Source organism: Streptomyces sp. NPDC002499 (assembly GCF_053595415.1).
This window is the reverse complement of the sequence record NZ_JBSFXO010000013.1, coordinates 230,687-287,070: the sequence shown is the minus strand read 5'-3', so window position 1 is coordinate 287,070 and position 56,384 is coordinate 230,687. Positions and strand designations below refer to the sequence as shown.

Sequence of the window (56,384 nt, the reverse complement as noted above, 5' to 3'; positions counted from 1 at the left end):
CCGGCTCCTTCCGGCGGTGCCCCGAGTGCCGCTCGTACGAGTGCGCCCTCCGTCGCCGCAAGCAGTACGGGCGGAGACAGGACCCCGGTTCAGCGGATCGCCGCGGCGGGCCCCTCGGCCGCCGCCGCACCGACACGCGCTGTACCCGCCGGACCGAGCGCCGCCCCCGTGGTGTCGCCGCCGGCATCCGGTCTCCGGGTGCGGAACGTCCCGGCCGCCTCGCCGTCCCGGCCGCCGCAGTCCCTCACCAGGGCCCGGACCGGTGCTACGGCGGTACAGCGCCGGACACTGCCGGTGGCGCCCCGCGCCTCGGCCGGGCCCACGGCCTCCGGCGCGAAGGCGGCGGGCGGTCCGGCCGACACGGGTGGATCGGCGGCACCCTCCGCCGAGAGCGACCGAGCGGTTCGCTCCGCGGGTCCGGCGCCGACCGTCCCTTCCGTCGGCCCGGTCACCGACGCCGTCGTGCAGCGCGCTCCGGGCGACGGCGGCACCACGCCGGTCGACGCCCCGCGCGTCGAGCCCGCGCCGCCGGCTGTCCCCTCGGTCCCTGAATCGACGGCCGCGCTCCCGGTCGTCCAGCGGCGCGCCGCTACCGGGTCGGTCTCGCCGACCGACGTCAGCCGTACGACGGCTCCGGTCCCTGCGCCGACCACGCCCCCGATCTCGGCCTCGCGCATCGCGGACACCAACTCGGCTGTCCCGCCCAGCACTTCACCGCCCTCGGTGCAGCGGTCGACGTCTCCTGAACCTGCGCCCACCGCCGACGGTTCCGCGACACCCGTACGGCGGAACCCGGCGGCTCCGAGCACCACGCCAACTCCCGTGCAGCGCACCGCAGAAGCGCCCGGCGGCAGCCCGACGCCCGTAGAGCAGAAGCCGGCAGGCCCAGCCGGCACCTCCGCTCCGGCCCCGCCGCCTACGCCCGGTGTCCCACCCGCCGCCGCCTCACCCGCGCCGCCCCCGGGCCTCCCGATCCAGCGAATCGCCAAGCCCGCTCCCGGGTCGCCCGCGTCCCCCTCGTCTGCCGCGTCCGTCTCGTCCCACGCCGACCACACCGGCCCGGCCACTCCGTCGGGCCCTCCGTCGGCCACCACCGCACCGGCCACCTCGCCGACCCCCGCCTCGCCGGCCTCTACTCCGCCCGGTCCCGAGTCGGCCACCACACCGACCTCGCCGACCGCCCCTCTCCCGTCCGTCCAGCGAAGCACCGCGCGCACCACGCCTCGCCCGCGCCCCGGCCTCGGCGCCCCGCTGTCCGCACGGCCCGTCTCGTCCACGGCTCCGCAGGCACCCCCGGCCGCGCCGAACCCGGCGTCTCCACAGCCCAGTTCGGTCGCCCCCACGCCTTCGGCGCCCAGCACCTCGGTACCCGCCGCGCGGCCGAACCCCGCGACCATCACCACGCCGGCCGCCTCCCCTACCGCGGCTGCCTCCACCGTCAGTACCGGCGCCACGGGCCCCGCCACCTCCACGTCCCCGGTCGCCCCTGCGCGCCCCACCTCCGCCGACTCCGCCACACCCCCTATCCAGCGCATCCCGGCCACCTCCCCCGCGCCCACACCCACCCCTCGCCGCTCTCCCCTGGGCGCCCCCCTGACCACCCCGCCGGCCGACGCCACGCCCCTCCTCGGCGCGCCCGTCCAGGCGCCCCCGACCGTCCCCGCAGCGCGCTCCACCTCCGTACCGGACCAGCCGTTCGTGCAACGGATCGCCGGCGCTCCGGCAGCGCCGACGCCGATCCCGCCCGGTTTCCCGACGGCACCTCTGGTGAGCACGCCGCCCGGCAACTCTCCTTCGGCCGAGGCCTCTTCGACCACCTTCGCCCCGCCCGGTTTCCCCCCGGCACCCGTCACGGGCACCCCCCTCAGCCTCCCGGCGGCGCCGCCCGTCGCCATCTCGCATCAGCCGCCGACGTATTTCCCCACCACGGCCGACCCGTTGGGCCCAGGCCCGACGCCGTCGCCGTCAACTTCCCACTCCGTACCGCAGGTTCAGCGCGCGGCGACAGCTGTCAAAGCCACCCCCCTGCGTCGCCCGGCGCCACCCGACACCGGCCGCGCCCCGCTCCCCGTGGCCGCGCTCACTCCGCCTTCGTTGCCTCCGTCCTCGGGTGTCCAGGGCCCTGCGTCCGCCGCTCCCGGCAGTCAACAGAGCGCCGCCGCTCCCCCGTTGGCCGTCCAACGCGCCCCCTGGAGCAGGTCCAAGTCGCCCTCACCGGCCAAGCACCAGACCACCAGGCACAGCGCCACAGGAGCCCTCGCCTCAGCCGCCGCCGCGACGGTCGCGAGCACGCTCGGCCGGCACGCACCCGCAGCTCCGCCCGCCGCCGCGCGCCGGCACGAACCGCCACCGCCGTACACAGCCACCACCTCGGGTCCGCCGCCGAACCAACCCCCGCCGCCCTACTCCGCGTCCGCCTCGGCCGCCGCGCCGCCGCCCGAGTACACGGCCGTGGCCGCCGGGGGATTCGACCCGCGGGACCTCACCGACTTCCAGCTCGACGAACTCGTGCACCGGATCATCGGCCGGATCACACGGCTGATCCGCACCGAACTCCGGATGGACCGTGAGCGGATCGGCAAGCTCCGCGATCCTCGCCACTGACAAGCGCCCGACCGACCAGCATCCAACCGCCACTGAACGACAGAAAGGCCCCGTGATGTCCCGCCAGGACCCGGGCTCCACCATCTGGTTCACCCTCAGCATCGACGGGGAGAGCCTCGGCTACTTCAACGGATGCGAGGGCCTGTCGTCCCAGGTGGAGGTGGAGCACCGCCAGGAGGGCGGGAACAACGGCTTCGTCTGGCAGTTGCCGACGCGGGTCACGTTCTCCACGATCCGGCTGACGCGTCCGCTCACCCCGGACACCACGAAGGTCGCCAAGTGGATCTCGTCCGTGCAGACGGGCATCAAGCGGCCCACCGCGCAGATCGCGGCGCTGCGCGCGGACGGTTCGGAGGTGGCGCGCTGGGGGCTGATCGACGTGCTGCCGGTGAGCTGGACCGGGCCCACCCTCGACCCGGCGAGCCCGTCCGTGGCGACCGAGGTGCTCGAGATCGCCCACCACGGGTTCACGGACTAGCGGGGAGCGGGAGACATGGCGAAGGGCAGCAAGGGCGCGGGCAAGAGCCTCGTACACGCCACGCTCGCGATCCACGAACCGCCGAAGGGCAAGAGCAGGGCGCCCGGCGGGATCATCAAGACGTTCGGCTTCGACTTCAACCCGGCGCAGCTGTCGCTGACCCGGCGTGCGCAGTGGAAGGTGACCCCGGCTCAGATCGAACGGGACGGCCCGCTGCCGGAGTTCATGGGTTCCGAGCCGCGCGAGATGAGCGTCGAGATCTTCCTCGACTCCTCCGACGAGCCGACCAGCAACACCGTCATGAAGAAGGTCGAGTCGCTGCTGTCGTGCTGCGAGGTGACGACCAAGTCCATTGCCGCCAAGCAGCCTTCGCCGCCGTGGGTCGTCTTCCAGTGGGGGTCGTTCGCGACGGCCCGCTTCACGGCGTACGTCAGCTCGGCGGAGGCCAACTACACGCTGTTCTCGACGACCGGCGTGCCCATCCGTGCCACCTGCCGGCTGCAACTGCACGAGATCCCCAGCAAGACCAAGGGGCAGAACCCGACGTCGGGCGCGCTGACGGCCCAGCGTGTGCACCGAGTTGTGGCCGGGGACTCCCTTCAGTCGCTGGCCTGGCGGGAGTACGGGAACGCGGCCGCGTGGCGGTCCATCGCCGAGATCAACGGCATCGACAACCCTGGCCACTTGCCCACCGGCATCGAACTCGTGCTGCCGGCCGCCGAGGAGGTGCGTACCTGATGGTGCAGTCCGCGTACTCCAACGTCGTCGACGTGAAGATCGGCGGCGCCAAGCTGCCCCCCGAGTTCGCCCCCGACCTGGTGGAGAGTTACGTCGACCAGGGCGTCGGCGTCCCGGCCGCGTTCCGGCTCACCTTCCGCGACCCCTACCGGCTGCTCCTTGGCAAGCTGAACATCACCTTTGGCACCAAGGTGGTGTTCGCGCCGGTGGCCGACGGCGAGGGCGCCGGCGATCCGCTGCTGACCGGTGAGGTCACGGGACTCGAGGCCGACTACGACGGCACCGGCAGCTACACCGTGGTGCGGGGGTACGACCTCGGGCACCGCATGCTGCGCCAGCGCCGGGTGGCCGCGTACCGCAACCAGAGCGCCTCCGACATCGCCCGCAAACTGGCCGGCCAGGACGGCGTGCCGATCGGGAAGATCGAGTCGACGAAGACGGTCTACGAGTTCATCAGCCAGTCCAACGTCACCGACTGGGACTTCCTCTCGCGCCTCGCCGACGAGAACGAGATGGTCATGTCCGTCGACGCGGACGGCAAGTTCCAGTTCGTGAAGCCCAAGTCGGCCTCGGGCGCGCCCTCCCCGAACACCGACGGCGACAAGAGCCCGTTCGTGCTCCAGGCCGGGCACGACATCCTGCGGCTGCGGGCCGCCGCCACCGCCGCCGACCAGGTCGGCAAGGTCGAGGCGCGCGGCTGGGACGTGACGACGAAGAAGAAGCTCACCGCCACCTCGCCCGCGACCTCCAACCCGGGCATCACCATCGGCACCACTCCGGGGGCCGCGGCCGGGAAGTTCAAGACAGCCAAGCTGGTCGAGACGGGCACGCCCTACGACAAGCAGAACGAGGTGAAGTTCGCCGCCGACGCCCTCGCCGACGACGTCACCGGGTCGTTCGCCGAGCTGGAGGTCGTCGCGCGCGGAAATCCCAAGCTGCGCCCGGGAGTTCCGGTCGCGCTCGCGGACGTCGGCGTGCCCTTCGAGGGCAAGTACACGGTCACCTCGGTGCGGCACGTGTTCGGCGACGGCAAGCACTACGAGGCGTGGGTGACGGTCAGCGGGCGGCAGTGGCGGTCGCTGTACGGCCTCGCCTCGGGCGGCGCGGACACCTCGCCACGGCTGCCGAGTGTGGCCAACGCGCTGGTGACCGACGTCAACGACCCGCTCAAGCAGGGCCGGGTGCGGTTGCAGTTCCCATGGCTGGACGACACCTACGTCAGCGACTGGACGCGGACCGTGCAGATGGGCGGACTGGGCGGGGGTGGCATCTTTCCGCTGGACGTCAACGACGAGGTGCTGGTCGCCTTCGACCGAGGGGCACTCGACCATCCGTTCGTGATCGGCGGGCTCTACAACGGGCGGGACAAGCCGACCGTCGTGAGCGATGTGCCGCTGCACGACACCGTGCGCAAGAAGGCGAGCCGGCACACCGTCTCCGACCGGGACGGCAACCGGCTCGACCTGCTCAGCCAGAAGACCGGCATGCGCAAGCAGGGCGTGCGGCTGATCTCCGGGGACAAGATGCTGACCGTCTTCCTGGACCGGACGAAGACCGAGATCACCGTGGACAGCAAGGGCTCGGTCACCATCAAGGGCAGCCGGTCGGTGTCGGTGGAGGCCGGCACCGACCTCACGTTGAGCGCGCGGCGGGCGCTGACCATCAAGAGCGGCGGCCCGCTCAACATCCAGGGCGGCGGCGTGGTCAACATGCGGTCCGCGGGCGTGATCGGGCTGAACGCGGCGGGCGCCCTGAACCTCAACGCGCTGGGTGCCGCGAGCCTCACCGGCGTGGGCACCGTGCAGGTCACCTCGGCCGTCAACACGACGATCAAGGCGCCGACCACCATGGTCATGTCCCCGGTGTTCGGGGTCACCACCATCCCCGTCCCGATGGTTCCGTGAGCCGTTTCCCAGGAAGGCAGGTGCGTCTTTGATGGCGGAGCAGTTCGTCGGGTCCGGCTGGTCGTTCCCGCTGCGGATCGGGCCGACCGGCGGGATCGCGCTGGTCAGCGGCGAGCGGGAGGTCGAGGAGGCGATCCGGCTGGTCCTGTCGACCGCGCCGGGCGAGCGGCCGATGCGGCCCGACTTCGGCTGCGCCATCCACGACCTGGTGTTCGCGCCGGTCAACGAGCAGACCGCGGGCCGTATCCAGCACGAGGTGCACATCAGCCTGGACCGCTGGGAGCCGCGGATCGAGGTCGAGGACGTCGAGGTCACCGCCGGCGGCGACCAGAGCGTGCTCTACATCGACGTCCGCTACTCGATCCGCGGCACCAACAACCCGCGCAGCCTGGTCTTCCCGTTCTACGTCATTCCGTCCCACGAGGAGCCCGACGCCGGCCCCGGCGCGGGCACCTCCCTCGAAAGCGACCGCTGATGGCCCTGCCCTCACCCAATCTCGACGACCGCCGCTTCCAGCAGTTCGTCGACGACGCCAAGCGCTACATCCAGCAGCGCGCCCCGGAGTGGACCGACCACAACGTCTCCGACCCGGGCGTCACCCTCGTCGAGACGGTCGCCCACATGGCCGACCAGATCGTCTACCGGCTCAACCGGGTGCCGGAGAAGAACCATCTGGCGTTCCTGGACCTGGTGGGGATCACGCTGTTCCCGCCGTCGGCCGCGCGCACGGACGTGACGTTCTGGCTGTCGGCGCCGCAGGAAGAGGCGATCCCGGTGCCGGTGGGCACCGAGGTGGCCACCATGCGGACCGAGAGCGAGGAGGCGGTGGTCTTCGCCACCGAGCGCCAACTGACGGTCGTGCCCTGCGAGTTGAGCCATCTGCTGGTGCAGCACCGGGGTGAGCCGGCGGTGGACCGGACGCCGGACCTGGCCGTCGAGGACCGGGACCTGCTGTGCTTCTCCGAGTCCCCGGACCCGGGCGACTGCATGCTCCTCGGTCTGACCAACGCGGTGCCGCACTGCGCGGTGGCGCTGGACCTGGACAGCCGGGTGGACGGTGTCGGCGTGGACCCGCGGCAGCCGCCGCTGGTGTGGGAGGCGTGGACCGCGGACGGCTGGCAGCTGTGCGAGGTCGACCGGGACGGCACGGGTGGCCTCAACCGGCCGGGCGAGGTCGTGCTGCACATACCCAGCGGTCACGTCCTGTCCCGCAACGCCGGCCAGGAGGCCGGCTGGCTGCGCTGCCGGGTCACCGAACCGGGCCCCGGCCAGCCCTTCTACACCACCTCCCCGACCATCCGCGCCGCCGAGGCCTTCACCATCGGCGGCACCACCGCGGCCGTACACGCCGAAGCGGTGTACGACGAGGCGCTCGGCGAGTCGACCGGGCTGCCGGGGCAGCGGCTGCGGCTGGCGCACGCGCCCGTGGTCGGCGACGATCCGCCGGTGCTCCTCCAGACCGCCGAGCACGACGGCTGGACGGACTGGCGGGTCGTGCCGCACTTCGCGGACTCGGGCCCTGACGACCGGCACATCGTCGTCGACGCGACCAGCGGCGAGATCGCCTTCGGGCCCGCCGTACGCGAACCCGACGGCTCCCTGCGGCAGTACGGGACGGTCGCGCCCAAGGGCTCGCCGATCCGGGCCCGCCGCTACCGAACCGGCGGCGGCCGGTCGGGCAACGTGGCGCGCGGCGCCGTACAGATCCTGCGGACCTCCATCCCGTACGTCTCCGAGGTCGTCAACCGCGAGGCCGCGCGGGGCGGGGTGGACGGCGAGACGGTCCAGGAGGCCAAGGTCCGGGCGCCGATCACACTGCGCGCGCAGGAACGGGCGGTGACGCTCAGGGACTACGAGGAACTGGCGCGCCGCGCTGCTCCCGAGACCGCGCGCATCACCTGCCTGGAGGGCGCGGAGGGCGAGCACGGGGCGTACGCGGTACGGGTGTTGGTGGTGCCGCAGGCGGTGGCGGACCCCGGCGGCCGCCTGCGCTTCGAGCAACTGGTGCCCGGCGACGCCCTGTTGGACCGCATCACCCGACACCTCGACGAACGGCGCCTGATCGGCACGAGGTTGGCGGTCGGGCCGCCGTACTACCAGGGCGTGACCGTGGTCGCCACCGTGCACGCCTTCCGGGGCGTCGACACCGACAAGGTGCGCCGCGAAGCCCACGACGCCCTGTACCGGCACCTCGACCCGCTCACCGGCGGGGCGAACGGCACGGGTTGGCCGTTCGGGCGGCCCGTGCAGTCCGGCGAGGTGTTCGCGGTGCTCCAGCGCGTGCCCGGCGTGGAACTGGTCGACGAGGTGACCCTGCACCCGGCCGACCCGCTGACGGGCAAGCGGGGCGAGGCGACGGATCGGATCGATCTGTCCGCGCCCTCACTGGTGTTCTCGTTCGACCATCGCGTACGGGTGATCGGGGACGGCAACTGATGAGAGGTTCCATCGACGGCCTGGAGTCGTCCGCGCCGATCGGCATGATGCTGCCGGCCGTGTTCGCCGACGACGACCTCGCACAGCGCTTCGTCGGCGGCCTGGACGAGGTGGTCGCGCCGATCCACAACACGCTGGACTGCCTCGACACGTACTTCCGCCCGTCCCTCGCGCCGCTCGACTTCACCCAGTGGCTGGGGAGTTGGGTCGGCGCCGAGACCGACGGCAGCGAACCGGAGGACCTGCTGCGGACCGCCGTGGCCGCCGCCGCGTATCTGCACCGGGTGCGCGGCACGGTACGCGGTCTCGCCGAAGCCGTACGCCTCGCCTTCGGCGTGACACCGGAGATCACGGAGAGCGGGGCGGCGGCCTGGAGCGCGCGCCCGCTGGGCCCGGTCCCCGGCGAGGCGCGCCCGCGCCTCCACGTCCACCTGCGCCTGCCCTCCCCCACCTCGGCGGACCACCACCGCCTGGACGCCCTCGTGGCGGCCGCCCGCCCCGCCCACATGCCGTACACGGTCCAGGTGACCGCAGGCGACCCCGCCGAAAGGACCCAGCAGAGATGACGACCACCCAGAACTGCGCCGAATGCGGCACCCGCGCGGAACCGGGCCAGTCGTTCTGCGACGCCTGCGGGGCGGTACTGAGCTGGACGGACCGGGCCGGTGCCTCCGGCGGAAGGGCGGCAGGATCCGGCGGAGGTGCGGCTGCCGGTGCCTCCGGCAGAAATGCGAGTGCCTCCGGCGGAAGCGCGGAGGGCTCCGGTGGGGGTGGAGGTGGCTCCGCCAGGGGAGCGGACGGCTTCGGCGGCGGCGCGGACACCACCGACCGGAACGGCAGCGCCTCCGGCGGCGACGCGGACGGTTCCGGCCGGAGCGCCGACACCTCCGGCGAGCACCCGGGCGGCGCGGCCCACAGGTCGGGCGAGGCAGCGTTCGCCACGGCCCCCGCGGGGCCCGCCGCCGCGGCCGGGACGGGCGGCTCGCTCGACGACGGTTCCGGCGCCGGCAGTTCATCGTCCGGTGGGTCCGGTGACCCCGGTTGGGACGCCTTCGCCCGGTCGGACGGGAGTGCGGGGCTGGTCCGCAGCGCGCGGGAGGAGCTGTTGGCCTCCGGTACGACGGCCACCGCGGCCGATGCCGGTGGCGCGCCGGTGGCCACGAACGCCTCCACGGGTCCGTCGCCCTCCACCGCTCAGCCCCTCGCCCCGTCAGCCTCCCCCTCTCACCCCACCCCGTCCCCTTCCCCGTCTCAGGCGGCCCCCTCTCAAGCCGCCGCCCAGTCCCCCTCCGACCCCTACCCCACCGCCCCGCCCAGGGACGACGACACCCTCCCCAACCAGTCGGTGTCCGCCGCGGCGGGGGCGATTCCGAACCCCACTGTCTTTCCGGCGGCCCCGCCCCCAGAGGACCCCGCGTATCACGACGAAATGGCCCACCGTGCCCGGCAGTTGCTCGTGCCGGTCAACGACCCTCAGCCCCGTCCCACGGCCGAGCCCGCCGTCGCGCCGGTGCTGCCCGGGCGCCCCGCGCCGCAGCGGCCGCAGACCGTGCGGGCGCCGGGTGAGGAGCTCGGGGCGGACGGCGGGACGCCGTGTCCCTGGTGCGCCACACGGAATCGGCCCGAGCGGCACTACTGCGCGCGGTGCGCGATGCCGATGGCTGGCGAAGGACCCGTACCCGGTCGACTGCCTTGGTGGCGAAGGCTGTTGGGCTTCCGCAACCGGGAGACCCCCTGGGCCGGCGACCGGCCGCGACTGCGCCGTGCCTTCGACCGCGTCCTGACCTGGCTGACCGCCGCGGTCGTACTGGCCCTGCTGATCTGGCTGGCGTTCAGCATCCCCAAGGGCGTCCAGGCCACCCGCGACCACTTCGCCAAGCGCGCGCAGGTCGCCCCGGACAGCGTCAGCGCGTCCCGGTCCTACCCTGGCCACAAGCCGGCGCTGGCCTTCGACAAGCTCAACGACACCTGGTGGGGTCCGGGCGTCTCGGCGTCCGGCCGCGGCGAGTGGATCGAGGCGAAGTTCGAGGAACCGACCCGCCTGCTCGACCTGCTCATCACGCCCGGCGTCTCCGCCCGCGCCGACCAGCTCTCCCAGTCGGCCCTGCCGCACCGCATCGAGGCCACGATCACGCTGGCCAGCGGCAAGACGACCAAGCGTGAACTCACCCTCGACCAGGGCGCGGGCGCCCAGCGCCGGGCCTTCCGGGTCGGCGAGGTCACCAAGGTCCGCTTCACCATCGAGTCGGCGTACCTGATCTCCTCGACCAAGCAGGTGGCCATCGCCGAAATAGAGTTCTTCGGCCCGTCGAACGCGAACTCCGGCTGATACCGGCGGCCCATACAGGCGGCTGACACAAGCGGCCGAATTGCGGGGCGATTCGTGGCGGTGGCGTGTGGATAGGTTCACACGCCACCGCGGGGCCCACGGAACCCTTGCGGCGATCACTGCCGTGACGTAACAAGTTGGATCATGAACCTGTTCAACCGTGCTGCGTCCCTGCGCCGCCCGGCACCCCCCACCGAATTTCCCCAACCCCCCACCGAACCCCCGGCCTTCGCGTCCGCCGCCCGGCCCGACCCCGGCCTGGCGGGACTCACCGGGGACTGGCTGATCGACCCCGCGCACAGCCGTATCGGCTTCTCCGTGCGTCACGCCCTGGTGACGACCGTGCGCGGGGCCTTCACGGAGTACGACAGCCGGCTCCACTTCGACGGCCGCGACCCCTCCCGCTCACGCGCCGAGATCGTCCTGTCGACCGCGTCCGTGGACACCGGCGTGGAACAGCGCGACGCCCATCTGATCGGCCGTGACTTCCTGGACGCCAGGAACTACCCGCGCATGCGCTTCGTCAGTACGGCCGTTCGGCTCATGGGTGACGACGTCTACCGCATGACCGGCGACCTCACCATCAAGAACCGCACCCGTCCCGTGGACCTGGAACTCACCTACATCGGACACGTCACCGACCCCTTCGGCTACGATCGGGTGGGATTCGACGGCACGACCACCATCAACCGTTCCGAATGGGGCCTCGCCTACAACGCCCGGCTCGCGGAGGGCGGCGCGATGGTGAGCGAGAAGGTCCGGCTCCAGTTCGACATCGCCGCGATCCGGACCGTGCCCAACGACTGAACCGCTCGACTCCGGAACACCAACTCGCGGGCGTCGACGCCTCGGCGTCAACTCTTGGGCGCGGTCAGGTCGTAGACCACCGTCGAGCCCACCGTCCGCGGGGTGAAGGACGCCGTCACCCAGGCCGAGATCTGCGAGCCGGTGCTGTCCTCGCCCTCGCGGGCGAAGCCGCCCTCTTCGCCGCTCTGGGCCACGAAGTAGTGGATCTCCCCGTCGGCGACGTACTGCTTGAACCGGGCCAGTGTCGGTGCCGGGTCCCCGCCGCTGAAGCCGCCGATGGGCATGACCGGTCGGCCGGTGGCGAGTTGGAGCCAGGTCTGGTTGTCGGAGGCGACGGTCGCGGCGACCCAGGTGTAGTCCTGGGCGTTCTCGACCAGCGTGGCGCGCAGTTGGGGCGTGACGGCGTCGATCCCGCCCAGCCGGCCGGCGCCGCTCTTTCCCGTGCCGGCCGCGCGTCCCGTGCCTCCCCCGGTGGGTCCTCCGTGTCCCTGTGCGTCGGCCGCCGAGGCGGGGCCCGCGAGCGGGGTCTGTCCGGTGTGGGCCGTGGTGACGGTGGCCCAGGTGTAGGAAGCCGGTCCGGCGAGTACGGTGGCCAGCGCGAGGCCCGTCGCCCCGAGGGCCAGGCGCCGCGGGAGGAGACGGGTGAGCGCCAGGCCGACTGCCGCCAGCAGTCCGACCACCATTACCGGCCAGCGGAGTTGGGAGGTCCAGCCGTCCGCGCGGCCGAGCAGCACGAACGCCCATGCCGCGGTCGCCGCGACCGTCGCCGCCAGCACCACGGCCGCCATGGCGTGGCCTCGCAGGCGCCAGAGCAGGACCGTACCCATGGCGACGAGCGCGGCGACGTAGGGCGCAAGAGCGACCGTGTAGTACTCGTGGAAGATCCCGGACATGAAGCTGAACGTCACCACCGTGCACAGCAACGCACCGCCCCAGGCCAGAAATCCCGCGCGGTGGACGTCGGTTCGGGCGGCCCGGCGGGTGACCACCAGCGCGGCGACCAGGAGGATCAGCGCGGCGGGCAGCAGCCAGGAGATCTGGCCGCCCAGCGCGCTGTCGAACATGCGCGTGATGCCGCCCTCGCCACCATGGCCGCCGGCGCCGCCTCCCCCGGTACCCCCGGTACCTCCGCCGGGCACGCTGCCGCCTGCGGGCAAGCCGCTCGCCGCCGAACCGCCGCCGCCCGCACCCCCTTTGGCCTCGTCGCCGGTGATGCGCCCGAGCCCGTTGTAGCCGAGGGTCAGGTCCAGGAAGCTGTTGTTCGTGGAACCGCCCACGTACGGGCGGGAGTCGGCCGGCCAGAGCTCGACCAGGGCCACCCACCAGCCGGCGCTGACCACGATCGCAGCCCCGGCCAGCAGGACATGACCGATCCGCCTGGCGACGGGCTGCGCCGCGCAGACCAGGTAGACCACCGTCAGCGCCGGCAGGATCAGCCACGCCTGGAGGGTCTTGACCAGGAAGGCGAGACCGAAGCAGACCCCGGTGAGCACCATCCAGCGGGCCGCCCGGTGGCCTTCCAGGGCGCGTTGGAAGCAGTACAGCGCGCACACCATGAGCAGGGCGAGCAGCGCGTCGGGGTTGTTGAAGCGGAACATCAGCGCCGCCACCGGGGTCAGCGCGAGGAGCGCGCCGGCCAGCAGCCCGGCGGCCGGTCCGTACAGTCGCCGTACCGCCGCGTACAGCACGCCGACGGTGGCGACGCCCATCAGCGCCTCGGGGGCGAGGATCTGCCAGGACCCGACTCCGAAGAGCCGTACGGAGAGGTCCATGGGCCACAGGGCGACCGGCGGCTTGTCGACGGTGATCGAGTTCCCGGCGTCCGACGCCCCGAAGAACGCGGCCTTCCAGCTCTCGCCGCCCGCCTGCACGGCCGCCGAGTAGAACTCGTTCCCGTAGCCGGACGCGCCCAGGTCCCAGAGGAAGGCGATCGCCGCGACGACCAACAGGGCCCAGAAGGCGGGCCGTTCCCAAGACGGAGTGGCGGTGCGGTCGGTGGCCGCGGCCGTGCGAGGTGGCAACGGGCCCTCAAGGACCGAGGGGTTGAGCGTGGTCATGTCTCTCCTTGTGGGGGCCTTGTCGCGGCCTTGCGGAGGCCTTGTCGCGGCCTTTGTGGGGGGCCGTCGGGACGTGGGAGTCCCTCCTTGGCGCGGCCGTCACCCTGCACGCCGGACTTCTCAGCACGCTCTCAGCGCCGGGGCGGTACGAGGTGTCCGAGCGCGGCTTCCGGAAGGCCGCGCGGTATCGCTGACCAGGGACGACAGCGGGCCTCCCACGGGACCGGCACCCCAGCGCCCGGCTCCCCACCCGCACCCCGGCCCCGTACATCTCAGGCGAATCTCAGATTCGGGCGGTCTGATGTCACGGTGACTTCACGCCCTACGGACCCCGCCGCCCCGGCACATCCCCTGGTCCGCCCCGACGGCTCGCGTGTCCGGGTGCTCGTGGTCGACGACGAGCCCGATCTCACCGAGGTGCTGTGCGGCGCGCTCGCCTACGAGGGCTACCATGCGCGCCCCGCCGCGGACCGGGCGTCGGCGGTGCGGGCCACGGCCGAGTTCCGGCCGGACGCGGTGATCCTCGACGTGATGCTGCCCGACGCCGACGGGCTCACCGTGCTGCGCGAGATCCGCGCCGAACTCCCCACCGTGTGCGTGCTGTTCCTCACCGCGCGGGACGCGGTCGAGGACCGGGTCGCGGGGATCCGGGCGGGCGGCGACGACTACGTCACCAAGCCGTTCAGCCTGGACGAGGTGACCGCCCGGCTGCACGGCCTGCTGCGCCGGGCCGGCATGGCGCGCCGGAGCGCGGGCGAGACGGCGCTGACCGTCGGCGACCTCGTGCTCGACGAGGAGGCCCACGAGGTCACTCGGGCCGGTGAGGTGATCGCCCTGTCCCCCACGGAGTACGCGCTGCTGCGGCTGCTGATGAACCACCCGCGCCAGGTGCTCAGCAAGACGCTGATCCTGGAGCGGATCTGGTCCTACGACTACGGCCACCACGCGCACGTGGTCGAGCTGTACATCTCGTATCTGCGCAAGAAGGTGGACGCCGGCCGGCCGGCCATGATCCATACCGTGCGCGGAGTCGGTTACGTCCTCAAGCCGCCCACCTCATGAACGCGGCGACGCGGGCCCGCCTCGACCGGCTGCGCCCCCGCACCCTGCGGGCCAAGCTCACCTGGGGCCTCGTCGTCCTGCTCGCGCTGAGCTGCGCGACCGTCGGGGTGGCGAGCGTCCTCGCCCTGCGCAGCTATCTCACCGACCAACTCGATCACCAACTGGCCGACTCCGGCTGCCTGTTCCCCTCCTCGCTACGACAGTCCGCGGACGCCCGGCAGCAGTCGGACGGGGACGTCGACTACGGCGACCTGGCGGCCCGCTGGCGTGCCGACACCCGAGGGCAGAGCATCGGCACGTTCGGCGCACGTCTCAACGACGGCCGGATCACCGATGCCGCCGTCGTCCGGGCCAACCGGGGCACCGCCGTCACCCTCGACGCGGCCGACACGGCGACGCTCAACGCCCTTCCCACCGACGGGAAGGCCCACACCGTCTCGTTCTCGTCCCTGGGCGCCTACCGCGTGTACGCCTGCGCGGGAAAGGACGACGACGTCCTGGTCAGCGGCCTGCCGCTGGCGCCGCTCCAGGAGACGGTCCGGCGCCTCGCCCTGGTCTGTTCCCTGGTCTTCGGCGGGGCACTGGTGATCACCGGGGTCGCCGGTGCCCTGTGGGTACGCCACTCGCTGCACCCGCTGCGCAGGGTGACGGACACCGCGGCGGCCGTCGCCGCGCTGAAGCTGGACAGTGGCGAGGTCACCCTGCCGGGCCCGACGGCGGCGGGCGACCCGCACAGCGAGGCCGGTCAGGTGGCCGCCGCGCTCGACCGCATGCTCGGCCACGTCCAGGAGGCACTGGCCAAACGGCACACCAGCGAGGAGCGGCTACGGAGCTTCGCGGCCGACGCGAGCCATGAACTGCGTACCCCTGTCGCCTCGATCCGTGGCCATGCCGAACTCGCCCTGCGCCACCCCGGACCGGTCCCCGCCAAGGTCGAGCGGGCCCTGGACCGGGTGGCCGCCGAGGCGGCACGGATGAGTGCCATGGTCGACGACCTGCTGCTGCTCGCCCGCCTCGACGCCGGGCGGCCCCTCCAGCGCGACCGGGTCGACGTGACCCGCCTGGTCATCGACTGCGCGGACGACGCCCGGGCGGCGAGCCCCGACCACGACTGGGTCCTGGACCTGCCCGAGACGCCGGTGATCGTCACCGGCGACGCCCACCGGCTGGCGCAGGTGCTGACCAACCTCCTGGCCAACGCCCGGCTGCACACCCCGGCGGGCACGCTGGTGACCGTGCGCGTGGCGCGGAGCGGGCCGGAACGCGGCGCGCCGGGGCGGAGCGGGCCGGGGTGGTGTCGCGTGTCCGTCGCGGACGACGGGCCCGGGATTCCGTCCGAGCTCCGGCAGACGCTCTTCGAGCGCTTCACCCGCGCCGACCGCCGGCACCCCGGCACGGGGACGCGGGGTGCGGGCGCCGGGCTCGGTCTGTCCATCGCGGCGGCCGTCGTCGCGGCCCACGAGGGCACGCTGACCTTCGAGAGCGTCCCGGGTTCGACGGTGTTCACGGTGCTGCTGCCTGAGATTCCTCTTTAAAAGAGGCCGCGGGGCCCGTATCCGGCCTGGTCTGAGAGGGAACTGAGAGGTCCGCTGAGGAAGGTGAGGGCAGACCACCGCTTCCGCTCCCGAGGAGCCTCATGAGCAGCGTTCACAGCAGTGCAGTGAGCAGCGTTGACAGCCATGCCGCCTTTGCGACCGACCTGCCTGCTCGGTACGTCCACGTGGAACACGTCATGGGCACCGTGGTCTCCCTCGACCTGCGCGACTGCGACCCGAAGGAGGCCGCCGCCGGCGTCGCCAGTGCGGTGCGCTGGCTGCACGAGGTCGACGCCCTGTTCAGCACGTACAAGCCGGACAGCGCCGTTTCCCGTATCGACCGCGGGGAGTTGCCGCCGGAGAACGCGGGCGCCGAGGTGACCTGGGTGCTCAACAGGTGCGCGGAACTCCGCCGTGCCACGGACGGGTACTTCGACGCGTGGGCGGCGGGCAGACTGGATCCGTCCGCGCTGGTGAAGGGCTGGTCGGTGCAGCGGGCGGCGGACGCGTTGGTGGCCCGGGGCCTGACGGACTTCTGCCTGACGGCCGGTGGCGATGTCGTGAGCCGGGGAAGCCGGGGAGTCCGGGGCAGCCGAGGCGGCGAGGGCGGCCGGGCCGACGAGGGTAGCCGGGCCGGCGAGGGCGGTCGAGGACGTCGGGACAGCGAGGGCGGCCAGGAGATTCGCCAGGACGGTCTGCCCTGGCGGATCGGGATCCAACACCCCACGGACCGAGGCGCGTTGGCGGCCGTGGTGCACGCAGGCGACCTCGCGGTGGCGACCTCGGGGGCGTACGAACGCGGCGAGCACATCATCGACCCCCACACGGCCGCCGCCCCCACCGGGCTGCTGTCCGTCACCGTCTGCGGTCCCGACCTGGGCACCGCGGACGCGTACGCGACGGCGGCCTTCGCCATGGGGCGCCGAGCCGCGGACTGGACGCTGACGCTCGACGGATACGAGGCGATGACGGTCACGGACGACGAACGCGTGTATCTCACCCCGGGCTTCCCCCTGGCCGACCCCGTGGAGGAGTCACGATGACCGCACCCCACCTCTCCCGGCAGCCCCCGCCGAAGCCGCCCGTCCGCCCGCGCAACTGGCCCCCGCCGTCGGTCCCTCCGTCGTCGCGGCGCGCCGTACGGGTGCCCCGCAGGTTCCCGGCCCGCCGCCGTCCGCTCGTCGTCGACGCCCTGGCCGCTGCCGCGGGTCTCGGCCTGGGCATCTCCCTGGCCCTGGGCATCGGTTCCCAGACCGTCAGCGCGTTGCAGGCGCCGGGCGGCATCGCCACCGCGCTCGGCCGTGTCACCGGGATGCTGAGCGGTTACGCCATGGTCGTCATCGTCCTGCTCTCGGCCCGCATCCCGCCCCTCGAACGCGCCCTGGGCCAGGACCGGTTGATCCTCTGGCACCGCCGACTCGCCCCCTGGGGCCTGTACTTGCTCCTGGCCCACGCGGTGCTGATCACCGTCGGATACGCACGCGCCGCGAAGACAGGTCTCCTCGCGGAGATCGGCCAACTCCTGTGGAGCTACGCCGGAATCCTGTCCGCCACCGTCGGCAGCGTCCTGCTGCTGGTCGCCGGGGTCACCTCCTACCGGCGGGCGCGACGCCGGATGAGGTACGAGACCTGGTGGGCCGTCCACCTCTACACCTACCTGGGCCTGGGCCTCTCCTTCATCCACCAGATCGACACGGGCGCCCCGTTCGTGGGGCACCCCCTGGCCACGGCCTGGTGGACGTCGCTGTGGGTCGGTGCCCTGGTCGTCGTACTCACCTTCCGGATCGGTCTCCCCCTGTACCGGTCCGTCCGGCACGACCTGCGTGTGGCCCAGATCGCGCCGGTGGGACCCCGCACCTGGTCGATCGTCCTCAGCGGGCGGCACCTGGAGAAACTGCCCACGGCCGGCGGCCAGTTCATGATGTGGCGGTTCCTGCGCCGGGAGTTGTGGTGGCAGGCCCATCCCTACTCCCTGTCGGCCACGCCCCAGGCAGGTCATCTCCGCATCACCGTCAAGGAGTTGGGCGACCACAGCACGGCCCTGTCCTGTCTGACCCCCGGCACCAGGGTGGCGTTCGAGGGCCCGTACGGCGTCTTCACCGCCGACGCGCGGCGGTCCCGGAACGTCCTGCTCGTCGGCGCCGGCGTGGGCACGACCCCGATCCGCGCCCTCCTCGACGACCTGCCCCGGGACACCCACGTGGTCGTCCTGCTCCGCGGCAGGCACCGCGAAAACATCGCCCACCTCGACGAGTTCGAGCGCCTGCTGGCCAAACGCCGGGGCCTGTTGCACACCCTCACCGGCCCACGGGGCACGCTCCGCCTGGACGCGCCCTCCCTGCACACCCTGGTCCCCGACATCGCCGGCCGGGACGTCTTCGTCTGCGGCCCCGACGAGTTCACCCGCCGGATCGTCACCGCGGCCCGGGACGCCGGGGTGCCGGCCGCCCATATCCACCACGAGGACTTCGCGTTCTGACCTCGCGTTCCCGACACCCCTGGAGAACCCCATGCGACGAGCCCCGATCGTCCTGGTCACGACCGTCATCGGCACCACCGGCGTGCTGATGTTCAAGCCCCACGAGATCACCCCGACCATCGCGTCGTCGTCCTCGTCGTCTTCGTCTTCGTCCTCCTCGTCGTCGAGCCAGGACGCGACCGTCTCGAAGAGCGGCTCCACCACGACCGCCACCGGCGCGGCGATCAGCACCCAGTTCGGCAACACCCAGGTCCAGGTGACCATCAAGGCCGGAAAGATCACAGATGTGAAGACGCTCCAACTCCCCGCCAACGAACCGCAGTCCGTCCAGATCAGCAACGGAGCCGTACCGACCCTGCGGGAGAGCGCCCTGTCCAAGCAGAGCGCCGCGATCGACTCGGTCAGCGGCGCGACCATCACCAGCCAGAGCTACGCCGCGTCCCTCCAATCGGCCCTGGACAAGGCGGGCTTCAAGGCGGCGGACGGCTCGACGGCGCCGACCACGGCCCCGACGGAATCGGAGGAGCGCGGACACGGAGGCGGCTTCGGGGACCACGGGGCCTTCGGCTAGTCCACCGGGTGCCCGTCTCCCGTCTCTCCTACGGGGGCGAGAACGCAGAACTCATGCCCCTCCGGATCGGCCAGACAGGTCCAGGGAACGTCACCCTGGCCGAGGTCGAGGTCGGTCGCTCCGAGGGCTCGCAGCCGGTCGACCTCCGCCGCCTGATCGTCACCGGGATACGGCAGCAGATCGAGATGGACGCGATCGGGCACGGTCTTCCCACCGGGCACGCGGAGGAGCTCAAGGTACGGCCCACCGCCGCGGGCCGAGCGCAACACCGCGTGCTCGTCGGTCACTTCACGCAGAGTCCAGTCCAACGCCTCGCCCCAGAACCGGCCCACGACCCGCGGATCCGCACAGTCGACCACCACTGCGGCGATCGGCCCGGTGTCCCGGTACTCCTCCCGAGGCTCCAGCACGCAGAACTCGTTGCCCTCGGGGTCGGCGAGTACCGTCCACGGCACATCACCCTGGCCCACGTCGACGGGCGTCGCACCGAGAGCCCTCAGCCGCGCGATCAACTCCGCCTGATGAGCGAGGGAGTCGGTGGCGAGATCGAGGTGCGTACGGTTCTTCGTCGCCGACTTGCGCTCCGGGACGGGAACGACGTCGACCCCGACGACGACCGGGTCCGGCCAGACGAGACCGCCGCCGGGTCCGACGTATGTGGTCACACCGGGGCTGTAGGCGCTCCACCCGAGTGCCTCCGCCCAGAACCGACCGACCGCCTCGCTGTCGACGGCCTTGACGTTCACCTGAACAGGTCGCAGTGGCATGCCGGCGATCCTATGCGCCGGCCCACGGTGGGGGCCGTCGACCGGCATCAGTACCAGGAGGGCCCGGCGTTGGTGTACGGCTCCTCCAGCGCCGCCGCCTCCTCGTCCGAGAGGCGGAGGGCGAGCGCGGCCACGGCCTGCTGGAGGTGATGGGGCTCGGTGGCACCGACGATGGGCGCCGACACCAGCGGGTTGCGCAGCACCCAGGCCAGCGCGATCTGCGCCATGGGGACGCCGCGGGCTTCGGCGAGGCGCCGCACGGCGTCGATGACCGGCTCGTCGTACGCGCTGTCGAAGGCCTGCACGACGTGGTCGGTGGCGGAGCGGGCGCTCTGCGCACCAACGGGACGGGCCAGGCGGCCCTTGCCGTTCGGGGAGTACGGCACGAGCCCCACGCCCATGTCGCCGCACATGGCCATGAGTTCGGGCTCGTCCTGGCGGCGCAGGAGGTTGTACTGGTTCTGCATGGACACGAAGCGGGTCCAGCCGCCGAGTTCGGCCGCGTGCTGGAGCTTGGCGAACTGCCAGGCGTACATCGACGAGGCGCCGAGGTAGCGGACCTTGCCGGCCTTGACGACGTCGTGCAGCGCCTCCATCGTCTCCTCGACCGGGACTTCGTCGTCGAAGCGGTGGATCTGGTAGAGGTCGATGTAGTCCGTGCCGAGCCGGGTCAGCGAGGCGTCGACCTGCTCCAGGATCGCCTTGCGGGAGAGGCCTTCGCCGCCCGGACCCGCGTGCATCGGACCGCGCACCTTGGTGGCCAGGACGATGTCCTCGCGCCGGGAGTACTCGCGGATCGCCCGGCCGACGAACTCCTCGGAGGTGCCCGCCTGGTAGACGTTGGCGGTGTCCCAGAAGGTGATGCCGAGTTCGACGGCCTGGCGGAAGAACGGCGCGGCCTTGTCCTCGGTCAACGCCCAGGGGTGGGCACGGGGAACGGTCGGATCGCCGTAACTCATGCAGCCGAGAGCGAGCCGGCTCACCTTCAGACCGGTGGTGCCGAGACGGGTGTACTCCATGGTGACGCTCCTTCGCATCGGGTCCGGGCGTGGTCAGCGGGGCGCACGTGTGCTGGTGCGCGGGCCCCCGTACTCGGCGTCGGTGACGTGCTCCAGCCACTCGACCTCGTCGCCCTCCCACAGCGCGATGTGCTCCATGAACCGGTCCGGACTCGCGCCGTGCCAGTGCTCCTCGCCGGGCGGGCAGTCGATGGTGTCGCCCGGGTGGGCCTCGATGATCACGCCGTCCCGGGTGCCGACGAGGGCGACTCCGGACACGACGTGCAGGGTCTGGCCCAGCCCGTGGCTGTGCCAGGCGGTACGGGCGCCGGGGGCGAAGCGGACCAGGTTGACCCGTACCCGGGAGGGCTCCTCGCCCCGTTGGATCACGTCCGCCCAGACGTCGCCGGTGAACAGATGGGGCGGCAGCTTCACGGTCGCGGACTTCTTGAGGATCTCCATGGTGGTGCGTACTCCTTGCGTCGGCCGTCTCAGAGCGGCCGGAACGGGGGATCGTCCTGCGTCACCACCGATGAAACCGCAGGTCACGCGCACGGAGAAGGACTCGTTGATACGTGTACTGCCAGTACACCCTTCGCCCGGAGACACCGCCCGACAGCCGACGTAGCCTCGAAACCATGGACAACCGGAGCGAGGTACGCGAGTTCCTGACCAGCCGTCGCGCCAGGATCACGCCCCAGCAGGCGGGGCTGCCCGCCCACAGCGGCAACCGGCGGGTGAAGGGGCTACGCAGGGAAGAGGTCGCGCTGCTCGCCGGCGTCAGCGCCGAGTACTACGCCCGTCTGGAGCGCGGCAACCTCTCCGGTGTCTCGGAGACCGTCATCGACTCCCTCGCCCGCGCCCTCCAGCTCGACGAGGCCGAGCGCGCCCACCTCGACGACCTCGCGCGTACGGCGAACACCACCCGTCGGCCGGCGCGCCGACGGGCCCCGCAGCCGATCCGGCCCAGCCTCCAGCACCTGCTCGACGCGATGACCGAGGCCCCGGCCTTCATCCGCAACGGCCGCCTGGACATCCTGGCCACGAACCGGCTGGGCCGCGCCCTGTACGACCCGGTCTTCGCCGACCCGGCCCGGCCGGTGAACCTCGCCCGCTACGAGTTCCTCAACCCGGGCGCCGCCGACTTCCTGCCCCAGCTGGAACGCCAGGCGGCCGGAGCGGTGGCGCTGCTGCGCACCGAGGCGGGCCGCGACCCGTACAACCGGGACCTGACCGATCTCGTCGGTGAACTCTCCACCCGCAGCGAGAAGTTCCGCGCGCTGTGGGCCGCCCACGACGTCCGACTGCACCAGACCGGCGTCAAGTACTTCCACCACCCCGCGGTCGGTGAACTCGCCCTCCCCTTCGAGGCGATGCCCATCCCCACCGAGCCCGGCCTCACCCTCACCGCCCTCAGCGCCGAACCCGGCACCCCGTCCCACGACAGCCTCAAACTGCTGGCCAGTTGGGCCGCCACCCTCGACCAGGATGATCAGGACGACAAGGACGACGAGCCGAACACCGCGGCCGCCGACGGCGGACAGAGCAGACAGAGCGGATAGCCGCCTGCTACTCGTCCTGTTCGTCGAAGGCCCGGCGCGCCGCGGCGGTCTCCGGCTGGTGGGTGATCGCCCATGTCGCCAGGGCGATGGCCGGCTCGATCAGCGTGCGTCCCATGGCCGTGAGGTCGTACTCCACGCGCGGGGGCACCTCGGCGTGCACGGTACGCGAGACCAGTCCGTCCCGTTCGAGGCCGCGGAGCTTCAGCGTGAGCATCCGCTGGGACACGCCGGGGATGCAGCGTTGCAGTTCACTGAAGCGGAGCCGTCCCGAGCTGAGCGTGCCGATGATCAGCAGGGACCACTTGTCGCCGACGAGGTCGAGGAGTTCACGGAACGCGCGTCCGTCCGTCGTCTGAAGGCACATCGCCGCGAAGTCCGCCGACGTCCCGGGTGCCGCTGCGGGTTCTCGCGTCCCGGCCATGGTTCCTCCCCTGTGCTGGAGGCACACGAATGTGCCTTTTGTACGGCCTTACGCGATAACTCATGATGGGGCTACGAACAAATCGTAACCGAGGAGGCTCCCGTCCATGAAGTCCATCCTGATCGCCGGAGGAAACAGCGGCATCGGCCGGCACATCGCCGCCGAACTCGTCGGCCTGGGCCACCGCGTCGTCATCCTGGGGCGCGACCGGCGCAAAGGCGAAGAGACCCTGGCCTCCTTCGGCGACGCCGCCGGACATGCCTCCTTCCACGCGGTGGACCTGTCCACCCACGACGGAGTGCGCGCCGCCGCCCGGCGCGTCCTGTGGGAGAACGACCGCTTCGACGCCCTCGTGCACACGACGGGGGTGATGACGTCCGAGGACCTGCGCACGACGGACGGCCTGCACCAGGTCTTCGCGGTCAACTACCTGAGCCGCTATCACCTCACCCAGCTGCTGCTGCCGGCGCTCCGGAACGGCGACCACGGCAGGGTCCTGATGATGACGGCCCACATTCCGCCCACGACCAGGACGAGCTTCGAGAAGTTCCCGGACTTCCGGCCCTACGACTTCCTCCAGGCACGGAAACCGATCCAGCTCGCCAACCACTTCTACGCCGCACACCTCACCGGCGTGGAACCGGAGATCAGAGCGGGAGTCATCAACGCGGGAGTGGTGAAGACCGACCTCCTGCGCATGCAGTCACGCCTGATGAAGGTGACGGCGACAGTCGTCGCGGCACTGTTCGCGGGCAGCGTCGAGAAGTCGGCTCACAACGTCGTCCAAGCCACCCTGCGCGACGACTGGACCGGCGCTCAGTACTGGGGAAAGCCGGGCGCGTTCGAGGACCGGACCCGTATCGAAGCAGCACCACTCGAAGTGCAACGCGTCATGACCATCTCTCAACAGCTCACCGGCGCCTGAGAGTTCCAGGACCCGGGACCGTGACGAGGATTGCCAGTCGGCACGTTGGTGCAGCGCAGGTCACCGACCCGTGGCGGCCGCGCCTCCGACATCGTTGTCGAAAGCGCGGCCTGCCCGGGGCGCGGACCTACGGGATGCAGCGCGCCCCGAGACCGGAGGGTGTGGTCGGCCTACGGCGTGTAGCGGGCGTCACTGCCGTACAACTCCCTGGTGAACGCGGAGACATCGGCGGTGCGATTGGCGCCGTCGAGGTTGTAGGTCAGAAAGACGCCGTAGCCCTCACTGACCGTGCGTCGGGCGAGGCTGGCGGCGGTGCTCTGCGAGGTCCCGCCGATCTGGACGGCCGCCGGCGACAGCTTGGACTTGGGCAGTGCGATGCCGGGAACCTGCCAGGAGCCGTAGTACGGGTTCCAGGCGTAGTCGAACTTGGACGAGATGTCGACGCCGCCGTAGGACAGGCGCGACGCGGACGGTCCGATGTTGTAGAGGCTGATGATCTTGCCGGGCATGTTGGCGCGCAGGGCCGACACCAGATACACGAACGAGCTGGCGTTGGGCTGACTGGTGCCGTTGTTGCCGTAGTCGGCGTACTCGTCGTCGAAGTCGATGCCGTCGAGTCCGTACTTGGTCACGGTGTCCGACAGCTGCTTCGCGAACGTCGAAGCCGTCTGCTGGGACGGGAAGTTGGCGAAGCCCGAGCCCTGGTGGTTGCCGAGCACCGAGAGGACGACCTTGATGCCCTTCTGCTGCAACGGCCGTATCTGCGTGGCGGCGTTGTCGAGGACGCGCTGCACATTCGGGTTGAAGTACAGGGTCCCCGCCTTCGTGCTTGCGTTGTAGTTGATGTTCGCCGCGAAGATCACGGCGATGTCGAAGACGTTGGCGCCGCCGTTGGAGAGGGTGTACTTGCCGACGTTCAGCATGCTGTTGTTGTTCACCTCGATGTACGCCACCGAGGTCGGTCCTTGTTTGGCGAGAGCGGCAGCGGGTGCCGCTGCCGCGCCGGTCGTGGCGGTCGCGCCGAAGGCGAGGGCCATGACGGCCGAGAGCGCGAGGGCGGCGGTCCGTACTCTGCTCCGCACCGGAGTGAACATCGTTGATCGGTCTCCCATCGCTTGGAGCGGCGCCCGACCTGTCTACGGGCGCCGGGAAAGCTCCCCGGAACTTTCAGTGCCCATGACAGAAACCCCAGAACCATGCGGGACCTCTCGCGCCCTCACAACCCCACGATCCGGTTCCACTCCTTCGCGAAGTCCACCCGTTCCTTCGAGGTGATGTCCCGAGCGATGGCGAGGTGCTTGCGCATCGTGGCGTCCGGGAAGATCAGGGGGTTCTCGGCGAGGGCGGCGGTGTCCTTGTCCTTGGAAGAGGCCAGGACGTCCTGGGCGGCCGGGACGGGACAGACGTAGTTCACCCAGGCGGCCAGTTCGGCGGCGACCTTCGGCTCGTAGTAGTAGTCGATCAGCCGCTCGGCGTTGGTCTTGTGGCGGGCCAGGTCGGGGATCATCAGGGAGTCCGACCACAGCTCGGCGCCCTCCTCGGGGACGACGAAGCGGATGTCGGGGTTGTCGGCCTGGAGCTGGATCACGTCGCCCGAGTACGCCTGGCAGGCCAGTACGTCGCCGCTGACCAGGTCCTTGGTGTAGTCGTTGCCGGTGAAGCGCCGGATCTGGCCGTTCTTGACGTACTTCTCGACCTCGTCGCAGACGGCGTAGAAGTCGTCGGCCGTCCACTTGGTGACGTCGACGCCGTTGCCCTGCATGAGCAGCGCGAACGCCTCGTCGAGGCCGGAGAGCAGGGTCACCCGCCCCTTGAGGTCGCTCGCCCAGAGGTCCTTCACGTGCCGGATCTCGCGGCCCACCCTGCGGCGGTCGTACGCGATGCCGGTGATGCCGGACTGCCACGGCACCGTGTACTTGCGGCCCGGGTCGAAGGCGGGCGAGCGCAGCAGGGGGTCGAGGTACTTGGCCACGTTGGGCTGGCGGGCCCGGTCCATCTCCTGGACCCAGCCCAGCCGCACGAACCGCGCGCACATCCAGTCGCTGATGACGATCAGGTCCCGGCCGGTCTGCTGGTGGTTCATGAGGGCGGGGCTGATCTTGCCGAAGAACTCGTCGTTGTCGTTGATCTCCTCGATGTAGTCGACGGAGATCCCGGTGCGCTTCTCGAAGGCGTCCAGCGTGGGCCGCTTGGTCGAGTCGTCGTCATCGGTGTCGATGTACAGCGGCCAGTTCGACCAGGTCAGCCGGTGGTCCGAGGCGGAGAGATCGGTCCCGGCCCGCTCCCCGGGACTCACGTACGCGGCAGGCACCCCGCAGCCGGCCAGACCGCCCAGCACCGCGGCCCCGCCGAGCGCGCGCAGCAGGGTCCGGCGGGAGGGCGGGGAAGTCTTCGGTGAGAGGGCCATTACCGAAGGATGCCGCCCGTGCCTGTGCCCGGACAATCGACGCAGCGTCGAGCGGCACCGCGCAGGTCCGACACCTTGTCGATACGACAGGTCAAGCCCGCGGCAAGGCCGGGCCGGCCGCCGCGACACCAGCCGCCCCCACCTCCGCCCCCGGCCCCGTTCCCATCCCCGCCCCCGTTCCCGTTCCCCAGCACGGCAGACTGACCTCCACCGTCAGCCCGCCCCGAGGCCGGGTCCGAGCCCATACGCGTCCCCCGTGCGCCGCGACGACGGCGGCGACGATCGACAGACCGAGCCCCACCCCGTCCCGCTCTCGCCCCCTCCCCCGCGAACCCTCCGCGCCCTGCGACATCGCGGACCCCTGCGCACCCCGTGCGCGAGCCCAGGCCTGCGGAGCGACACGCTCCGGCCCCACCCGCCGGAACGGCTCGAACAGCCCCGCCGCCTGGTCCGCCGGAATCACCGGCCCGCTGTTCTCGATCCGCAGCCCGGGCCGACCCACAGCGTCCACGCCCGTCCACACACTCACCCAACCCTCCTCCCCCGCCGGGAGGTTGTGGCGCACGGCGTTCTCGGTGAGGTTGACCACCAGCCGCTCGATCAGCTGCGGGTCCCCGAGCACGGGCGCCGGCTCCAGCCGGGCCTCGACCCGACAACCGCCCACCACCGGCAGCCGTTCCCGCACGATGGCCGTCAGGTCCACCAACTCCCGCCGCTCAAGCCCCCGTTGACTACGCGCCAACGTCAACAGCGCGTCGATCAGCCGCTCCTGCTCCTGCCCCACCGCCCGCACCCGCCGCAACGCACCCCGCAGCTCCTCCTCGGACGCATCCGGATCGGCCAAGGTCACGTCCACGACGGCCTGTTGGAGCGTGAGCGGAGTACGCAGCTCGTGCGAGGCATTGGCGACGAACTGCCGCTGCGCCTCGAACGCCCCCGCCAACCGGGCCAGTACGTCGTCGAAGGTGTCCGCCATCGCCTTCAACTCGTCGTCCGGCCCCGCCACGGCCAGCCGTTCGTGCAGATTGTCGGCCGAGATCCGCCGGGCGGTCGCGGTCATCGTCCGCAACGGTGCCAGCACCCGCCCGGCCATCACCCACCCCAGGGCGACGGAGGCCAGCGCCATCGCGGCGAGGGCGAGGGCCGCGTAGACGAGCAGGTCGTGCAACTGGTCCTGGCGGACGACCTCGGCGAAGGCGTTGATGGTGGCCGGGGCGGTGGGTGCGGCGCCCGCGCCCGGCAGACCGGGCCCCTCGACCGACGAGACGGTCCTGTGGACCCCCACGTTGTTCGCGGCGAGGAAGTAGACGAAGCCCAGCAGCAGCGCGCCCGCCGCCACGAACAGGGCGCTGTAGAGCAGGGTCAGCCGCCACCGGATGCTGCGCGGGCGCCACGCGGGCACCTTGGTGAGGCCGTTCCACGCGGACACCCTCGTCAGGCCGCTCCACCCGGTCACTTTCATAGGGCCGTTCACCGGATCCGGTACCCGGCCCGGTCCACCGTCTCGATCAACGGCGGCTCCCCCAGCTTCCGGCGCAGTCTGCTCACCGTGACCTTCACGGTCTGGCTGAAGGGGTCCGCCGCCTCGTCCCACCCCCGCTCCAGCAACTCCTCCGTGGACACCACCGCCCCCTGCGCCCCGAGGAGCAGTTCAAGCACGGCGAACTCCTTCGGACTGAGCGGGAGTTGGCCCCCGGCACGGCTGGACCCGGCGCGCCGGGTCCAGCCGGAGCTCGCCCCGGACCAGCACCGGCGGCAGCGCGGGCTGCGCACGACGCGCCAACGCCCGTATCCGCGCGACGAGTTCGGAGAAGGCGAACGGCTTGGAGAGATAGTCGTCGGCGCCGAGGCCAAGGCCCGCGACCCGGTCGGCCACCGTCCCGGACGCGGTGAGCATCAGCACCCGGGCCCGGCTGCCGCCCCCGGCCAGCCGCCGGCACACCTGATCGCCGTGCAGACCGGGCAGATCGCGGTCGAGCACGACGACGTCGTACCCGTTGATCTCGGCACGCTCCAGGGCGGTCGGTCCGTCGAAGGCGAGGTCGACCGCCATGCCCTCGCGGCGCAGCCCCGCGGCCACCGTCTCGGCTAGCTCTTCGTGGTCCTCGACCAGCAGCACACGCATGGCCGTCAGTGTGGCGGGCGGGGGGTTACACACGGATAAGGGAGGCCGTTCCGCTGCTGTAACCGCCCGGGGAGTTGCCTGAGATCCACCAGCAGCCGCAAGCACCCGCGACCGGCCGCATCCAACAGCGCCTCATCACAGGCCTGATGACAGGAGGAACCCATGCGCGCTCTGGCGACCCGTTCGCAGAGCCTCGCCCTCGGCATCGCCGTCCTGACGGCCGCCGCCCTCGGCACGGTCGGCGCGACGGCCGCCCAGGCGTCCGGCACCTCGACCACCAAGGCCGAGACCGGAACCTTCTCCCGGACCCCCGCCAAGGCCTCCACGGCCAAGCCCGCCGAGCCGCCCCGGAGCACCGGTTTCGGGGTGTCGTACCACCCGACCACGGACGCCCCGGACGACCTCAACGCCGCCAACGACGACTTCGCCGCCTGTATGAAGGAGCAGGGCCGGTCGGTCTTCCCGGACTTCGAGGCGTCCAAGGGCGACGACGGAGGCATCCTGCTGAAGGTGGGGATCAAGGGCTCGGACTTCGACCCGACGTCCAAGAGCTTCCGCAAGGCGCTCAAGGCCTGCGCCCCGATCCTGGCGAAGGCCGGCATCACCTTCCCGGACCCGGCCGACCTGCCGCCCCTGCCGACCCCGGGCAAGCCCGGAAAGCCCGGCAAGCCGGGTGAAGGCCTCCCGTCGCTGACCGAGAGCGGCTTCAGGACCGCCTGACCGTCACAGCCATCACGACCAGCACAGCCAGCACAGCCATCACGGAGGGGGAAAGGCGCGGCCCCGGACGGGAGTTCACCGTCCGGGGCCGCGCCTCGCACCCCTACAACCGCCGCAGGCCTACGCGTCGAGCGACGTCATCACGTGCTTGATCCGCGTGTAGTCCTCGAACCCGTACCCCGACAGGTCCTTGCCGTAGCCGGACTTCTTGAATCCGCCGTGCGGCATCTCCGCGACCAGCGGAATGTGCGTGTTGATCCACACGCACCCGAAGTCCAGCCGCTTGGACATCCGCATGGCCCGCCCGTGGTCCTTCGTCCACACCGAGGAGGCGAGCGCGTAGTCGACGCCGTTGGCCCACTCCACCGCCTGGTCCTCGTCCGTGAAGGACTGGACGGTGATGACCGGTCCGAAGACCTCGTTCTGGATGATCTCGTCGTCCTGCTTCAGGCCGGAGACGACGGTCGGCGCGTAGAAGTAGCCGACGTCACCGACCCGGTGGCCGCCCGCCTCCACCTTCGCGTGCGCGGGCAGCCGCTCGATGAACCCGGAGACCTGCTTGAGCTGGTTGGGGTTGTTGAGCGGGCCGAACAGCACGTCCTCGTCGTCCGGCTGCCCGGTCTTCGTCTCGGCCGCGGCCTTGGCCAGCGCCGCCACGAACTCCTCGTGGATGCCCTCCTGTACGAGCACCCGCGTGGCCGCCGTGCAGTCCTGGCCCGCGTTGAAGAAGCCCGCCACGGAGATGTCCTCGACGGCCTTGGCGATGTCGGTGTCCTCGAAGACGACGACCGGCGCCTTGCCGCCCAGCTCCAGGTGCACCCGCTTGACGTCCTTGGCCGCCGACTCGGCGACCGAGATGCCGGCCCGCACGGACCCGGTGATGGAGGCCATCGCCGGCGTGGGGTGCTCGACCATCAGGCGGCCGGTGTCGCGGTCGCCGGTGACGACGTTGAAGACGCCCTTGGGCACGATCGAGCCGATGATCTCCGCGATCAGGACCGTCGACGCCGGGGTCGTGTCCGACGGCTTCAGCACGACGGTGTTGCCCGCCGCGAGCGCCGGTGCGAACTTCCACACGGCCATCATCATCGGGTAGTTCCAGGGCGCGACCTGCGCGCAGACGCCGACCGGCTCGCGGCGGATGATCGACGTCATCCCGTCCATGTACTCGCCGGCCGAGCGCCCCTCCAGCATCCGGGCCGCGCCCGCGAAGAAGCGGATCTGGTCGACCATCGGCGGGATCTCCTCGGACCGCGTGAGCCCGATCGGCTTGCCGGTGTTCTCCACCTCGGCCGCGATCAGCTCCTCGGCGCGCTCCTCGAAGGCGTCCGCGATCTTCAGCAGGGCTCGCTGCCGCTCGGCCGGGGTGGCGTCGCGCCAGGCGGGGAAGGCGGCGGCAGCGGCGGCCATCGCCGCGTCCACGTCCGCCGGTCCGGACAGCGGCGCGGTCGCGTACGCCTCGCCCGTCGCGGGGTTGACCACCTCGGTGGTCCGTCCGTCGGCGGCGTCCTTGAACTCACCGTCGATGTAATTGCGCAGACGACGCAGCTCCGTGCTCACTGCCGGCCTCCTGTCAGGGTCGAACCGTCCATTGACTGAGACACCCACCCTAATCCGCCGCCCCACGTTTTCAACACCCCTGGTCCGCGCATTACTGCGAAATCCGTAGGTCTCCGTCACGTAAACAACGAATTTCATCGGTCCGCCCTTGCGGAACCGTTGAGGCCTCGTGCACAGTGAGGGCGTGGCCAGTCGAAGCGCAGAGCACAGGGACTCCCGCGAGTCCAGGAACGGCAGCAGCCCGCACCTGGACGCCGTCTCCCTCGCCATCATCGAGCAGCTCCAGGAGGACGGCCGGCGGCCGTACGCCGCGATCGGCAAGGCCGTCGGCCTGTCCGAGGCGGCGGTGCGCCAGCGCGTCCAGAAGCTGCTCGACCAGGGCGTGATGCAGATCGTCGCCGTCACGGACCCGCTCACCGTGGGCTTCCGCCGGCAGGCGATGGTGGGCGTCAACGTGGCGGGCGATGTCGAGTCCATAGCGGAAGCGCTGACCGACATGCCGGAGGTCGAGTACGTGGTGATGACCGCGGGCTCGTTCGACATCCTCGCCGAGATCGTCTGCGAGGACGACGACCACCTGCTGGACGTCATCAACAAACGCATCCGGTCACTGCCCGGCGTGCGCTCCACCGAAAGCTTCGTCTATCTGAAGCTGAAGAAGCAGACCTACATGTGGGGAACCCGATAACCGTGAGCCAGAAGGACCTCAGCAAGACCGCGTACGACCACCTGTGGATGCACTTCACCCGCATGTCCTCGTACGAGAACGCCCCGGTGCCGACGATCGTCCGCGGCGAGGGCACCTACATCTACGACGACAAGGGCAAGCGCTACCTCGACGGTCTCGCGGGCCTGTTCGTGGTCCAGGCCGGCCACGGCCGCGCCGAGCTGGCCGAGACCGCGGCCAAGCAGGCGCAGGAGCTCGCGTTCTTCCCCATCTGGTCGTACGCCCACCCGAAGGCGATCGAGCTGGCGGAGCGCCTGGCCCACCACGCCCCCGGCGACCTGAACAAGGTCTTCTTCACCACCGGTGGCGGCGAGGCCGTCGAGACCGCCTGGAAGCTGGCGAAGCAGTACTTCAAGCTCCAGGGCAAGCCGACCAAGTACAAGGTCATCTCCCGCGCGGTCGCCTACCACGGCACCCCGCAGGGCGCCCTGTCCATCACCGGACTCCCGGCCCTGAAGGCCCCGTTCGAGCCGCTGGTCCCGGGCGCGCACAAGGTGCCGAACACCAACATCTACCGCGCCCCGCTCTTCGGCGACGACCCCGAGGCCTTCGGCCGCTGGGCCGCCGACCAGATCGAGCAGCAGATCCTGTTCGAGGGCCCGGAGACAGTCGCCGCGGTCTTCCTGGAGCCCGTGCAGAACGCCGGCGGCTGCTTCCCGCCGCCGCCCGGCTACTTCCAGCGGGTCCGCGAGATCTGCGACCAGTACGACGTGCTGCTGGTGTCGGACGAGGTCATCTGCGCCTTCGGCCGCCTGGGCACGATGTTCGCCTGCGACAAGTTCGACTACGTGCCGGACATGATCACCTGCGCCAAGGGCATGACCTCGGGCTACTCCCCGATCGGCGCCTGCATCATCTCCGACCGCCTGGCCGAGCCGTTCTACAAGGGCGACAACACCTTCCTGCACGGCTACACCTTCGGCGGCCACCCGGTCTCCGCGGCGGTCGGCCTCGCCAACCTCGACATCTTCGAGCGCGAGGGCCTCAACCAGCACGTGCTCGACAACGAGGCCAACTTCCTGCAGACCCTGCAGAAGCTGCACGACCTCCCGATCGTCGGCGACGTCCGCGGCAACGGCTTCTTCTACGGCATCGAGCTGGTCAAGGACAAGGCCACCAAGGAGACCTTCACGGACGAGGAGTCGGAGCGCGTGCTCTACGGCTTCGTCTCCAAGAAGCTCTTCGAGTACGGCCTCTACTGCCGCGCCGACGACCGCGGTGACCCGGTCATCCAGCTGTCGCCGCCGCTGATCTCCGACCAGTCGACCTTCGACGAGATCGAGGGAATCGTCCGCCAGGTCCTGACGGAGGCGTGGACGAAGCTCTAGCCTCCGGCGATTCAGCCGTTCAGCCGTTAATACGGCCCGGGGTGCGCCCATGCGAGTGAGATGGGCGCACCCCGGGCCGTGTGCTGTCCGGGGTCGTACCCCCGGCTCCCTAGGGTCTGTCCGGCGGATCAGGTCGGCTGTGAGGCGCGGTGCCTCTTGGCCGAGCCGAGCGGGGTCTGGTGCGTGCATCTGCAAGGCGGAGGAGGGAGTCGACGCGGAGCGTCGGCGACCGACGACAACGCCGCAGATGCGCGTGCCAGAACCCGCGACGCCGAGCTGATCCGCCGGACAGGCCCTGGCGTGCCTGGTAACCGATCGGCCCTCTTCTCGTTCCCCCGCACGGGGGATTGGCACGGGAAATACGGATCTGAACGAGGTGTACGCGGATGGTGGCCCCGCCGGACAACGACGTGCTCTGGGCACGCGCCCTGCACTTCCAGCACAAGGACGGCTCGCCCGCGCTCAGCGGTGTCTCGCTCGGCGTCCAGCAGGGCGAGATCCTCGCCGTCAGCGGCCCCCGGGGCAGCGGCAAGACGACCCTGCTGCGCTGTCTGTCGGGGCTGGTGCCCGCCCAGCGCGGTGAGGTGTGGTTCAACAGCGTGCCGGTGCACACCATGGGCCCGATGACCCGCGAACGGCTGCGCCGCGACCGCTTCGGCTGGATCGACCCGGCGCCCCTGCTGGTGCCCGAACTCAACGTCTGGGAGAACGCCGCCCTCCCCCTGATGCTGCGCGGCACCAGCCGCCGGCGCGCCAAGGTCGCCGCCCTGGAGTGGCTGGAGCGCCTCGACATCGGCGACCGGGCCCGCAAGCGCCCGCACGAACTCCGCCAGTCGGAACGCCAGCGCGTGGCCATCGCCCGCGCGCTCGCCCCGGCGCCCACGGTCCTGTTCGCGGACGAGCCGACGGCCCCGCTGCACCGCGCCGACCGCGCGCAGGTGCTGCGCACGCTCACCACGGCGGCCCGTTCGCACGGCATCACGGTCGTGCTCGCCACCCACGACGCGGACACGGCGGCCCTGGCGGACCGCACGATCACGCTGTTGGACGGACGACGCGTGAACACCGTCCACCTGCCCCCGGTCACCGAGTCGGAAGGCCGGCCCGAGTGCTCGCTCTCCGTCTGAGCCGCGGCGCCCACCCGGCCGTACAACTGCGCCGTCTGCTGGTCGCGGTGGCCTCGGCGGGCACCGGGTTCCTGCTCCTGTGCACCCTCGGCTACGCGATGAGCCACCCGGACAACGCCGGCGGCTCGCTGCTGCGTCTGGCCTGGTGTCTGACCCCGCTCGCGGCCACCGTCCACTTCGCCGTCGCGGTGGCCCGCACGGACCCCGCCACCAGGCCGCGCCCCGGTCTCGCGGCGATCGGCCTGGGCCCGGCCCGCCTGATGGCCGTATCGGCCCTCACCACGGCGCTGTCCTGCGTCCTCGGCTCGATGCTCGCCCTCCTCTTCTTCCTGCACCTCCGCGGCGACCTCACGGGCATGCCGTTCGACGGCGCGGCCTCCCAATTCCTCGCGGCGGACAGCCCGTTGCCCCTCCCGGCAGCCCTGACCCTGCTGTCCCTGGTCCCGGCGATCGCGTCGGCGACGGTGGCACTGGTCCTCCGCCCCCGAGACCTCCACCGACCCCAACCCCGCACCCTGGGCCGGGCATACGGCCGCTTCGGGGCGTACACCCGCCCGAACGACCGAGAAACCTTCGGCGCCTACGGCCGCTTCGGCGCCCGCCTCCGGCGCACAGAACCCGACGCGGAGACCGCCGTACCGCCTGGCGCGGAGCCCGCAGCCCCCATCCCCGCACCACCTGCGGGCAGTCGTGCGGCAGGAGCGGCCCTTAACTCCCCTGAGCCTGCGGGCAGTCGTGCCGCTAGGGCGGCACGGGTGGGCGCAGGCGGCACCCCGCACGCGCGGGCAAGCGAACCCACCCCCCCAGCGCCAACGGGCAGCACCTCACCGACGCAGGCAAGCGAAGCCGACCATCCAGCCGACACCGACCGCACCTCTGAAACGCCGCCCCACCCCAACACCCCCTCCACCCCACCGCGCAGCGCAACCGCCGGCCTCCCCTGGGGCATCGCCATCCTCGCCGCCGGCCTGGCAGTAGAGGCATACGCGAGCCGCACCACCCCCACCCCCCGCCTCGCCCTCCCCGGCGGAGTCACCACCGGCACCCCCGCCATCCTCACCGGCTTCGCGCTCGCCGCCCTCGGCCTCGCCCTCGCCGCCCCCGGCCTCACCCACCTCTGCGGACGCCTCCTCCAGTCCGCCCGCCCCGGCGCCCTGCGCCTGCTCGCCGGCCGCGTCCTCATGGAGGAGTCCACCCGCATCGGCCGCCCCCTCGGCATCGTCTGCGCCGTGGCCGCCGGCGCGTACGCCATGACCGCGCTCTACGACACCGGCGGCCCCGACTTCGGCCCCCTGACCACCCTCGGCACCCTCCTGGTCACCGGCTGCACCGTGGCCACCCTGCTGACCGCGGCCGTCGAGGCGAAGCACGCCCGCGCCGAGACCACCGCCGCGCTCGTCCGTCTCGGCGCCCCGGCCACGATGCTGCGCAGCGCCGCCGCGATCCGGGCCGGCGCCCTGCTGGCACTGTTCGTCCCGCTGACCCTGGTCGTGGCCGAACTGGCGGCCCTGCCGCTGACCCGCTGACCCGCTGACTCACTGACCCGCGAAAAAAATCTCCGGGCACCGATGAGTTGTGCGCAGCCCCCCGGTCTACCCCACCGAACGACACACACTCGACGGGAGCCTTCCAGCCATGTACCAGCAGATGATCTTCGTGAACCTGCCCGTGTCCGACCTCGACGCCTCCAAGAAGTTCTTCACGGACCTCGGCTACTCGATCAACGCCCAGTTCAGCGACGAGAACGCGGCCTCCGTCGTGATCAGCGAGACGATCGTGGCGATGCTCCTCACCAAGCCGTTCTACTCGACCTTCACCAAGAAGGAGATCGTGGACGCGACCAAGAGCACCCAGGTGCTGCTGTGTCTGAGCGCCGAGAGCCGCGAGAAGGTCGACGAGCTGGTGAACAAGGCGGTCGCGGCGGGCGGCACGGCCAACGACGACGTCCAGGACCAGGGCTTCATGTACGGCCGTTCCTTCGACGACCTCGACGGCCACTCCTGGGAGATCGTGTGGATGGACCCGGCGGCGGTCGAGGGCTGACGGTCGTGCCTAGCATGGGCCCGTGCAGACGAGCCCGGCCCATGCGGCCCCCCACGACGAACGCGAGATCGAGACGGTCGAGGACTTCGACGCGACCGTCTCGGCCCGCGGCACCCTCGCCGGACACCGCGTCCAGGCCGTCGATCTGACGGACCGTACGCGGGAGTTGCTCGCCACCGACACCGCCGGCGCCGTCTTCCTCGGCTGCCCGATGCGCGAAGAGGCCGCGGCGAAGGTCCGTGCCGACGGCGCCCTGGTCTTCCCGCCGGTCCCGAACCTGCCCTTCGACCCCTACCGCGGCCGGCTCTACACACCCGACGAGCTGTTCGCCTCGCTCGACAAGGGGTACGAGCAGACCCCGGACGCGCTCGCGTACGCCTGGTTCCAGCGGACCAGGGCCGACGGCGACATATACGCGTCGATGCTGCGCGCCGTCCACGACGACTCGGTCTCCGACGCCCTCGACGAACTCCTGCGCGGGGCGCGGGTGGTGGGCGTGATGGGCGGCCACGCGATGGCGCGCGGGACGGACGCGTACGCCGGTGCCGCGCGCCTCGGGCGTGAACTGAGCCGCGCGGGCCTCACCGTGGCGACCGGCGGCGGCCCCGGCGCGATGGAGGCGGCGAACCTGGGCGCGTACGTGGCGCCCTACGAGGACGCCGTGCTGGACGAGGCGTGCGAACTGCTGGCCGCCTCCCCGTCGTTCAGCCCCTCGATCACCGACTGGGCCCGACGCGCCTTCGAGGTGCGTGCCCGCTGGCCCAAGGGCAACCACTCGATCGGCATCCCGACGTGGTTCTACGGCCACGAGCCGCCGAACCCCTTCGCCTCGCACATCGCCAAGTACTTCGCCAACGCCACCCGCGAGGACGGCCTGCTGGCCCGCTCCAACGCGGGCGTGGTCTTCCTGCCGGGCGCCGCCGGGACCGTACAGGAGATCTTCGACAACGCGACGCCCAACTACTACGAGTCACGCGGCGAACCGACGCCCATGGTGCTGGTCGATCGCGCGCACTGGACGGAGCGGCTGCCGGCGTGGCCCCTCTTGCGGGCGCTCGCCCGGGAACGGTCGATGGAGTCCCGTATCGCCCTCGTTGACCGGATCGAGGAGGCTCCGGAGGCCTTGAAACGTCTCGGAGGTTAATAAGACGGCAAAGCCAACGCTCCAAGTGTGCATATGCATTGACACTCCTTATGGAACGCTTATAGACCTGTGAGCCTCCTGGGGAACGTGAAGCCTCAACACAACTTCGCCTCGCTTCCCCTTCAAGCCCCCCGCAGTTGCTCATCCGTGAAGGGCAAACGTGTCCATATCTCGCCGCACCGCACGCCGTTCAGCGCGCGTCCTGGGCGTTGCCGCCGCCACCACCGCTCTCGCGCTGGGAGTCGCCGGTAACGCGCTCGCCTGCAACATCAACGAGTTCTCCGCCGAAGCCAAGTGCGACGGCAGCAAGGGCGTCATCACCGTCACCGACAAGGACGCCTCCGGTACCCCCGCGACCATCACCGTGTTCCTCGAGAGCAACGGCGCCGACTCCAAGCAGGTCGGGGAGCAGGACGTCGTCGGTTCCCGTGAAGGTGTCACCATCACCTTCAACGAGGACTGGTCGCCGAACGCGGAGTACCGCATCCACGTCACGGCCGGGAAGGACAAGGAACACCCGATCGTCGACAAGGACATCGCGGACAACCTGAAGACCCCGTCCGCCGGTTGCTCGAAGGACGAGACGACTCCGCCGGCCACCACGCCGCCGCCGTCGGAGGAGACCACTCCCCCGGCCGAGGAGTCCGAGAGCCCGACTCCGTCGCCGTCGGAGAGCACCACCGCTCCGGCCGACACCCCGAGCAACGCGCCGTCCCCCGCGGTCGGTGACTCCAACCTGGCCGAGACCGGTGCCAACTCCAACACCCCGATGATCGCCGGTGTCGCCGGTGCCCTCGTCGTCGTCGGTGGCGGAGCCGTCTTCTTCGGCATGCGCCGTCGTGGAGCCAACAGCGGTCGCTGACGCCTCCCGTAGGTCACGCGTGTGGCCCGTCCCCGGAACACCGAGGGGGCGGGCCACAGGCATGTCACCGTGCCCGCGGCATGTCCCGATGCCAGGAGCGGGCCGCGGCCTCAGAACGTCGCCCGCTCCAGCCAGAACTCCAGCAGCTCACGCTCGCCGAGCACCTCCAACTCCGGGCTGTCCAGCGGCAGCCGACGGTAGAAGCCGAGCAGCACGGAGGTGAGCGGCCCGCGCAGGGCCACGGTCGCGCGCTCGTGGCCGCGCCGCCAGGTGACCCCGTCCTCGGTGAGCTCGACGAGCCACTCGGCGTCGAGCCCGGCATCGGTGTCGGTGGCGTGCAGATGGATGCTGCGGCGGCCGGGTCCGCGCAACTCCTCGGCCGCCGGGTGCGGTCGCGTCCGCTGGATGTACGTCACGATCTCCAGCCACTCGTCGAGCGCGTCCGCGGCCACCTCCGGCGCGACCGCGTAGGGCAGTCCGGCGGCGAGTGTGGCGTCGGCGCGGTGGACGGTGACCTCGTGGGTCATACGACGGGCCCAGAAGCCCGCGTCGTGCACTCCGGCCCACCCCCAGACCTTCGTGTCCGGTCCGGCCTCCCGCAGCGTCTCCACGACCGCCTCAGCGGTCTCGGCGAGCCACGCGTCCAGCGCGGCGGCGTCACCCCGAGCCTCGGGGCCGCCGATCCCGGGCACCTGTTCGCCCGGTACGGCCTCCTGGGCCCGCGTGCGCACCAGGTACTCCGTCCAGCGCAGGGCCACGCCCGTATGCCGTACGAGCTGTTCCAGCGACCAGTCCGGACAGGTCGGTACGGTCGCGGAGAGATCGGCGCCGGACGTCACCACGGCTCTCAACTCGGCGGCCTGGTGGGCGATCTCGGCGCAGTAGCGGTCATGTGCGAGCAGCGTCATGCCCGCACCCTACGGAGACGCCGACCGGCCGAGCACGACATTTAGCCGGGTACGAGGACCAGCCGAGCACGGCATTCGACCGGGTACGAGAATCAGCCGAGCACGACGATCTCGGCCCCGTCGAACTCCACCCCGACCGCGTCCCCCACCTCCGGCGCCTCCCGGAGCGCGCAGGCCGCCTCCAGGCGCGGCGCGTCCTGGGGCTGGAGGTGCACGGCGACATGGGTGCCCTTGAAGGTGCGCGCGGTCACCGTGCAGCGCAGTCCTTCGTCGGCGGGCAACAGGCGTACGCCGGCAGGCCGTACGAGGAGCGTGCGCGGCCCCTGGAGGGCGCCCTCGGGCACGGGGAGCTTGCCCCAGGGTGTGACCGCGACCTGCCCGGCCACCGTGCCCTCGACCACGTTGTCGAAGCCGAGGAACCGGGCCACGAACTCGTCCACCGGCCGCTGCCACACCTCAAGGGGCGTACCGGACTGGGCGATCCGCCCGTCCCGCATCACCACGACCCGGTCGGCGAGCGCGAAGGCCTCGCCCTGGTCGTGGGTCACGGCGAGCACGGTGGTGCCCAACCGGCCGAACAGCTCGCGGAGTTCGACGACCAGCCGCTCCCGCAGCGACCGGTCGAGCTGCCCGAGCGGCTCGTCCAGCATCAGCAGCCGCGGCCGGGGCGCCAGCGCACGGGCGAGCGCCACGCGCTGCTGCTCACCGCCGGAGAGCGAGCCCACGGCCCGGCGTCCCGCACCCGGCAGCCCGACGAGGTCGAGCAACTCCCCTACGCGCTCCGCCTGTTCGCCCTTCGCCGCGCCGTGCATGCGCAGCCCGAAGGCCACGTTGCCGCCCACGTCCCGCTGCGGGAACAGCTGGTGGTCCTGGAACATCAGGCCCACGCCCCGCCGGTGCGCCGGCACCCCCGCCTGGTCGTGCCCGTCGAGCAAAACCCGTCCGGCGGTGAGGGGTTGCAGGCCGGCCACCGCCCGCAGCAACGTCGACTTGCCGCTGCCGCTCGGGCCGAGCACGCACACGATCTCGTGCTCGGCGACATCGAGCCCGACGGCGTCGAGCACGGCCCGCTCACCGAACCGCACGGTCGCGTCCTCAAGGCTCAGCAGCATGTTCGGCGGCACGTCGGCCGGCATGTCGGGCGCCATCTAGAACTCCCCCGTCCGGTCGGTGCGGAGCCGCTCAAGGACCAGCAGCGCCACCGCGCACACCACCATCAGAATCGTCGAAAGGGCCATCGCCTGGCCGTAGTTGAGGTCGCCGGGCCGTCCGAGAAGCCGCGCCACCGCGACCGGCAGGGTCGGGTTGTCGGGCCGCGCGATGAACACCGTCGCCCCGAACTCCCCCAGCGACACCGCGAACGCGAACCCGGCCGCGACCAGCAACGCCCGCCGCACCAGCGGCAGATCGACCTCGCGCCACACCCGCCAGGGCGAGGCCCCGAGCACCGCCGCCGCTTCCCTGAGCCGCCCGTCCACGGCCCTCAGCACGGGCAGCATGGTCCGTACGACGAACGGGACGCCCACCAGCGCCTGCGCCAGCGGCACCAGGATCCAGCTGCTCCTGAGGTCCAGCGGCGGCTCGTCCAGGGCGATCAGGAAGCCGAACCCGACGGTCACCGCGGACACCCCGAGCGGCAGCATCAGCAGCGCGTCGAAGCCCCGCACCAGCCGGCCGGCGTCCCGGCGGGCGAGGGCCGCGGCGGCCAGACCTCCGATCAGCACGGCGATCCCGGTCGCGGCGAGGGCGTATTCGAGGGAGTTGCCGACCGCCTCGATCGGCGGGACGAGGAAGGTCCCGCCGTCCTCGGAGGTGAGGGCCCGGTAGTAGCCGAAGTCCGGGGCGTCCAGGGACCGTTGCACCAGCACGGCCAGCGGCAGCACGAGGAGGACGAGGACGGTGGCGAGGACGGTGGCCAGCAGCGCCCACTGCCGGGCCCCGCGCGGCCGGTGCGCCGTCGTCGACGCGTCCACCAGCCGCAGCGCGGCCTCCCTGCGCCGTACGGTCCAGGCGTGCACGGCGAGGATCGCGCCGACCGCGGCGAACTGGACGATCGTGAGGACGGCGGCCGTGGAGAGGTCGAAGATCTCGGAGGTCTGCCGGTAGATCTCCACCTCCAGGGTGGAGAAGGTCGGCCCGCCGAGGATCTGCACCACCCCGAAGGAGGTGAAGGTGAACAGGAAGACCATCAGCGCGGCGGCGGCCACGGCGGGCGCGAGCGCGGGCAGGACCACCTTGCGCCAGGCCCGCAGCGGCGAGGCACCGAGCATCCGGGCGGCCTCCTCCTGCCGCGGGTCCAGCTGCGCCCACAGGCCGCCCACGGTCCGTACGACGACCGCGTAGTTGAAGAAGACGTGCGCGAGCAGAATGGCCCAGACGGTCGTGTCCAGCCGTACGCCCCACAGTTCGTCGAGGAGTCCCCCGCGCCCGACCAGCGCCAGGAACGCCGTGCCGACGACGACCGTCGGCAGCACGAAGGGGACGGTGACGACCGCGCGCAGGACGTGTCTGCCGGGGAAGTCGTAGCGGGCGAAGACATAGGCGCCGGGCAGGGCGATCGCCAGCGTGAGCGCGGTGGAGGCGAGCGCCTGCCAGGTGGTGAACCACAGCACGTGCCGGATGTCGGACTGCCCGAGGACATCCACGATCCGCCCGAGGTGCCACACCCCGTCGACCTTGAGGCCGCGCGCGACGATCGCGGCGACCGGCCAGGCGAAGAAGACACCGAAGAACGCGACGGGCAGGGCCATGAGCCCGAGCCGCGCCGCGTTCCCCGTACGGCTCGCGCGAACCGCCGGGCCGGCTACATCGGTTACTTCAGTACGAGTGAGGTCCACGACTTGACCCACTGGTCGCGGTCGGCGGCGATCTTGTCGGGGGCCACGGTCTCGGGATCCTCGGCGGCGGGCCCGTACTTCGTGAACTCGGCGGGCACGGTCGCCCCCTTGAGCACCGGGTAGACGAACATGTTCAGCGGCATGTCCTCCTGGAACTCCTTGGAGACCAGGAAGTCGATGAGCGCCTTGCCGCCCGCGGTGTTCTTCGCGTTGCTGAGCAGGCCCGCGAACTCGATCTGCCGGAAGCAGGTGCCCGCCGCGACGCCGGTCGGCGCGGTCGTCGGCTTCGGGTCGGCGTAGATCACCTCGGCGGGCGGCGAGGAGGCGTACGACACGACGAGCGGCCGGTCGGCCTTGGCCTTCTTGCCGCCGGCGGACCCGGAGAACTCCTCGTTGTAGGCCTGCTCCCAGCCGTCGACGACCTTCACGCCGTTCGCCTTGAGCTTCTTCCAGTAGCCCTCCCACCCGTCGTCGCCGTACTTCGCGGCGGTCCCGAGCAGGAAGCCGAGACCGGGCGAGGAGGTCGCCGCGTTCTCGGTGACGAGGAGGTTCTTGTAGGCGGGCTTGATCAGATCGTCGTAGGAGGCGGGCGGGGCCAGCTTGTGGTCCGCGAAGTACTTCTTGTCGTAGTTGACGCAGATGTCGCCGTAGTCGATAGGCGTGACCCGGTGCTTGCCGGCGTCGAGCTGGTACGCGGTCTCGACCTGGCCGAGCCCCTTGGCCTCGTACGGCTGGAACAGCCCGTTGTCGAGCGCCCGGGACAGCAGGGTGTTGTCGACGCCGAAGAAGACGTCGCCCTGGGGGTTGTCCTTGGTGAGGATGGCCTTGTTGACGGCCTGTCCGGCGTCGCCGTCCTTGAGGACCCGCACCTTGTACCCGGACCGCTTCTCGAAGTCCTGGAGCACGCTCTTGGAGACGGCCCACGAGTCGTGGCTGACGAGCGTGACGGTCTTGGAGCCGGCGGACGAGCCGCTGCCGCCGTCGGACGACCCGCACGCGCAGAGCGTGCCGAGACCGAGGCAGACGACGGCAGCCCAATACTTCTTGGTGTTCACAGTGATGACCGAACTTCCTACCCAGAATGACCTGGGCGAGGTTCAGAGGGTCTGCGGCCCGGTTGCCGCACTCTCAGCGCTGTCGCGCTCCCCTGTCGGATATGAAGATGTACGTACGGACTAAAGATTACCGCTCGGTGGCCGCGAGCTGGCCACAGGCCCCGTCGATCTCCTGACCACGGGTGTCCCTGACGGTGACCGGCACCCCGTGCGCCGCGATGGCCTCGACGAACGCCTTCTCGTCCTCGGGCCGGGACGCGGTCCACTTCGAGCCCGGGGTCGGGTTCAGCGGAATCAGGTTGACGTGCACGGGCTTGCCCCGGAGCAGTCGGCCCAGCCGGTCCCCGCGCCACGCCTGGTCGTTGATGTCCCGGATGAGCGCGTACTCGATCGACAGCCGGCGCCCGCTCCTCTGCACGTACTCGAACCCGGCGTCGAGGACCTCGCGCACCTTCCACCGCGTGTTCACGGGGACGAGGGTGTCGCGCAGCTCGTCGTCGGGCGCGTGCAGCGAGATCGCGAGCCGGCACTTGAAGCCCTCGTCGGCGAACCGGTGGATGGCGGGCACGAGCCCGACCGTCGACACGGTGATCCCGCGCTGCGACAGCCCGAGCCCGTCGGGGGCGGGGTCGGTGAGCGCGCGAATGGACTGCACGACCCGCTTGTAGTTGGCGAGCGGCTCGCCCATCCCCATGAAGACGATGTTGGACAGCCGCGCGGGGCCGCCCGGCACGTCCCCGTCCCGCAGCGCCCGCATCCCGTCCACGATCTGGTGGACGATCTCGGCGCTGGACAGATTCCGGTCGAGCCCCGCCTGCCCGGTGGCGCAGAACGGACAGTTCATCCCGCACCCGGCCTGCGAGCTGATGCACATGGTCACCCGGTCCGGGTACCGCATCAGCACCGACTCGACGAGCGTCCCGTCGAACAGCCGCCACAGCGTCTTACGGGTGGTGCCCTCGTCGGTCGACAGATGCCGTACGACGGTCATCAGCTCGGGCAGCAGCGCGTCGCGCAGCTTCTCCCGCGAGCCGGCCGGGATGTCGGTCCACTCGGCCGGGTCGTGCGCGTACCGCGCGAAGTAGTGCTGCGAGAGCTGCTTGGCACGAAACGGCTTCTCCCCGACCTCGGCCACGGCGTCCTTGCGCTCGGCGGGAGTGAGATCGGCGAGATGCCGCGGCGGCTTCTTGGCTCCGCGCGGGGCTACGAAAGTGAGTTCTCCGGGTGCAGGCATAACCCGTCCAGTGTCGCAGATCCCCCGGTGTAGCCCACTCCACTGTGGATACGGGTACGTACGCCATCGTCCCGGCACCCCTCGCCCCGGAATCGTGGACCCCACAGAGCAGCACCCACGCCATCCACGAGGGGACCGTCATGGCCGCCGACCTCCGACGCCGACGCCGTTTCACCACCATCGCCACCGCCGTGGCAGCCGTCGCCCTGACCGCCGGGCTCGCCACCGGGTGCGACCCCGACGACCCCGACTCCATCGACAACTCGCTGGACTGCGCGCGCGGCTACGACGACTTCGTCGACAGCCTCAGGGCGATCCATGAGGCGCCCGACTCCGAGAAGCTCGACGAGATCGAGGTCAGGACCGACGACAGCAAGGTCGGGAAGGCCGTGCGGGACCTGAACAAGGCGATCGCCGACTACAACAAGGCCGTTCTCGACGGCGAGCACCCCGACTCCGACGCGATCGACAAGGCGGCCGACAAGTTCAAGGACGTCTGCTCATAGAAGGACGTCTGCTCCTGGGACGCGCTGGAGCCCCCGCCCGACAAGCAGGGCAGGGGCTCCAGCGCTTCGTTTCCGTCAGCCGGACCCGACGAACAGCACCAGCAGCAGCCACACCACCGGAGCCGTCGGCAGGAGGGAGTCCAGGCGGTCCATGATGCCGCCGTGGCCGGGCAGCAGCGTGCCCATGTCCTTGATGCCGAGGTCCCGTTTGATCATCGACTCGCCGAGGTCGCCCAGCGTGGCGCTGGCCGCGACCGCGAGACCCAGCAGCAGACCCTGCCACCAGGTGCCGTCGTCGATCAGGAACTGCATGAGCAGCGCGCCCGCCACCATGGCGAAGCTCACCGCGCCGAACAGCCCCTCGCGGGTCTTGCCGGGACTGATGCGCGGCGCGAGCTTGTGCCGGCCGAAGCGCCAGCCGACGGCGTACGCGCCCGTGTCGCTCACCACGGTCAGCACCAGGAACGTCAGGACCCGCCAGGCCCCGTCGTCGGCCATCAGCATCATCGCGACGAACGTGGCCAGGAACGGCACGTAGAAGGCGGCGAAGACGCCCGCCGTGACGTCCTTGAGGTAGCCCTCCGGCGGTTCCGTCATACGCCATACGAGGACGGCGAGCGCCGTGAGCGCCATGGCGACCCAGGCGCCCTCGGCGCCCCGGACGTACCCGGCGACGACCATCGCCGCGCCGCCGAGCGCCAGCGGGACCAAGGGTGCCTTGATGCCCTTGCGCTCCTGGAGCCGACTGGTCAGCTCCCAGAGGCCGACGACGACGGCGACCGCTATCACCCCGACGAAGGCGGCCTTGACGACGAACAGGGACGCGACGATCACGGCACCGAGCCCGACGCCGACCCCTATGGCCGCACCCAGGTCGCGTCCCGCGCTCTTCTTCTGCGGGCGGGGCGCCGGCTGCGGGGCGTCGGACATGGGCTCCGGATTCTGCGGCGCGGCGTAGGGCTGCGCCTGCGGCGATTCGTCGCGGAACAAGGGACCGCCCGTGCGAGCGGCCCCCCGGTCGTCATCCTGGTCTCCGCCGTACGCGGGTCCGTCGGGCACGATGGGCATGGGGCGAGTCTGCTGCGCCTCAGGCGCATCGTAGGCGGGACCCGCCGGGGCAGCCCCCTGGACAGGCCCCTGGTCGGACGGCCCCCAGTACCCGGTCTGTGGCGGCGCACCCCAGGAAGAGTCGTTCATCAGACCTCGAGCAGCTCCGCTTCCTTGTGCTTCAGGAGCTCGTCCACCTGGGCGACGTACTTGTGCGTGGTGTCGTCGAGCTCCTTCTCCGCACGGCGGCCCTCGTCCTCACCGATCTCGCCGTCCTTGATCAGCTTGTCGATGGTGTCCTTGGCCTTGCGGCGGACCGAGCGGATCGAGATCTTGGAGTCCTCGGCCTTGGTCCGGGCGACCTTGATGTAGTCCTTGCGGCGCTCCTCGGTCAGCTCGGGGAACACCACCCGGATGATATTGCCGTCGTTGCTCGGGTTGACGCCCAGGTCCGAGTCGCGGATCGCCTGCTCGATGTTGCGCATGGCGGTCTTGTCGAACGGGGTCACCACGGCCATGCGCGGCTCCGGCACGGAGAACGAAGCCAGCTGGTTGATCGGCGTCGGCGCACCGTAGTAGTCGGCCACGATCTTGTTGAACATCGCCGGGTGCGCTCGACCGGTACGGATCGCGGCGAAGTCCTCCTTGGCGACCACGACGGCCTTCTCCATCTTCTCCTCGGCCTCGAGGAGGGTCTCTTCGATCACCACTTGCTCCTGCGTGTCTTGAGTGAGGCCCGGCTGCGGTTCCTTGATGGGGCGGCGGCCGGCTGCGTCGCGTCTTCTTTCTGCACGGTTCCCGACCGGCAGGACATTGTCCATCCCCCGGTCAGGGTCCGTGGGTGGTGTTGCCCGTCAGTCCCGGCTGCCCTGTTCACCCACCAGGGTGCCGATCTTCTCACCCTTGACGGCGCGGGCGATATTGCCCTCGGCCAGAAGCTCGAAGACCAGGATCGGAAGCTTGTTGTCGCGGCACAGCGTGATGGCGGTCATGTCGGCGACCTTGAGGTCGCGGGTGATGACCTCGCCGTAGCTGAGGGAGTCGAACCGGACGGCCTCGGGGTTGGCCTTCGGGTCGGAGTCGTAGACCCCGTCCACTCCGTTCTTGCCCATCAGCAGCGCCTCGGCGTCGATCTCCAGGGCGCGCTGGGCCGCGGTGGTGTCGGTGGAGAAGTACGGCATGCCCATACCGGCACCGAAGATGACCACGCGGCCCTTCTCCAGGTGGCGCACGGCGCGCAGCGGGATGTACGGCTCGGCGACCTGGCCCATGGTGATGGCGGTCTGCACCCGGCTGTCGATGCCCTCCTTCTCCAGGAAGTCCTGGAGGGCGAGGCAGTTCATCACCGTGCCGAGCATGCCCATGTAGTCCGAGCGGGCCCGGTCCATGCCGCGCTGCTGGAGTTCGGCGCCGCGGAAGAAGTTGCCGCCGCCGATGACGACGGCGACCTGGGCGCCGTCCCGCACGACGGCCGCGATCTCACGCGCGATCTTGTGCACGACGTCGGGGTCGACGCCCAGGCCCCCGCCGCCGGAGAAGGCTTCTCCGGACAGCTTCAACATGAACCGGCCGCGTACTTTGCCGTCGTCGCTCTTCTGGGGCTTGGTGGTCATGGGAGATCCCGCCTCTTTCACGTCGTGCGCATACAAAGAAGGCCACTGCCGGTGGGGTGTCGATCGCATCCCATGCTCGGCAATGGCCTCCTCGTCAGATCTGCTGTCGTCCGTCACGCGCGCGCGTGACGGCGTACCGGACGACTGCGTCCGACCCTATCGGGGCCGGGCGCCGATCGCGGCACGGACTCAGATGCCGACCTTGATGCGCGTGAAGCGCTTCAGGGTGACACCGGCCTCGTCCAGGACCTTCTGGACGGACTTCTTGGGGTCGAGCGCGTAGGGCTGACCGAGCAGCGTCGCGTCCTTGAAGAAGCCGTTGACGCGACCCTCGACGATCTTCGAGATCGCGGCCTCGGGCTTGCCCTCGGCGCGGGTGGTCTCCTCGGCGACGCGGCGCTCGGACTCGACGACCTCGGCCGGCACGTCCTCCTTGGAGAGGTACTTCGGCGCGAAGGCGGCGATGTGCTGGGCGACGCCCCGGGCGACCTCGGCGTTGGGCTTGTCGAGCTCGACGAGGACACCGATCTGCGGGGGCAGGTCGGGCATCGTGCGGTGCATGTACGCGGTCACGAAGCCGTCGGCGAACGCCGCGAAGCGGTCCAGGACGATCTTCTCGCCGAGGTTGGCGTTGGCCTCGTCCACGAACGCCTGGACGGTCTTGCCGGCCTCGATCTCGGAGGCAAGCAGGCTGGCCAGGTCGGCCGGCGCGGTCTTGGCGACGTGCTCGGCGATCTGGTTGGCGACGACCTGGAACTTCTCGCTCTTGGCGACGAAGTCCGTCTCGCACTTCAGCTCGACCAGCACGCCGGAGGAGTTGTCGTCGGCGATGACGGAGACCACGGCGCCGTTCTCGGCGGAGCGGCCCTCGCGCTTGGCGACGCCCTTCTGGCCCTTGATACGGAGCGCCTCGACGGCCTTCTCGACGTTGCCGTCGGCCTCGTCCAGGGCCTTCTTGCAGTCCATCATGCCGGCGCCGGTGAGCTCACGAAGCTTCTTGACGTCGGCGGCGGTGTAGTTCGCCATGAGTCTGTGAATCTTTCTGGAAGTCTGGAAGATCGAAGATCTACGGGGTCCACGGCCCCCATCTAGTCGGGGGCCGCTGACTCTCCGCCGACCTACAGGTGAACGGCGGGAGCGGACTTCACCGCGCCCGAAGGCGCTTCTGATGCAGTACCGCTCCCGCCGTCAACACTGACGCTTACGGTCAGGCCTGCTCGGCGTCCGCGGCCGGAGCGTCGGCAACCGGAGCCTCGGCGGCCGGGGCCTCGGCCGCGGGGGCCTCAGCAGCTTCGGCGGCCGGCGCCTCGGGGGCCTCGACAGCAGCCGGAGCCTCGGCCTGCTCGGCGTCGGCGACCTTCTCGGTCTCGGCAGAGGTCTGCACCTCGGCCTCGTCCGCCTTCTTCTCACCCTCGAGCAGGTCGCGCTCCCACGCGGCCAGCGGCTCGCCCGCGGCCTTGTCGCCCTTGCCCTCGGTGGCGACACCGGAGCGGGAGATGAGGCCCTCGGCGACCGCGTCAGCGATCACACGGGTGAGCAGGGTGACGGAGCGGATCGCGTCGTCGTTGCCCGGGATCTTGTAGTCGACCTCGTCGGGGTCACAGTTGGTGTCGAGGATGGCGACGACCGGGATGTTGAGCTTCCGGGCCTCACCGACCGCGATGTGCTCCTTCTTGGTGTCCACGATCCAGACGGCGCTGGGCACCTTGGACATCTCGCGGATACCACCGAGGGTCTTCTCCAGCTTGGCCTTCTCGCGCGAGAGCACGAGAAGCTCCTTCTTGGTGAGACCGGACGCGGCGACGTCCTCGAAGTCGATCTGCTCGAGCTCCTTGAGGCGCTGCAGACGCTTGTAGACGGTCGAGAAGTTGGTGAGCATGCCGCCCAGCCAGCGCTGGTTGACGTAGGGCATGCCGACGCGGGTCGCCTGCTCGGCGATCGCCTCCTGCGCCTGCTTCTTCGTGCCGACGAACATGACCGTGCCGCCGTGGGCGACGGTCTCCTTGACGAACTCGTAGGCGCGGTCGATGTACGACAGCGACTGGAGCAGGTCGATGATGTAGATGCCGTTGCGCTCCGTGAAGATGAAGCGCTTCATCTTCGGGTTCCAACGACGGGTCTGGTGACCGAAGTGGACGCCGCTTTCCAGCAGCTCCCGCATCGTGACGACGGCCATGGCCGTACTCCTTGGTGTTCTCGGTTGTGCCGCGGATGCCGGACGGCTTCCGCGCCTGACGCCCACATGCGCCGTGCCACGAGGGACCGAGGGGCGCTGACAGGGACCGTTGCCGGCCGCGTGTCGGGGCGTGCGAAGTCGACCCGGTGACCCGGATCGCCAGAAGAAGTGTACGGGACCCTGGAGGTACCGGGTGACGCCGCTGTCCACAACCGGTGAGTAGTCCACAGATCCCGGCCATGATCGCCGGATCACGGGACCGTTCTCGCATGCGAGGCAACCGATATGTACGGCATGTACGGCTGTGGAAGCGCTACGCGCGCCTGCTGGGAGCGGTCCTGCTGATCTCGGCGTCGACCGCCCTGGCCCCCTGGGCCCGAGCGGACACCCCACCACCGCCCCCACCCGACCCGGGCGAACGGGCCCCGGCGATCGCCCACGCCTGGCCGGTGGGCACCCGCCCCTCCGTCCTACGAGGCTGGGAGCGGCCGGCGACGGTGTACGGCCCCGGCCACCGGGGCGTGGACCTGGCCGCGGCCCCGGGCACTCCGGTACGCGCGGTCGCCGCCGGACACGTCTCCTTCGCTGGCCGGGTGGCCGGACGGGGCGTGGTCTCCGTGGAACTGTCCGGCACGGATCTGCGCACGACGTACGAGCCGGTACGGGCGTCGGTGAAGAAGGGCGACGAGGTGGCGGCAGGCGAGACGGTGGGCACGGTGGAACCGACGGGCACGCACTGCCCCCTCACCTGCGTGCACTGGGGCCTGCTGCGAGGGGACGCCTACCTGGACCCACTCACCCTGCTCCCACCGTGGCTCCTGCGCACGGGCCCGTCCCGCCTGCTGCCGGTGCTGGGCGTACCACTGCCGCCGGAGTCGGGTTCGTACGCGGGGTGACGCCACCCCTGGTCGGCAGGAAGGCCGGTCAGCCCCGCACACCCCGAAGGGCCATGCCGACGGCCGCGTCCGTGATCACCGAGGGCTCCTCGGCGGCGCCGAGTTCGATGCGACGGACGGCCGCGTCCACGACGCCCTGGAGCATCATCGCCGCGAGGCGGGGCTGGGCGTGGCCCAGTTCGGCCAGTGCCTCGACGATCATCGCGACGAGGCCGCCGTGCGCGGCGCGGATCTTCTCCCGGGCGCCCGCGTCCAGTTCGCTCGCGGAGATGGCCACGACGGCCCGGTGGCGCCGGTCCCCGACGAGGGCCAGCTGCCGGCGGACGTACGCCTCGACCTTGCCCTCGGGTGAGGCCGCGCGCTCCATGGCGGCCTCGACCTCGGCGGCCCAGACCGGGAAGTCGACCTCGCACAGCTCCTCGACCACGGCGGCCCGCGACCGGAAGTACTCGTACACGGACGAGCGCGCGAGCCCCGTCCGCTCGGCGAGCGCGGGGAAGGTCAGCGCCTCCGTCCCGCCCTCGGACAACAGGGACCGCGCCGCGTCCAGCAGGGCGGCTCGCTGCATCGACCGGTGCTCGGCCACGGAGGCCGCTCGAATCCTTGGCACGTCAACCACTCTACGGACGTGCCTCCCCGGGCGGGAGTCTCTCCGCCGGGACGGACGTCACTCGCGCGCCTTCCGACGGACGTCACTCGCGCTCGCTCCAGCGGGCGGCACCCCACCGCTCAGCGGCCGAAACTCGCCAGCTTCGCGCGCAGCTGCAGCACCGACTTGGTGTGGATCTGGCTGACCCGGCTCTCGGTGACGCCGAGCACGTTCCCGATCTCGGCGAGGGTGAGGCCCTCGTAGTAGTAGAGCGTGACGACGGTCTTCTCGCGGTCGGGCAGGGTGTTGATCGCCCGTGCCAGGAACCGTCTCAGCTCCCGGTCCTCGGCCACCTCCACGGGGTTGTCCGCGGCGGTGTCCTCCAGCGTGTCCATCAGGCTGAGCCGGTCGCCGCCCTCACCGCCGACGTGCAGCAGCTCCTCCAGCGCCACCACGTTCGCCAGCGACAACTGGCTGAACACGGCGTGGAGTTCGTCCACCTGGATGCCCAGCTCGGAGGCGACCTCCCCCTCCGACGGGGTCCGCCGCAGCCGCGCCTCCAGGGTCGCGTACGCGCGCTCCACGTTCCGCGCCTTCTGCCGCACGGACCGCGGGATCCAGTCCAGCGCCCGGAGTTCGTCGATCATCGCGCCCCGGATCCGCGTGATCGCGTACGTCTCGAACTTGATCTCCCGGTCGACGTCGAACTTCTCGATCGCGTCGATGAGCCCGAACACCCCCGAGGAGACGAAGTCGGCCTGCTCCACGTTGGGCGGCAGCCCGACGCTGACCCGTCCCGCCACGTACTTCACCAAGGGCGAGTAGTGCAGGATCAGCTGCTCCCGCAGCCGCTCGTCCCCCGTTGACTTGTACGACCGCCACAGCTCGTCGAGCGTCGAGGGAGCGGGCGGTCGCACGCTGCCACCGTCGCGGGCGGCTGGCGGGATCGCCGCCCGGTCGGACCCGGAAGTGTGCTGGGGCATTCGTCGCCTTGTGCCGTTCTGCCATGAATCGGGGCTGCGTGGGTGAGCTGTCGGTCTGATGTCGAGTTGCCTGTCTGCGTCGGAATTCAGGTGAGCGTAGCGTGACTGGAGTGTCGCGGTGAGCGAGGACGGGTGGCCGAGGTGCGCCCGGAGGCATCCCGTCGACGACTCACCGCATCACGACAGTCGCTCTAAGTGATCATCACTGAGCGCCAACTGCCGGGATTTCCAAAGGTGTCCGGCCTCCCCCGGACGGCCGAACACGCTCGGTCAGCATCGACCCCGATCCGCTCCGACGGACGACATCGCCTGGCGTGTCAACTTCCAGCCGTCGCCGTGTCGTTCGACGTAACCGAGTGATCGGAGTTCGTACAGTCTCGCGATCGCGTCGTCCTTCGTGGTCCGCGCATCGCGGGCGATCCCGTCGGCCGGCACCGCGCCGCGGGCGGGCAGCGCGGCGAGGACGTGCCGGGCCGCCGGGTCCAGCAGATCCCTCGGCAGCACCGGGCCGCGCCGCTCCGGGGCCAGCTCCCCCATGTCGCCGACGAGTTCGACGACTTCCGCGGCCTCGGTGACCAGCACGGCGTCGGCGCGCAGCAGTTCGTGCACACCGGCCGAGAGCGCGCTGGTCGCGGGCCCGGGCACCCCTATCGTGTGGCGCCCCAACCGCCGTGCGGCCCGTGCGGTGACCAGCGAGCCGCTGCGGTAGGCGGCCTCGACGACCACCGTGCCCCGGGTCAACGCGGCGATCACGCGGTTGCGGACGATGAATCTGCTCGCCGTCGGATGCTCACCGGGCGCCAACTCGCCCACGACCAGACCCTGTTCCGCGATCCGGCCGATCAACTCGGTGTGTCCGCGCGGGTAGGGCCGGTCCACCCCGCAGGCCAGCACGGCGACGGTGGCACCACCGGCGCCGAGCGCGCCCCGGTGTGCGGCGGCGTCGACCCCGTAGGCACCGCCGGACACGACCACCCAGCCGCGCTCGGCAAGGCCGGCGGCGAGGGTGGCCGCCATATGCGCCCCGTACTCGGTACAGGCCCGCGCGCCCACGACGGCGACGGATCTGAGCGCCCACATCCGCAGGCTCGCAGGACCGCGCACCCACAGCCCGAGCGGACGCCCGTCCCCGAGATCGTCGAGCTGCGCGGGCCACTCGGCGTCCCCGGGCCGCACGAACCGCATCCCGGCGGCCCGCGCCACAGCAAGATCCCGTTCGGGCTCACCCCGCTCGGCCCGCGCCCGCAACCCGGCCCACCGCTTATGGGTCACCCCGGCAAGCTGCGCCCCACGCCCACGCAACCGCTCCACCACCTCCTCGGCCCCCAACTCCCGAACCCACCGCCCACAGGTCTCGTCCCCCGGCTCGATGACCCGGGTGAGATGAACGAGGGCAAGCAACTCGGGCGAGGGACTGTCGTCCGGTGGCTGGGCCTCGGGGCGCCCGCCTGCCGACCCGGCCTCGGAACCACCACCCATCGACTCGGCTCGAAGGCCGCCGCCCGCCGACTCGACCCCAAGGACACCACCTGCCGGCCCAGCCCCCGCTTCCTCTCCCATCCTCACGCCAGCGCCCCGATAGCCATCGGCACCCCTCGTGGCACTCCCGTGCGGAGTTGCAGCGCCAGAGCCACATCCGTCGCGTCGGGTCGGTCGTGGCCGACCAGGTCCGCCACGGTCCAGGCCACCCGTAGCACCCGGTCGATACCGCGAGCGGTGAGCACTCCCCGCTCCAGGCTGCGCTCGGCGTCGTCCATGGCGCCCGGCGTCGCGTGCCAGCGGCTGCGGAGTTCGCGTCCGGGCACCTCGCTGTTGCTGCGCCACGGGGTGCCTGTGAAGCGTTCCGTCGCGCGCTCGCGGGCCGCCCTGACCCGGTCGGCGACCGTCGCGGTGGACTCGCCCCGGGCGCCCGGCGCGGTCAGTTGGGCGCGGGTCACCGGGTCGACCTCGACCCGCAGGTCGACCCGGTCGAGCAGCGGGCCGGACAGTCGTGCCTGATAGCGGCGGATCGCCGAGGGCGGGCAGTCGCAGAGGGAGTTGAGCTGCGAGAAGCGTCCACAGGGGCATGGGTTGGCCGCCAACACCATCAGGAAGCGGGCCGGGAACCGCACCACCCCGGCGCTGCGCGCGATCACCACATGCCCCGCCTCCAGCGGTTGCCGCAGGGCGTCCAGGGTCTGGCTGTGGAATTCCGGCGCTTCGTCGAGAAAGAGGACGCCTCGGTGAGCCAGCGAGACCGCGCCAGGACGTGGGATGCCCGGGCCTCCGCCCACCAGCGACTGCATCGTGGCCGAGTGGTGCGGGGCGCAGTAGGGGGCCGTGTCCACGAGAGGCTTGCCCGGGGGCAGCAGCCCGGCCACCGAGTGCACCGCCGTGACCTCCAGGGACTCCTCCCTGCCCAGCGGAGGCAGTACGGCCGGCAGGCGTTCCGCCAGCATCGTCTTGCCCGCGCCCGGCGGCCCTTCGAGGAAGAGATGGTGGCCGCCCGCCGCCGACACCTCCACGGCGGTGCGCGCCGACATCTGGCCCACGACGTCGGCCAGGTCATGGCCGTGGTCGTGCTGCGCGGCGCCCATGCTGTGCATGCCCGTGGCCGCTCCGGTGCCCGGTACGCGCAGCCCCGCGAGGAGCGGATCGGGGCGGCCCAGTTCGTCGGGCGCCTCCTCGGGCACCGGTTCGTCCGTCAGTACCGCGATGAGCTGGCGCAGGCTGCGGACACCCAGCACGGAGACCCCCGGGACCAGCGTCGCCTCGGCGGCGGCGCACTCCGGCACCACCACCTGCTCGTAGCCGGCGTCGGCCGCGGCCAGCACCGCGGGCAGGATGCCCCGGACCGGCCGTACCCGCCCGTCCAGGCCCAGCTCTCCGATCATCACGATGTCGGCGAGCACCCGCGGGTCGATCCGCTCACTGGCGCCGAGCACCGCACACGCGACAGCGAGGTCGAACCCGCTGCCCGCCTTGGGTACCGACGCCGGGCTGAGTCCGACCGTCAGCTTCTTCTGCGGCCACTCGCCCCCGGAGTTCACCACCGCCGCCCGTACCCGGTCCCGGCTCTCCGTCAGGCTCTTGTCCGGCAGGCCGACCAGTGTGAACGCCGCGACCCCCGGTTCGAGGTCGGCCTGGACCTCGACGACCACTCCCTCGACGCCCACCAGGGCCACCGAGCACGTGCGTGCGAACGCCATCTCAGGCCACCCCCCGCGCGTGCTCGACCACGGGTGCGCCGCGATCGGGGAGCAGGACGCCGACCAGGTCGATACGGACGCCTCCCGGCGGTGCGCCCCCGTGTTCCTGGGCCCAGCGCTCCGCGAGGGTGCGCAGCCGGTCCGCCTTGGTCGGCGTGACCGCCGCCATGGGATGTTCGAAGGGGCCCGCCCTGCGGGTCTTCACCTCGCAGACCACCAGGACGTCCCCGTCCCGGGCCACGATGTCGATCTCGCCCGTCCGTCCGCAGCGCCAGTTGCGCTCCAGGACGGTCAGGCCGGCCTCGCTCAGTCGCCGCGCGGCGAGGTCTTCTCCGTACTTGCCGAGTGCGCTTCGTGCGTTCATGTCGGCACCACCTCCGGCGCCAACGCTCACGCACCGGGGTGGATCAAGTTGATCTTGGTGCGCTACTCACCGGTTGTGGAAAACCCCGCCACCCACACGAGGGAATCTCACCCGCCCGGCAGCTCCAGATCGCTCTTGTTCAGCTCCTCGATGTTCACGTCCTTGAACGTGAGGACGCGGACCTGCTTCACGAAGCGAGCCGGGCGGTACATGTCCCAGACCCACGCGTCCGCCATCGACACCTCGAAGAACACCTCGCCCTGGACCGAGTGCACCTGCATCTCGTAGTCGTTGGTCAGGTAGAAACGCCGCTCGGTCTCGATCACGTATTTGAACAGACCGACGACATCGCGGTACTCCCGGTAGAGCTTCAGCTCCATCTCGGTCTCGTACTTCTCGAGGTCCTCGGCGCTCATGGCATGTTCCCCTTCAGCCGTGCGATCCCACCATTGTGCGCCAGTCCCGTATGCCCCTAGACGATTTCTGGGTCAAGGGTCACCGGGCCGGGCGGGGGACCTTCGTCGAGCAGCCTGCGCAGCAGCTCGGCGAGTCTGGTCGGATACACCGTCTCATGTGCCCGGGTCAGTTCCTGACAGGTCCACCAACGCGCTCCGGCGACGCTGCGCCGCTCCAGCTCGGTCAGCCCCAGGGCCTGCGTCGCCGTCTGTGTCGTACGGGCCAGGTAGTACCACTCGTCCTGGTCCCAGCGACGACCGGCGAACGGGAAGGAGCACATCCGCCGCCACAGCACCGGGCCCAGTTCGACCTCGGTGATGCCGGTCTCCTCGGCGAGTTCCCGCACGGCGGCCTGCTCGCGGGTCTCCTCGCCCTCGACACCGCCGCCCGGGGTGAACCACCAGTCGTCGGAGGGGTCGTCCGGTTCATGGCCGTACAGGAGCAGGATGCGGTCGTCGGGGTCGAGGAGCACGACCCGGGCGACCTTGCGCAATCCGCCCTCGTAGGTGTCCGTGGCCTCAGGGGGCACCCACGGGCTCCGTTCGGGTCCGGGCGCGGCGGCCGCCCAGCCGCTTGGCGATCGGGCCGTACGCGCCGCCGCCGAGGACGAGCACCGCGCCGACGACGATCAGTACGACGATCAGACGCAGCGGGCCCGGCGTGGACAGGGCGCCCAGTTCCTCGAATCCTGTCGGCTTCTTCAGCATGCCGTTCATGGGCCAGACGACCGCGTCGACGCGGGCCGTCACGGCGGAGCGCGCGACCGTGCCGTTCGCGGTGTCCGTGAGATGGGCGGTGGAGTCCAGGGAGCCCTGG

The 56,384-nt window shown here is 71.1% G+C and carries 54 protein-coding genes and 1 pseudogene (1 of these 55 cut by a window edge); 26 read left to right on the top strand and 29 right to left on the bottom strand.

Annotation, left to right across the window (positions count from 1 at the left end):
* Window positions 1-89 precede the first annotated feature (89 nt).
* Complete coding sequence (locus tag ACWD5F_RS34650; protein WP_451260288.1) at window positions 90-1,853, bottom strand: hypothetical protein; 1,764 nt, start codon at window positions 1,851-1,853, stop codon at window positions 90-92.
* A gap of 316 nt (window positions 1,854-2,169) precedes the next feature.
* On the opposite strand from ACWD5F_RS34650, the gene ACWD5F_RS34645 reads away from it, so the two are divergent.
* The 9 genes from ACWD5F_RS34645 to ACWD5F_RS34605 all read left to right on the top strand — a co-directional run bounded on the left by ACWD5F_RS34645 (window position 2,170) and on the right by ACWD5F_RS34605 (window position 11,296).
* Window positions 2,170-2,604: an extensin gene (locus ACWD5F_RS34645; protein WP_451260287.1), complete on the top strand. Its 435-nt coding sequence runs from the start codon at window positions 2,170-2,172 to the stop codon at window positions 2,602-2,604.
* A gap of 55 nt (window positions 2,605-2,659) precedes the next feature.
* The gene (locus ACWD5F_RS34640; protein WP_123999236.1) at window positions 2,660-3,082 is read left to right on the top strand and encodes a phage tail protein; all 423 of its coding nucleotides are present in this window, start codon (window positions 2,660-2,662) and stop codon (window positions 3,080-3,082) included.
* 15 nt (window positions 3,083-3,097) lie between these two features.
* On the top strand, window positions 3,098-3,820 hold the full coding sequence (locus ACWD5F_RS34635; protein ID WP_401722917.1) for a CIS tube protein: 723 nt from the start codon (window positions 3,098-3,100) through the stop codon (window positions 3,818-3,820).
* Window positions 3,820-5,724: a VgrG-related protein gene (locus ACWD5F_RS34630; RefSeq protein WP_401722914.1), complete on the top strand. Its 1,905-nt coding sequence runs from the start codon at window positions 3,820-3,822 to the stop codon at window positions 5,722-5,724. The genes ACWD5F_RS34635 and ACWD5F_RS34630 overlap by 1 nt, the downstream gene beginning before the upstream one ends.
* A gap of 31 nt (window positions 5,725-5,755) precedes the next feature.
* Window positions 5,756-6,199: a GPW/gp25 family protein gene (locus ACWD5F_RS34625; RefSeq protein ID WP_123997418.1), complete on the top strand. Its 444-nt coding sequence runs from the start codon at window positions 5,756-5,758 to the stop codon at window positions 6,197-6,199.
* Complete coding sequence (locus ACWD5F_RS34620) at window positions 6,199-8,160, top strand: putative baseplate assembly protein (protein WP_123997419.1); 1,962 nt, start codon at window positions 6,199-6,201, stop codon at window positions 8,158-8,160. The genes ACWD5F_RS34625 and ACWD5F_RS34620 overlap by 1 nt, the downstream gene beginning before the upstream one ends.
* Window positions 8,160-8,726, top strand: a complete 567-nt coding sequence (locus ACWD5F_RS34615) for a phage tail protein (RefSeq protein ID WP_451260286.1) — start codon at window positions 8,160-8,162, stop codon at window positions 8,724-8,726. Before ACWD5F_RS34620 ends, ACWD5F_RS34615 begins: the two co-directional genes overlap by 1 nt.
* Window positions 8,723-10,489, top strand: a complete 1,767-nt coding sequence (locus ACWD5F_RS34610; protein ID WP_451260285.1) for an NADase-type glycan-binding domain-containing protein — start codon at window positions 8,723-8,725, stop codon at window positions 10,487-10,489. The genes ACWD5F_RS34615 and ACWD5F_RS34610 overlap by 4 nt, the downstream gene beginning before the upstream one ends.
* A gap of 144 nt (window positions 10,490-10,633) precedes the next feature.
* Window positions 10,634-11,296, top strand: a complete 663-nt coding sequence (locus tag ACWD5F_RS34605) for a YceI family protein (protein ID WP_451260284.1) — start codon at window positions 10,634-10,636, stop codon at window positions 11,294-11,296.
* 47 nt (window positions 11,297-11,343) lie between these two features.
* Here the strand turns inward: ACWD5F_RS34605 and ACWD5F_RS34600 are convergent, their stop codons facing one another.
* Window positions 11,344-13,353 carry an ArnT family glycosyltransferase gene (locus ACWD5F_RS34600; RefSeq protein ID WP_451260283.1) on the bottom strand — a complete coding sequence of 670 codons (2,010 nt, stop codon included), beginning with the start codon at window positions 13,351-13,353 and terminating at the stop codon, window positions 11,344-11,346.
* A 309-nt stretch (window positions 13,354-13,662) separates the two neighbouring features.
* Here ACWD5F_RS34600 and ACWD5F_RS34595 point away from each other — a divergent pair, with 309 nt between their 5' ends.
* The 5 genes from ACWD5F_RS34595 to ACWD5F_RS34575 all read left to right on the top strand — a co-directional run bounded on the left by ACWD5F_RS34595 (window position 13,663) and on the right by ACWD5F_RS34575 (window position 19,000).
* A complete protein-coding gene (locus ACWD5F_RS34595; RefSeq protein ID WP_451260282.1) occupies window positions 13,663-14,415 on the top strand; it encodes a response regulator transcription factor in 753 nt (250 codons plus the stop codon).
* Window positions 14,412-15,950 carry a sensor histidine kinase gene (locus ACWD5F_RS34590; RefSeq protein ID WP_451260281.1) on the top strand — a complete coding sequence of 513 codons (1,539 nt, stop codon included), beginning with the start codon at window positions 14,412-14,414 and terminating at the stop codon, window positions 15,948-15,950. Before ACWD5F_RS34595 ends, ACWD5F_RS34590 begins: the two co-directional genes overlap by 4 nt.
* Before the next feature lie 125 nt (window positions 15,951-16,075).
* Window positions 16,076-16,993, top strand: coding sequence for an FAD:protein FMN transferase (locus tag ACWD5F_RS34585; protein ID WP_451260280.1), 918 nt, complete (start codon window positions 16,076-16,078; stop codon window positions 16,991-16,993).
* Window positions 16,990-18,429, top strand: coding sequence for a ferredoxin reductase family protein (locus ACWD5F_RS34580; protein WP_451260279.1), 1,440 nt, complete (start codon window positions 16,990-16,992; stop codon window positions 18,427-18,429). The genes ACWD5F_RS34585 and ACWD5F_RS34580 overlap by 4 nt, the downstream gene beginning before the upstream one ends.
* A 31-nt stretch (window positions 18,430-18,460) precedes the next feature.
* On the top strand, window positions 18,461-19,000 hold the full coding sequence (locus tag ACWD5F_RS34575) for an FMN-binding protein (RefSeq protein ID WP_451260278.1): 540 nt from the start codon (window positions 18,461-18,463) through the stop codon (window positions 18,998-19,000).
* Here ACWD5F_RS34575 and ACWD5F_RS34570 read toward each other — a convergent pair.
* The 3 genes from ACWD5F_RS34570 to ACWD5F_RS34560 are packed head-to-tail and all read right to left on the bottom strand — an operon-like array spanning window position 18,997 to window position 21,227.
* Window positions 18,997-19,767, bottom strand: a complete 771-nt coding sequence (locus ACWD5F_RS34570) for a VOC family protein (protein ID WP_451260277.1) — start codon at window positions 19,765-19,767, stop codon at window positions 18,997-18,999. The two genes, ACWD5F_RS34575 and ACWD5F_RS34570, sit on opposite strands and share 4 nt — an antisense overlap.
* A gap of 47 nt (window positions 19,768-19,814) precedes the next feature.
* Window positions 19,815-20,786, bottom strand: a complete 972-nt coding sequence (locus tag ACWD5F_RS34565; RefSeq protein ID WP_451260276.1) for an aldo/keto reductase — start codon at window positions 20,784-20,786, stop codon at window positions 19,815-19,817.
* 33 nt (window positions 20,787-20,819) lie between these two features.
* On the bottom strand, window positions 20,820-21,227 hold the full coding sequence (locus ACWD5F_RS34560) for a (R)-mandelonitrile lyase (protein ID WP_451260275.1): 408 nt from the start codon (window positions 21,225-21,227) through the stop codon (window positions 20,820-20,822).
* 176 nt (window positions 21,228-21,403) lie between these two features.
* On the opposite strand from ACWD5F_RS34560, the gene ACWD5F_RS34555 reads away from it, so the two are divergent.
* Window positions 21,404-22,327, top strand: a complete 924-nt coding sequence (locus ACWD5F_RS34555) for a helix-turn-helix transcriptional regulator (RefSeq protein WP_451260274.1) — start codon at window positions 21,404-21,406, stop codon at window positions 22,325-22,327.
* A gap of 7 nt (window positions 22,328-22,334) precedes the next feature.
* Here the strand turns inward: ACWD5F_RS34555 and ACWD5F_RS34550 are convergent, their stop codons facing one another.
* Entirely contained in the window at window positions 22,335-22,748 is a 414-nt protein-coding gene (locus ACWD5F_RS34550) for a winged helix-turn-helix transcriptional regulator (protein WP_451260273.1), read from the bottom strand.
* A 106-nt stretch (window positions 22,749-22,854) separates the two neighbouring features.
* Here ACWD5F_RS34550 and ACWD5F_RS34545 point away from each other — a divergent pair, with 106 nt between their 5' ends.
* Entirely contained in the window at window positions 22,855-23,673 is an 819-nt protein-coding gene (locus tag ACWD5F_RS34545; RefSeq protein WP_451260272.1) for an SDR family NAD(P)-dependent oxidoreductase, read from the top strand.
* 170 nt (window positions 23,674-23,843) lie between these two features.
* Here ACWD5F_RS34545 and ACWD5F_RS34540 read toward each other — a convergent pair whose 3' ends face one another.
* The 4 genes and pseudogenes from ACWD5F_RS34540 to ACWD5F_RS34525 form a co-directional block, all read right to left on the bottom strand.
* Window positions 23,844-24,767, bottom strand: coding sequence for an endo-beta-N-acetylglucosaminidase H (locus tag ACWD5F_RS34540; RefSeq protein WP_451260271.1), 924 nt, complete (start codon window positions 24,765-24,767; stop codon window positions 23,844-23,846).
* Between the two features lie 122 nt (window positions 24,768-24,889).
* Complete coding sequence (locus tag ACWD5F_RS34535) at window positions 24,890-26,080, bottom strand: polyamine ABC transporter substrate-binding protein (protein WP_451260270.1); 1,191 nt, start codon at window positions 26,078-26,080, stop codon at window positions 24,890-24,892.
* A 91-nt stretch (window positions 26,081-26,171) separates the two neighbouring features.
* Complete coding sequence (locus ACWD5F_RS34530) at window positions 26,172-27,509, bottom strand: sensor histidine kinase (RefSeq protein ID WP_451260269.1); 1,338 nt, start codon at window positions 27,507-27,509, stop codon at window positions 26,172-26,174.
* Between the two features lie 41 nt (window positions 27,510-27,550).
* Window positions 27,551-28,205 (bottom strand): annotated as a pseudogene (locus ACWD5F_RS34525) (response regulator transcription factor).
* Window positions 28,206-28,367: 162 nt separating this feature from the next.
* On the opposite strand from ACWD5F_RS34525, the gene ACWD5F_RS34520 reads away from it, so the two are divergent.
* Window positions 28,368-28,925 (top strand): hypothetical protein, encoded by a 558-nt coding sequence (locus tag ACWD5F_RS34520; protein WP_451260268.1) that lies wholly within the window; start codon window positions 28,368-28,370, stop codon window positions 28,923-28,925.
* A 120-nt stretch (window positions 28,926-29,045) separates the two neighbouring features.
* On the opposite strand, the gene ACWD5F_RS34515 is transcribed toward ACWD5F_RS34520, so the two are convergent.
* Window positions 29,046-30,485, bottom strand: coding sequence for a gamma-aminobutyraldehyde dehydrogenase (locus ACWD5F_RS34515; RefSeq protein ID WP_401722865.1), 1,440 nt, complete (start codon window positions 30,483-30,485; stop codon window positions 29,046-29,048).
* Window positions 30,486-30,654: 169 nt separating this feature from the next.
* Between ACWD5F_RS34515 and ACWD5F_RS34510 the strand changes: the two genes are divergently transcribed.
* From ACWD5F_RS34510 to ACWD5F_RS34480, 7 genes are all read left to right on the top strand, one after another.
* The gene (locus tag ACWD5F_RS34510) at window positions 30,655-31,173 is read left to right on the top strand and encodes an Lrp/AsnC family transcriptional regulator (RefSeq protein ID WP_401722862.1); all 519 of its coding nucleotides are present in this window, start codon (window positions 30,655-30,657) and stop codon (window positions 31,171-31,173) included.
* On the top strand, window positions 31,158-32,540 hold the full coding sequence (locus ACWD5F_RS34505) for an aspartate aminotransferase family protein (RefSeq protein ID WP_401722859.1): 1,383 nt from the start codon (window positions 31,158-31,160) through the stop codon (window positions 32,538-32,540). Before ACWD5F_RS34510 ends, ACWD5F_RS34505 begins: the two co-directional genes overlap by 16 nt.
* Before the next feature lie 386 nt (window positions 32,541-32,926).
* Complete coding sequence (locus tag ACWD5F_RS34500) at window positions 32,927-33,667, top strand: ABC transporter ATP-binding protein (protein WP_451260267.1); 741 nt, start codon at window positions 32,927-32,929, stop codon at window positions 33,665-33,667.
* Window positions 33,649-35,193, top strand: coding sequence for a hypothetical protein (locus ACWD5F_RS34495; protein ID WP_451260266.1), 1,545 nt, complete (start codon window positions 33,649-33,651; stop codon window positions 35,191-35,193). Before ACWD5F_RS34500 ends, ACWD5F_RS34495 begins: the two co-directional genes overlap by 19 nt.
* Before the next feature lie 109 nt (window positions 35,194-35,302).
* On the top strand, window positions 35,303-35,710 hold the full coding sequence (locus tag ACWD5F_RS34490; RefSeq protein ID WP_451260265.1) for a VOC family protein: 408 nt from the start codon (window positions 35,303-35,305) through the stop codon (window positions 35,708-35,710).
* 22 nt (window positions 35,711-35,732) lie between these two features.
* The gene (locus ACWD5F_RS34485) at window positions 35,733-36,854 is read left to right on the top strand and encodes an LOG family protein (protein ID WP_451260264.1); all 1,122 of its coding nucleotides are present in this window, start codon (window positions 35,733-35,735) and stop codon (window positions 36,852-36,854) included.
* Window positions 36,855-37,014: 160 nt separating this feature from the next.
* Window positions 37,015-37,716, top strand: coding sequence for an LAETG motif-containing sortase-dependent surface protein (locus tag ACWD5F_RS34480; RefSeq protein ID WP_451260263.1), 702 nt, complete (start codon window positions 37,015-37,017; stop codon window positions 37,714-37,716).
* Window positions 37,717-37,826: 110 nt separating this feature from the next.
* On the opposite strand, the gene ACWD5F_RS34475 is transcribed toward ACWD5F_RS34480, so the two are convergent.
* The 5 genes from ACWD5F_RS34475 to rlmN form a co-directional block, all read right to left on the bottom strand.
* On the bottom strand, window positions 37,827-38,624 hold the full coding sequence (locus tag ACWD5F_RS34475) for a maleylpyruvate isomerase family mycothiol-dependent enzyme (RefSeq protein WP_451260262.1): 798 nt from the start codon (window positions 38,622-38,624) through the stop codon (window positions 37,827-37,829).
* A gap of 92 nt (window positions 38,625-38,716) precedes the next feature.
* A complete protein-coding gene (locus tag ACWD5F_RS34470; protein WP_451260352.1) occupies window positions 38,717-39,736 on the bottom strand; it encodes an ABC transporter ATP-binding protein in 1,020 nt (339 codons plus the stop codon).
* Window positions 39,737-39,772: 36 nt separating this feature from the next.
* Entirely contained in the window at window positions 39,773-41,374 is a 1,602-nt protein-coding gene (locus ACWD5F_RS34465) for an ABC transporter permease (RefSeq protein ID WP_451260261.1), read from the bottom strand.
* 62 nt (window positions 41,375-41,436) lie between these two features.
* Entirely contained in the window at window positions 41,437-42,516 is a 1,080-nt protein-coding gene (locus ACWD5F_RS34460) for a thiamine ABC transporter substrate-binding protein (protein ID WP_451260260.1), read from the bottom strand.
* A 127-nt stretch (window positions 42,517-42,643) separates the two neighbouring features.
* Window positions 42,644-43,750 (bottom strand): 23S rRNA (adenine(2503)-C(2))-methyltransferase RlmN, encoded by a 1,107-nt coding sequence (rlmN, locus tag ACWD5F_RS34455; protein ID WP_401722841.1) that lies wholly within the window; start codon window positions 43,748-43,750, stop codon window positions 42,644-42,646.
* Window positions 43,751-43,890: 140 nt separating this feature from the next.
* Here rlmN and ACWD5F_RS34450 point away from each other — a divergent pair, with 140 nt between their 5' ends.
* Window positions 43,891-44,256 (top strand): hypothetical protein, encoded by a 366-nt coding sequence (locus ACWD5F_RS34450; protein ID WP_451260259.1) that lies wholly within the window; start codon window positions 43,891-43,893, stop codon window positions 44,254-44,256.
* A 75-nt stretch (window positions 44,257-44,331) separates the two neighbouring features.
* On the opposite strand, the gene ACWD5F_RS34445 is transcribed toward ACWD5F_RS34450, so the two are convergent.
* From ACWD5F_RS34445 to rpsB, 5 genes are all read right to left on the bottom strand, one after another.
* Window positions 44,332-45,453, bottom strand: coding sequence for a phosphatidate cytidylyltransferase (locus ACWD5F_RS34445; RefSeq protein WP_451260258.1), 1,122 nt, complete (start codon window positions 45,451-45,453; stop codon window positions 44,332-44,334).
* Window positions 45,453-46,010 carry a ribosome recycling factor gene (gene frr / locus ACWD5F_RS34440; protein WP_280880122.1) on the bottom strand — a complete coding sequence of 186 codons (558 nt, stop codon included), beginning with the start codon at window positions 46,008-46,010 and terminating at the stop codon, window positions 45,453-45,455. The genes ACWD5F_RS34445 and frr overlap by 1 nt, the downstream gene beginning before the upstream one ends.
* Window positions 46,011-46,157: 147 nt before the next feature.
* Window positions 46,158-46,916, bottom strand: coding sequence for a UMP kinase (gene pyrH / locus ACWD5F_RS34435; protein ID WP_450351598.1), 759 nt, complete (start codon window positions 46,914-46,916; stop codon window positions 46,158-46,160).
* Between the two features lie 189 nt (window positions 46,917-47,105).
* Complete coding sequence (gene tsf, locus ACWD5F_RS34430; protein ID WP_451260257.1) at window positions 47,106-47,942, bottom strand: translation elongation factor Ts; 837 nt, start codon at window positions 47,940-47,942, stop codon at window positions 47,106-47,108.
* Between the two features lie 181 nt (window positions 47,943-48,123).
* Window positions 48,124-49,092, bottom strand: a complete 969-nt coding sequence (gene rpsB / locus ACWD5F_RS34425; RefSeq protein WP_451260256.1) for a 30S ribosomal protein S2 — start codon at window positions 49,090-49,092, stop codon at window positions 48,124-48,126.
* A gap of 269 nt (window positions 49,093-49,361) precedes the next feature.
* Here rpsB and ACWD5F_RS34420 point away from each other — a divergent pair, with 269 nt between their 5' ends.
* The gene (locus ACWD5F_RS34420) at window positions 49,362-49,988 is read left to right on the top strand and encodes a peptidoglycan DD-metalloendopeptidase family protein (RefSeq protein ID WP_451260255.1); all 627 of its coding nucleotides are present in this window, start codon (window positions 49,362-49,364) and stop codon (window positions 49,986-49,988) included.
* 28 nt (window positions 49,989-50,016) lie between these two features.
* Here ACWD5F_RS34420 and ACWD5F_RS34415 read toward each other — a convergent pair whose 3' ends face one another.
* From ACWD5F_RS34415 to lepB, 8 genes are all read right to left on the bottom strand, one after another.
* The gene (locus tag ACWD5F_RS34415; RefSeq protein WP_451260351.1) at window positions 50,017-50,574 is read right to left on the bottom strand and encodes a TetR/AcrR family transcriptional regulator; all 558 of its coding nucleotides are present in this window, start codon (window positions 50,572-50,574) and stop codon (window positions 50,017-50,019) included.
* 143 nt (window positions 50,575-50,717) lie between these two features.
* The gene (gene whiG / locus ACWD5F_RS34410; RefSeq protein WP_123997457.1) at window positions 50,718-51,560 is read right to left on the bottom strand and encodes an RNA polymerase sigma factor WhiG; all 843 of its coding nucleotides are present in this window, start codon (window positions 51,558-51,560) and stop codon (window positions 50,718-50,720) included.
* A 270-nt stretch (window positions 51,561-51,830) separates the two neighbouring features.
* Entirely contained in the window at window positions 51,831-53,039 is a 1,209-nt protein-coding gene (gene dprA, locus ACWD5F_RS34405) for a DNA-processing protein DprA (RefSeq protein WP_451260254.1), read from the bottom strand.
* 83 nt (window positions 53,040-53,122) lie between these two features.
* On the bottom strand, window positions 53,123-54,748 hold the full coding sequence (locus ACWD5F_RS34400) for a YifB family Mg chelatase-like AAA ATPase (RefSeq protein WP_401722818.1): 1,626 nt from the start codon (window positions 54,746-54,748) through the stop codon (window positions 53,123-53,125).
* A gap of 1 nt (window position 54,749) precedes the next feature.
* Entirely contained in the window at window positions 54,750-55,112 is a 363-nt protein-coding gene (locus ACWD5F_RS34395; protein WP_451260253.1) for a YraN family protein, read from the bottom strand.
* 107 nt (window positions 55,113-55,219) lie between these two features.
* Window positions 55,220-55,528 (bottom strand): DUF2469 domain-containing protein, encoded by a 309-nt coding sequence (locus tag ACWD5F_RS34390; protein ID WP_003965949.1) that lies wholly within the window; start codon window positions 55,526-55,528, stop codon window positions 55,220-55,222.
* A 56-nt stretch (window positions 55,529-55,584) separates the two neighbouring features.
* The gene (locus ACWD5F_RS34385) at window positions 55,585-56,097 is read right to left on the bottom strand and encodes an NUDIX hydrolase (RefSeq protein ID WP_451260252.1); all 513 of its coding nucleotides are present in this window, start codon (window positions 56,095-56,097) and stop codon (window positions 55,585-55,587) included.
* A protein-coding gene (gene lepB / locus ACWD5F_RS34380) for a signal peptidase I (protein ID WP_451260251.1) crosses the window boundary here: on the bottom strand, window positions 56,087-56,384 show its 3' end. Its footprint extends 482 nt past the window's final position; only the last 298 of its 780 coding nucleotides appear in the window; the start codon falls outside the window, past its right edge — the gene reads right to left on this strand; its stop codon occupies window positions 56,087-56,089. Before lepB ends, ACWD5F_RS34385 begins: the two co-directional genes overlap by 11 nt.

Coding starts and splice junctions, on each gene's coding strand:
- ACWD5F_RS34445 (WP_451260258.1), bottom strand. CDS start 45,453: ATGAACGACTCTTCCTGGGGTGCGCCGCCACAGACCGGGTACTGGGGG.
- ACWD5F_RS34550 (WP_451260273.1), bottom strand. CDS start 22,748: ATGGCCGGGACGCGAGAACCCGCAGCGGCACCCGGGACGTCGGCGGAC.
- ACWD5F_RS34400 (WP_401722818.1), bottom strand. CDS start 54,748: ATGGCGTTCGCACGCACGTGCTCGGTGGCCCTGGTGGGCGTCGAGGGA.
- ACWD5F_RS34640 (WP_123999236.1), top strand. CDS start 2,660: ATGTCCCGCCAGGACCCGGGCTCCACCATCTGGTTCACCCTCAGCATC.
- ACWD5F_RS34630 (WP_401722914.1), top strand. CDS start 3,820: ATGGTGCAGTCCGCGTACTCCAACGTCGTCGACGTGAAGATCGGCGGC.
- rlmN (WP_401722841.1), bottom strand. CDS start 43,750: ATGCCTGCACCCGGAGAACTCACTTTCGTAGCCCCGCGCGGAGCCAAG.
- ACWD5F_RS34475 (WP_451260262.1), bottom strand. CDS start 38,624: ATGACGCTGCTCGCACATGACCGCTACTGCGCCGAGATCGCCCACCAG.
- ACWD5F_RS34490 (WP_451260265.1), top strand. CDS start 35,303: ATGTACCAGCAGATGATCTTCGTGAACCTGCCCGTGTCCGACCTCGAC.
- rpsB (WP_451260256.1), bottom strand. CDS start 49,092: ATGGCCGTCGTCACGATGCGGGAGCTGCTGGAAAGCGGCGTCCACTTC.
- ACWD5F_RS34555 (WP_451260274.1), top strand. CDS start 21,404: ATGGACAACCGGAGCGAGGTACGCGAGTTCCTGACCAGCCGTCGCGCC.
- ACWD5F_RS34545 (WP_451260272.1), top strand. CDS start 22,855: ATGAAGTCCATCCTGATCGCCGGAGGAAACAGCGGCATCGGCCGGCAC.
- ACWD5F_RS34535 (WP_451260270.1), bottom strand. CDS start 26,080: ATGGCCCTCTCACCGAAGACTTCCCCGCCCTCCCGCCGGACCCTGCTG.
- ACWD5F_RS34580 (WP_451260279.1), top strand. CDS start 16,990: ATGACCGCACCCCACCTCTCCCGGCAGCCCCCGCCGAAGCCGCCCGTC.
- ACWD5F_RS34635 (WP_401722917.1), top strand. CDS start 3,098: ATGGCGAAGGGCAGCAAGGGCGCGGGCAAGAGCCTCGTACACGCCACG.
- ACWD5F_RS34390 (WP_003965949.1), bottom strand. CDS start 55,528: ATGAGCGCCGAGGACCTCGAGAAGTACGAGACCGAGATGGAGCTGAAG.
- ACWD5F_RS34560 (WP_451260275.1), bottom strand. CDS start 21,227: ATGGAGATCCTCAAGAAGTCCGCGACCGTGAAGCTGCCGCCCCATCTG.
- tsf (WP_451260257.1), bottom strand. CDS start 47,942: ATGGCGAACTACACCGCCGCCGACGTCAAGAAGCTTCGTGAGCTCACC.
- pyrH (WP_450351598.1), bottom strand. CDS start 46,916: ATGACCACCAAGCCCCAGAAGAGCGACGACGGCAAAGTACGCGGCCGG.
- whiG (WP_123997457.1), bottom strand. CDS start 51,560: ATGCCCCAGCACACTTCCGGGTCCGACCGGGCGGCGATCCCGCCAGCC.
- ACWD5F_RS34520 (WP_451260268.1), top strand. CDS start 28,368: ATGCGCGCTCTGGCGACCCGTTCGCAGAGCCTCGCCCTCGGCATCGCC.
- ACWD5F_RS34615 (WP_451260286.1), top strand. CDS start 8,160: ATGAGAGGTTCCATCGACGGCCTGGAGTCGTCCGCGCCGATCGGCATG.
- ACWD5F_RS34570 (WP_451260277.1), bottom strand. CDS start 19,767: ATGCCACTGCGACCTGTTCAGGTGAACGTCAAGGCCGTCGACAGCGAG.
- ACWD5F_RS34420 (WP_451260255.1), top strand. CDS start 49,362: ATGCGAGGCAACCGATATGTACGGCATGTACGGCTGTGGAAGCGCTAC.
- ACWD5F_RS34565 (WP_451260276.1), bottom strand. CDS start 20,786: ATGGAGTACACCCGTCTCGGCACCACCGGTCTGAAGGTGAGCCGGCTC.
- dprA (WP_451260254.1), bottom strand. CDS start 53,039: ATGGGTGGTGGTTCCGAGGCCGGGTCGGCAGGCGGGCGCCCCGAGGCC.
- ACWD5F_RS34620 (WP_123997419.1), top strand. CDS start 6,199: ATGGCCCTGCCCTCACCCAATCTCGACGACCGCCGCTTCCAGCAGTTC.
- ACWD5F_RS34465 (WP_451260261.1), bottom strand. CDS start 41,374: ATGGCCCTGCCCGTCGCGTTCTTCGGTGTCTTCTTCGCCTGGCCGGTC.
- ACWD5F_RS34600 (WP_451260283.1), bottom strand. CDS start 13,353: ATGACCACGCTCAACCCCTCGGTCCTTGAGGGCCCGTTGCCACCTCGC.
- ACWD5F_RS34450 (WP_451260259.1), top strand. CDS start 43,891: ATGGCCGCCGACCTCCGACGCCGACGCCGTTTCACCACCATCGCCACC.
- ACWD5F_RS34605 (WP_451260284.1), top strand. CDS start 10,634: ATGAACCTGTTCAACCGTGCTGCGTCCCTGCGCCGCCCGGCACCCCCC.
- ACWD5F_RS34575 (WP_451260278.1), top strand. CDS start 18,461: ATGCGACGAGCCCCGATCGTCCTGGTCACGACCGTCATCGGCACCACC.
- ACWD5F_RS34540 (WP_451260271.1), bottom strand. CDS start 24,767: ATGTTCACTCCGGTGCGGAGCAGAGTACGGACCGCCGCCCTCGCGCTC.
- ACWD5F_RS34610 (WP_451260285.1), top strand. CDS start 8,723: ATGACGACCACCCAGAACTGCGCCGAATGCGGCACCCGCGCGGAACCG.
- ACWD5F_RS34590 (WP_451260281.1), top strand. CDS start 14,412: ATGAACGCGGCGACGCGGGCCCGCCTCGACCGGCTGCGCCCCCGCACC.
- ACWD5F_RS34625 (WP_123997418.1), top strand. CDS start 5,756: ATGGCGGAGCAGTTCGTCGGGTCCGGCTGGTCGTTCCCGCTGCGGATC.
- ACWD5F_RS34395 (WP_451260253.1), bottom strand. CDS start 55,112: ATGAACGCACGAAGCGCACTCGGCAAGTACGGAGAAGACCTCGCCGCG.
- ACWD5F_RS34500 (WP_451260267.1), top strand. CDS start 32,927: ATGGTGGCCCCGCCGGACAACGACGTGCTCTGGGCACGCGCCCTGCAC.
- ACWD5F_RS34470 (WP_451260352.1), bottom strand. CDS start 39,736: ATGCTGCTGAGCCTTGAGGACGCGACCGTGCGGTTCGGTGAGCGGGCC.